The sequence below is a fragment of the Ensifer sp. PDNC004 genome, assembly GCF_016919405.1.
Lineage (GTDB): Bacteria > Pseudomonadota > Alphaproteobacteria > Rhizobiales > Rhizobiaceae > Ensifer.
In genome coordinates this window covers 1056682-1108387 of sequence record NZ_CP070353.1, presented here as the reverse complement: position 1 = coordinate 1108387, position 51706 = coordinate 1056682, and the positions used below count along the sequence as shown (strand labels likewise).

Here is a 51706-nt window from a genome sequence, read left to right as displayed (position 1 = left end):
GAGGTAGGGGTTGGCGGTCGGATCCGGGAAGCGGACTTCGACGCGCTTGGCCTTCGGGTTGGTGCCGAACGGAATGCGGCACGAAGCCGAGCGGTTGCGCGCCGAGTAGGCGAGCAGAACCGGAGCCTCATAGCCCGGGACGAGACGCTTGTAGGAGTTCGTCGACGGGTTGGTGAAGGCGTTCAGCGACTTGGCATGCTTGATGATGCCGCCGATGAAGTAGAGGCAGCTTTCCGACAGGCCGGCATATTCGTCGCCGGCGAAGGTCGGCTTGCCGTCCTTCCAGATCGACAGGTGCACGTGCATGCCCGATCCGTTGTCGCCGAAGATCGGCTTCGGCATGAAGGTTGCCGTCTTGCCATAGGCATTGGCGACCTGGTGCACGACGTACTTGTAGATCTGCATCTTGTCGGCGTTGCGAACCAGCGCGTCGAACTTGACGCCGAGCTCGTGCTGGGCGGCCGCCACTTCGTGGTGGTGCTTTTCAACCGTCACGCCCATCTCGGACAGGACCGTCAGCATTTCGGAGCGCATGTCCTGGCAGCTGTCGATCGGTGGAACCGGAAAATAGCCGCCCTTGACGCGCGGACGGTGGCCGAGGTTGCCGGTCTCATAGTCGGTGTCGTCGTTCGACGGCAGTTCCGAGGAGTCGAGTTTGAAGCCGGTGTTGTACGGGTCGGCCTTGTACTTGACGTCGTCGAAGACGAAGAATTCGGCTTCCGGGCCAACGAAGACGGTGTCGCCGATGCCGGATGCCTTCAGGTAGGCTTCAGCCTTCTTGGCCGTGCCGCGCGGGTCGCGGTTGTAGGATTCGCCCGAAACCGGATCGAGAATGTCGCAGATGATGACCATCGTCGACTGCGCGAAGAACGGGTCCATATGCGCTGTTTCCGGATCGGGCATCAGCACCATGTCGGACTCGTTGATGGCCTTCCAGCCGCCAATCGAGGAGCCGTCGAACATGACGCCATCGGCGAACATGTCTTCGTCGACGCAGACCACATCCATCGTTACGTGCTGCAGCTTGCCCTTGGGATCGGTAAAGCGCAGGTCGACGAACTTGACGTCGTTGTCCTTGATTTGCTTCAGAATATCGCTTGCAGTCGTCATTTGCCGTTATTCCCTGTGTGAGATGACGAGGATTTGAAAAGAACCGGGCCGAACGGCCCGTGATGTCAGATGGCGTCGAGGCCGGTTTCGCCCGTGCGAATTCGGATGACTTCTTCCACATTGGAAACGAAAATCTTTCCGTCACCAATGCGGCCGGTTTGCGCGGCGTTGCGGATCGCCTCGATGACGGCCTCCGCGTTTTCATCCGCCAGCACCACTTCGACCTTTACCTTCGGCAGGAAGTCCACCACGTATTCGGCGCCGCGATACAGCTCCGTGTGGCCCTTCTGCCGCCCGAAGCCCTTGGCTTCCGTGACGGTGATACCCTGCAGGCCGACTTCCTGAAGGGCTTCCTTCACTTCGTCGAGCTTGAAGGGCTTAATGATCGCTTCGATCTTTTTCATGAGAAAATGTCTCTCCGCTTCTCCCTTGATAGCAGGATCATGCCCGCTCGCCCTGAATATGCACGTTGCATGCCAGTTTTTCTGCGAAAATCTGTCAGAACGACAAAAAATCTGCTGTCGGCGCGCCGATTGCGGGATTTCCATACCTTCGGCGGGCCCGATCTGCCTATTTTTTATGATTTCCGATCGAAAGATGCCCGCTTCTTGCAGAGCCCCCACGTCATGGCAGAGGCGAAGCTTGTTATTTGAGCAATAATTATATGCAAATGCCTTATTGTAAGGCAACCATGGCGTTGGGGCTGAGGCCTTGCTTCACGCGCGCGGGCATGGATAAGTCTGGCGCATGCGCTCCGACCTTCAGCACCTGTTGATCACGCCCGCCGAAATGACGGCAATCGACCGGGCGGCAGCCCAATCCCGCATCGATAGCTTTACGCTGATGCGCAACGCCGGACTGGCGGTGACGGCGGCGGCCCTGCGATATTTTCCGGATGCCCGCCGCTTCGTCGTGCTCTGCGGTCCAGGCAACAATGGCGGCGACGGGTACATCGCAGCCCGCGGCCTTGCCGAAAGCGGGGCGGATGTCGCCGTGTTCGTCCTCGGCGATCCCGCCAGGCTTCAAGGCGATGCAGCGCGGGCCTGGTCCGACTGGAGTGGTCCTGCTGCGCCAATCTCTGCATTCGAACCACAGGCTGGCGATGTCGTCATCGATGCGCTCTTTGGGGCGGGCTTGTCACGCGACCTCCCTGACGACGTCGCTCACCTTATAGAACGGGTCAATGCCAGCGGCGTTCCGGTCGTTGCCATCGATCTGCCGAGCGGCATCGACGGCCGGACGGGCGAGATCCGGGGCGCCGCCTTTGCCGCTCGCCACACCGTCACGTTCATGGCGCCAAAGCCCGGTCATTGGCTTCTGCCCGGGCGATCCCTCTGCGGCACACTCAAGGTGTTCGATATCGGCATTCCCGCGCGCATTGTGCGTGCCGGCGCAGGTTCGCTGCGCCTCAACGCGCCGTTCCTCTGGGCGGGCTGGGGAGGTGACCTGGCGGCCTCGACGCACAAGTTCAAGCGCGGGCATCTGGTCGTTTTCTCAGGCGACCGCCAGGCAACGGGCGCGGCGCGACTTTCGGCGGCAGCGGGCCTTGCGGCTGGCGCTGGCCTGGTTACCGTCGCCACCGGCAAGGCCGCGCTCGGCATCAATGCGTCTCATCTGACGGCGGTGATGGTGAAGGAGGTAGACGGCAAGCGAGAGCTTACCAAATGGCTGCAGGACCAACGCCTGGGCAGCTTCGTCCTTGGGCCGGGCTTCGGCATCGGCAAGAAGGCGAGGGACTTTGCGCTTGCACTCTGCGATCGCTCTCTGGTGCTCGACGCCGATGGCATCACCTCGTTCCAGGCAAGGCCCGGCCAACTTTTCGCGGCACTGGCGAAAGGCAGGGGCCAGGTGGTCATGACGCCGCATGATGGCGAGTTCGCTCGCCTCTTTCCGGAGATTGCCGGAGACCATGGGCTTTCGAAGATCGAGAAGGCGCAGGCCGCGGCGCGGACGAGCCATGCCGTGATCGTCTACAAGGGCGCCGACACCGTCGTTGCCGCCCCGGACGGGCGGGCGGTCGTCAACAACAATGCGCCGCCGTGGCTGGCAACCGCCGGATCGGGGGACGTACTTGCCGGCATCGTCGGCGCACATCTGGCGAAAGGAATGCCGGCCTTCGAATCGGCGACCGCAGCGGTCTGGCGCCATGGCGCAGCCGGGGCCAAGGCAGGGCCTGGCTTGACCGCTGAAACGCTGATCGGCGCGATACCGCCGATCAGTTGATCGTGAGCGCACAGGCGACAAACCACCTCTTGAGAGGCGACGTTCGCGGTGTCCGCCCAGATGCGCTATCAGCCGCGCGTGCCCTTGGCGATCGGCTCCTGGTAGGTGAAGCCCAAGTCCCAGGGGAAATAGATCCAGGTGTCCTGGCTGACTTCGGTCACGAAGGTGTCGACGAGCGGCCGGCCCTTCGGCTTTGCGTAGACGGCAGCGAAATGCGCCTTCGGCAGCATTGCCCGTACTTCGGCCGCGGTCTTGCCGGTGTCCGTCAGGTCGTCGACGATCAGCACGCCTTCACCGCCGTCCTTGGTGATTTCAGGCGTGATGCCCTTCAGCACTTTCATCTGCCCCTGCGTGTCGTAGTCATGGTAGGAGGCGACGCAGACGGTTTCGATCATCCGGATATTGAGTTCGCGCGAAATGATCGCAGCCGGAACCAGGCCGCCACGGGTGATGCAAACCATGGCACGCCATTCCTGGCCGTTGTCGGCCAGCCGCCAGGCAAGCGCCCGGGCATCGCGGTGGAACTGGTCCCAGGAAACGGGAAAGGCTTTATCGGGCAGCGACATGGGTGGGCTCCGGCTTGTCTGAACGAGGGTAAGGCGAAGCGTCCGGCAGATCGGGCAGGCGGGAACGCGTCATCCTGATTTGCCGACATGCAATAACGGCATTGAGGCCTTGAGTGCAAGGGCTTCGCGCTATCCCTTTGCCCGCGCGTCGGCGATTGCCTGGATCATCGCCTGGACATCAGCCTCCGCTGCAGCAAGCGCTTCCGGATCGCGGGCCCGCACGACGATATCCGTCGAGAAGGTCTTGCCGTCAAATTTCGGGTAGGAGCCGATGCTCGTCTCCGGATGGTTCTTCTGCACTTCGGTCAGCGGGCTGCCGATATCTCCCTCGCCGAAGGGCGAGCGTACGGTGCGGGAGAGGAGGGGTGAGCCGACATTCAGACCGGGCAGCAGCGCGTCGAGCATGGCCTGGAAGACCTGCGGAACGCCGGCCATGACATGCACGTTGCCGATGGCGAAGCCCGGCGCTGTCGATACCGGGTTCGGGATATGGCGTGCACCGAGTGGCATGCGCGCCATGCGCTTGCGCGCGTCGGTAAACTCCATGTTGCGGCGTTCGTACATGGCGCCGAGCAGCGCCATCGCCTCCGGCTCGTAGACGCATTCGACGCCGAAGGCGCGCGACACCGCGTCGGCGGTGATGTCGTCATGAGTCGGGCCGATGCCGCCGGAGGTAAAGACGTAATCGTAGCGGCTGCGCACCGCATTGATCGCCTCGACGATCGCCACTTCGTCGTCGGCGACGATCCGCACTTCCTTGAGGTCGATGCCGACCATCGTCATCATGTCGGCGAGGTGGCCGATGTTCTTGTCCTTGGTTCGCCCCGACAAAAGTTCGTCGCCGATGGCGACCATGGCGGCAGTGACGACTTTTATGGTGCTCATCGGGTGATCCTGTTTGTTAGTCAGTCATTTAACAGTGAATTATTATTGTTCACATTGCGAGAACAGTCTGTTTCCCGGACGGCTCCTGGCATGCGGCTGCATTTTGATAAATCTTCCGCGCAGCAGTGATCAAGTGGGATCGCTTGTATCCAAAGGAGCAATTATGGCCAAGGTTCTCGTTCTCTATTATTCGGCATACGGACATATCGAAACCATGGCTTACGCCGTGGCCGAAGGTGCGAAGTCTGCGGGGGCCGAAGTCGACGTCAAGCGCGTTCCGGAACTGGTGCCGGCCGAGGTCGCCAAGGCCTCTCACTTCAAGCTCGACCAGGCCGCGCCGGTCGCCCATGTCGAAGAGCTTGCCCAATACGACGCGATCATCTTCGGCGCCGGCACGCGCTTTGGCACCGTGGCCTCGCAGATGCGCAACTTCATTGATCAGACCGGCAGCCTGTGGGCCTCTGGCAAGCTGGTCGGCAAGGTCGGTTCGGTCTTCACGTCCTCGGCCACCCAGCATGGCGGTCAGGAATCCACCATCCTCGGCTTCATCCCGACGCTGATGCACCACGGCATGGTTGTCGCTGGTCTTCCCTATGCCTTCCAGGGTCAGATGGGCCTCGACGAGATCAAGGGCGGCTCGCCCTATGGCGCCTCGACGATCACCGATGCGGACGGCTCGCGCCAGCCGTCCGAGGTCGAGCTCCAGGCTGCCCGCTTCCAGGGCGCGCACGTCGCCAAGATCGCCGCCAAGCTTTCGGCCTGATCATCTCGACGCAATAGTTTCAAGAGTTTAGGCGGCGCCGCAAGGGGCCGCCTTTTCGTTTGACGGCTAGCCTTTCCGGGTGATTCGCGAATGTGGCAATTCGTACCACACTTGTGCTAATATCCGCGGCGTTCGGCATTGAGTATGCCTTTGACGAGGAGGAATGCGGGGCTGTGCGGCAACGGCCCGCCGAAGACGGGAACGTCTTTCGGATTATTGGGAGGGAAGCATGGCGCGGATTACTTACACCATCGTTCCTCATGACGGCGGATGGGCCTACAAGGCCGCCGACGCCTATTCGGAACCCTTTCCCAGCCGCGAAACGGCGCTTGCCGCCGCCAAGGCCGCCGCCGCCGAACAGCAGGTCGGCGGCGACGACGAGGAGATCAGCTTCCAGGACGAAGAGGGCCACTGGCACTTCGAACACACGGATGGCGGCGATCGTCCTGAAGCAACCGTCGAAGACGGCTGAAACGGTCAAGGCGACCGGCTCATTGCGAACACATAGCGTTTAGTATTGCGTGCACACCATCTCTCCCACGGAGGATATTCGATGCACTACAGCGTTCAGATCTTCACCTGGACCCCGCGGCAGGGTGTCCACCAGGTCGGATCGGCAATCGAGGTGGACGCCCCCAATTCGAAGGCGGCAGCGGTCTCGCTTCTCGGCCTCAGGCTGGAAAACCAGGGATGCGCAACGAAACTCGCCGTCCGCGTCTGGCACGACGACGCCTACCAGGCGGAATGCGATTGTTACTACTACAACAACTGAGCGGTCGCTCTTTGCCGCGTAAGCCTGTCACTGCAGAGTGACAGTCTGACGTGCGCTACCTATTGATCCTGAAATCCGTTTGTCTGGTGCGGGCGACGGGGGTCGAACCCGTACAGCCAAGGCCGAGGGATTTTAAGTCCCTTGCGTCTACCAGTTTCGCCACGCCCGCATGCAGCCTAGATCAAACACTTAGGCCAAACAGTCAAGGGTGATCGGGGTGGACAATGCGCTTAGGCGCGTTCTCTCGTCTTCATGAAGCGAAAGACGGCCGCGGCAATCAGTGCCCCAAGGCCGTAGACGATAAACGCGTCGACAAACGGCCAGCCCGAATTGAACGAGTAGATGGCGGTGCGGCAAACAACAGAACCGCCAAACCCGCGAGGCGCGAGGAAAAGACGCTCAAAGCCGAAACCTTCCGCAGCAGCCATCCAATGAGCATGCCCACCAGCACCATCGAAATCGCTGCACCAACCAATTGCGCGAACGGTCTTCCCCTAAACTGAAAACAATGCGTGAAAATATGATGATTCGCGTGCGGTAGCTAAATGTTTCCGCCTGTGGTTGTTGATCGCTCGGGCACTTGTTACCGGCTCTTAAGGGGTCAATCGTTCCAGGATCATGCTCAACCCGCCGAGATGCTCGATCTCGCGAAACCTCGGATGCGTCTCCGGCTTGTCGTGATGCTCGAAAGACCAGGTGAGCGCGTGTGGGACATAGACACCCCAGCTTCCCGCACCGAGTGCAGGCACGATATCCGACTTCAGCGAATTGCCGACCATCATGCTTTTCAGCGCCCCGTCGCCGTGACGTTTGAAGATGCGCTCGTAGGTGGCGACGGTCTTGTCGCTGACGATCTCGATGGCGTCGAAATAGTCGCCAAGGCCGGAGGCGGCGAGCTTGCGCTCCTGGTCGAAGAGATCGCCCTTTGTGATCATGACAAGGCGAAAGTGACCGTGAAGTGCTTCGAGCGTTTCCTTGACATGCGGCAGCGGCTCAACCGGGTGCACGAGCATGTCGCGCCCGGCGGCGAGGATCTCGGCGATGACCGAGGAGGGCACCTTGCCATCGGTGACGTCGACGGCGGTTTCGACCATGGAGAGCACGAAGCCCTTGATGCCGAAGCCGTAGAGGCCGAGGTTGCGCTTCTCCGCCGCAAGCAGCCGCTCCGACAGGTGTTCGGTGTCCGTGTGGGCGCTCAGAAGCTCGGCGAAGCGCGCTTCCGTCAGCCGGAAGAACTGCTCGTTCTGCCAGAGTGTATCGTCGGCATCGAAGCCGACGGTCGTTACTGCGTGGGGCATGGTATTACGGTCCGGCAATCTTGAACGGTTGGTCGACGCTGGCGGTTTTGCCGCTGTTGACGTCATTGAAGTGGAAGCGCAGCACATAGTCGCCGGCGGGAGCACCGGAGACGTCGATGGTCAGCGTCGAATAGATTTCCTGGTTTCTGAGGTGGCCGGTGAAGGTGAAATCACCGAACGCCTTCTGGCCCGCGAGCACGTCGCCCTTCGGGTTGAGAATATCGAAGTCGACGGTGAAGTGGCTTTCGAGTTGGCCCTTCGTTGCCGAATCCTTCCAGGTGAGGCCAATCGGCTCGATATAGGAGATCAGCGACTCCCCCTCCTTGAAGACCGCGCCCTCGCGCGGGTCGTACATGGCGTAGCCGGTCGGCGCCTTGGTCACGAAAACCGCCTTGCCGATCGCCAGCGGCAGCGTTTGCGAGAAGTCGCTCATCGCCTGGCGGAGCAGCTCATGGGCCTTCGCCGCGTCGCCGGATGCCGCGAGCTTTTCGGCCTGCACCGCCGCGTCGGCAAGCGGGCCGGCATGGGCGACGAGCCCCGCCGAAAGCGCCATGGCGGTGGTCAGCACCGCCAGACGACGTATATGTTTCACCATGACGTTCCCCCATCGCCGGTTTCGACCGACATTCGGCATCTGCTGCACCGAGTCAAGACGATAGGGCCGCGAGGCGAATGGTCAATGCTTCCAGAAGACCGGCGTCAGGATTACCAACACGGTCAGCACTTCGAGACGACCGAGTAGCATCATCAGCGACAGCAGGTAGAGCTCGGGATCGCCGAGCGTCGAGAAGTTGCCGGCCGGGCCGATGATAGGACCAAGGCCCGGGCCGACATTGGAGAGGCAGGTAATGACCGCCGAGGTCGCCGTGACCAGATCGTAGCCGAGGGCGCCCATGGCGAGACTGCCGAGTACCCAGAGCAGGATATAGGTGATGAAGAACAGGAAGATGGCGCGCTGCGTGTCGGCATCGACCGTGTTCTTGCCATAGCGCACCGCATAGATCGCATTCGGATAGACGAGTTTGTTCAGGCCCGACCGGATCGCGTTGAAGAGCACGATGAAGCGATAGGCCTTGATGCCGCCGGCGGTCGAGCCGGAACACCCGCCCATGAAGGTGGCGATGAAGGCGGCGATGATCACGAAGGGCCCCCAGAGGGTGTAGTCTTGGCTGGCATAGCCGCTCGTCGAGAGGATCGAGGTGATGTTGAAGAAGGAGTGCGCCAGCGCCAGATGGAATTCGACGCCATTGGCGAGCCGGTGGTAGATGGCGACGGCAATCGAGAAGGCTGAGAGATAACCGAGAAATACGATGATCTGCGGGTCGCGCAGGGCATCGAGCCTGCCGCGGGCGACGAGCACGATCAGGATCGAGAAGGGCAGGCTGCAAAGCGCCATGAAGAAGGTGGCGGTCCAGAGCAGCGGAATGCTGCCGAAATAGGCGAAGGATGCGTCATGGGTGGAAAAGCCTCCCGTCGCCACCGTCGACATCGCATGGTTGATCGCATCGAAGCGGTTCATGCCGGTCAGGAAATAGCCGATCGCGCAGAGAAGGGTGATGACCACATAGACCGCCAGGAAGGCGCGGCTGAAGCTTGCGAGGCGAGCAAAGGGTTTGTCGCTGGTGTCGGAGGACTCCATCTTGAAGAACGACATACCGCCGACCCTGAGATAGGGGATGATGAACAGGCCAAGCACGACGATGCCGATGCCGCCGAGCCAGCACAAAAGCGAACGCCAGAGCAGGAGCCCCGGCGGTGCATCGTCGAGACCGACGATCACGGTCGCGCCGGTCGTGGTGATGGCAGAGACGGATTCGAACAGCGCCTGGGCAAAGTCGAGCTTCATGGACGACAGCCAGAGCGGGATCGCGCCGACCACCGAAAAAACGGCCCAGAGCATGTTGACGAGAACAAAGCCGAACTTTTTGGAGAAAGGCGGCGGGCCCATGCGCGTGGCCATGAAGGTCGCAAGCGAGAGGCCGCCGACCATGAAGGAGGACGCGGCAAAAATGCGCCAATCCGGATGGCCGTAATAAAGGTCGACCATCGCCGGCACCAGCATGGCGCAGGCAAGGTATATGCCGAGGATCGCCGAAATGTGCACGGCATGCCGGATCAGGGTTGCGTTCAAGCGTTCATTTCCCGGAAGAACAGTGTGGGCGTGCCGGTGGATTGGGCGGTGCGCCATTTTCAACGTCGGCCCGATTCGAGTCAAAGCCATGGCTTCGGGCGTTGCGATGTGCAATAGCGACCGCCAGCGACCAACTCAACGGAAGACCGCACGTGATGAAGCAGGATGTCGAAACCGCAACCGAAGCCTTGCGGGAGATCTTCCCGCCGACGCCGCTGCAGCTCAACGAGCACCTGAGCGCGCGCTACGGCGCCAACATCTATCTGAAGCGCGAGGATCTTTCGCCGGTTCGCTCCTACAAGATCAGGGGCGCCTTCAACTTCTTCCGCAAGGCGATCGGTGCCGGCGCCTCGGGGAAGACTTTCGTCTGCGCCTCGGCCGGCAACCATGCCCAGGGCTTCGCCTTCGTCTGCCGCCATTTCGGCGTTCCGGGTGTCGTGTTCATGCCGGTGACGACGCCGCAGCAGAAGATCGACAAGACCAGGATGTTCGGCGGTGAATTCATCACCATCAAGCTGGTCGGCGATATCTTCGACCAATGCTACAAGGCTGCCCGCGACCACGTGGAAGCGATCGGCGGCGTCATGGTGCCGCCTTTCGATCACGCCGACATCATCGAGGGGCAGGCAAGCGTCGCGGCGGAAATTGCCTGGCAACTGCCGGAAGGTGTCATTCCTGATCTCGTCGTGCTGCCGGTCGGCGGTGGCGGCCTTGCCGCCGGCGTCACCGGCTACCTCAAGGACAAGGTCGCGGCCGATCATTTCATCTTCTGCGAGCCGTCGGGCGCTCCGAGCCTGCGGGAAAGCCTGGAAACCGGCAGCGTCGTGACCCTCGACCAGGTCGACAACTTCGTCGACGGTGCCGCCGTCGGGCGGATCGGGGATCTGAACTTTGCAGCGTTGCGGCGCTTCTCGCCGGACCAGGTTATGCTGCTCGCTGAAAATGCCATCTGCCGGACGATCGTCGACATGCTGAATGTCGAAGGCGTCGTGCTAGAGCCGGCTGGGGCCCTTTCGATCTCGGCGCTCGAAGCGCTAGGCCCCGAGGTGCTTGCGGGCAAGACGGTGGTGGCGGTCGTTTCCGGTGGCAACTTCGATTTCGAGCGTCTGCCCGACGTCAAGGAGCGGGCGATGCGCCATGCCGGCCTCAAGAAATACTTCATCCTGCGCATGGCGCAGCGGCCGGGCGCGCTTCGCGATTTCCTCAACCTGCTTGGCGACGAAGACGACATCTCGCGCTTCGAGTATCTGAAGAAGTCAGCCCGCAATTTCGGTTCCATCCTGATTGGCATCGAAACGAAACATGCGGAGAACTTCCCGGTGCTGAAGGCTCGCTTCGACGCTGCCGGGCTGCGCTACCAGGACATTACCGAGAACGAGATCCTCTCGAACCTTATCATCTGATCGGCGTGAGGGCGTCGCGGTCGAATATCGGCACTTAAGCTTTGACAGTGTCGGCCGCGGCGTCTAAGTCTTGGGCATGGCATCGTTTTTCTCGAAATTGTTCGGCCGTTCCGGCAACTCTGAAGACCAGACGCAGGCAGCACCGGGGAAATCCGAGGCCTATGCGGATTGCACCATCCGCGCGACGCCGATGCGCGAGGGCTCCCAGTTTCGTCTGGCGGGCAACATCGAGAAAGTCTCGGCCGAAGGCGGCGCCAAGGTCCGTAGCTTCATCCGCGCCGATCTCTTCACGTCCGAGCAGGACGCGATCGACGCGGCACTGCGCAAGGGGCGCCAGATCATCGACCAGACCGGCCCGTCGCTGTTTTCCGACGATGCCCCGTCGCGCCAGGTCTGAGCCGCGTGCGTCTCTTCAAGATAGTCTAAAATAAACAGAAGCTTGCCTGTGTGAGTTCATGTTCGCGGCAAGAGCGTCGCGGATTTGAGCCGGCGGTTTAGCCTGCTGGATCGGCCAGGTGCCAAGTGTGTGGGCCACCGCAAGCGGCAGCCCGCTGATCGGTTCGTGGCTCAGAGCTTGATGCGGAAACGCGCAAAACCCTCGGCAGCGTCACCGGCGTCCTCGATCGTCACGCCCTTCACCTGCGCCAGGAACTGCCGCGCCTTCGGTCCGCTGTCGAATGTCACGCTGGTGCCTGCGAGCGGGACGAAGGTCCAGTTGGCGTCGGCCGACGGGTTGATCGTGCCCTGGTCGATGATGTAGCGCACCACCACATCGCGGTTGGTGTCGGGGGCCACGAAGACCACCTTGTCCGCGCCGATGTCGGGGAAGTTGCCGCCGCCGCCGGCGCGGTAGTTGTTGGTGGCCACGACGAATTTCTGGGCCGGATCAATCGCTTGTCCGTTGAACTGCAGGTTCTTGATGCGGTTCGAGGCGGCGTTGATCGTGTTGCCGTCCTTGTCGAACTTCGGCGGTACGGAAAGGTCGATCTGATAGGTGACCCCGTCGATGACGTCGAAATTGTAGGACGGGAAGCCGCCGTTGATTAGCGGCGCGTCGGAAGCGCCCGGCTTGACCTCGTTGAAGATGCCGGCCGACATTTCCAGCCAGTTGCGTACCTGCTCGCCGGTAATGACCACGGCCTGCACCGTGTTCGGATAGAGGTAGAGATCCGCGACGTTCTTGATGGCGATGTCGCCGGCCGGAACGTCGGTGTAGTAGTCGGCGCCGCCGCGACCCCCGGCCTTGAAGGGGGCAGCCGCCGAAAGGACCGGCAGGTCGCGGTGTTCGGTCTCCTTCAGCATCTCCTTGATGTACCAGGTCTGCGCCTGGCTAACGATCTGCACCGACGGATCGTCGGCAACCAGGGCAAAGTAGGAATAGAGCGGCGCACTGGTCCTGCCGACGGGCGTGCGCACATATGCAAGCGTCGCCTCGTGGTCCTTCTGGGCGGCCGCCAGGACCTCCGGCTTGTCGGCGACCTCGGCGATGACCTTCTTGTCCTCGCGGCGATAGATCGGGCGTGCCTCGCTCGTCGAACTGACGACGCGCCATTTGCCGCCGTCGCGCTCGATCAACAGGTCGATCAGGCCGAGATGCGAGCCCCAGAATCCGCCCATGACGCCGGGCTTGCCGGAGATCAGTCCCTTCTCGTTGTCGACGCCGGCAATCTCCTTGAACTTCGGTCCGGGGAAATCCAGGTGGCTGTGGCCGGTGACGATCGCATCGATGCCTTCGATTGCGGCCAGCGGCACGGAGGCGTTCTCGAGGTTCTCCGCATAGGCCTGCTGGCCGATACCGGAGTGCGAGAGCGCCACGACGATGTCGGCGCCTTCTTCGCGCATCTGCGGCACCCAGGCTTCGGCCGCCTTGACGATGTCGCGGGCGTTGGCCTTGCCTTCCAGGTGCTTGGCGTCCCAGGTCATGATCTGCGGCGGTACGAAGCCGATGAGGCCGACGCGGACCGAATGCTCCTGGCCGGAACCGTCCTTCACCTTGCGGTCGAGAATGACATAGGGCTTCAGGAAGAGTTCGTCCTGGCGCGCATTGGCGGCAAGCGATCCTTTCGTCAGGTTGGCGCAGACCACGGGGAAATTGGCCCCGTTCAGCACCTTGAACATGAAGTCCAGACCATAGTTGAATTCGTGGTTGCCGAGCGTGCCGCAGTCATAGCCGAGCACGTTCATGGCGGCGACGATCGGGTGGATGTCGCCATCCTTCATGCCGCGCTGATAGGCGATGTAGTCGCCCATCGGATTGCCCTGCAGGAAGTCGCCGTTATCCACGAGGATGGAGTTCGTCGCTTCGGCGCGGATGGCGTCGATGATCGAAGCGGTGCGCGCAAGGCCGACCGTGTCGTTAGGTTTGTCGCCGTAGTAGTCGTAGGGGAACACGTGGACGTGCAAGTCCGTCGATTCCATGATCCTGAGATGCGCCTGATTCGCGGCGGCGCGCGCCGAGAATGGATGCAGCATGACGAGTGCCGACGAGGCCGCGGCCCCCGCGAGAAGCGAGCGGCGCGTGAGGTGAAGCGGGGAAGTCATCGATGTCATGCGGTCCTCCATTTATCAAGAATGCGGGTCTTCATGGAAAAGGAATACAATCGGGAGTTTTGTTCGCTGGTCAGCGAACGACGGTGGGTTGGCGCCGACTATGCCGGAAAGCCGCCGTTTCCGAAAGCGGCAGATTTTCGCACTGAAAAGGTCGAGCAACAGCGGACACCTGGTAAAGTTTTCTTCAAGTTTCCTGGTTAACGGTGCTCCACGAAACGGAACTTTCTCAAGCACATGCCAAACGCCAACCTTCTTCTCTTCGTCGGCGAGGCGCTGGTCTACGTGACGGCGATGATCGGGCTGTTGCACCTTCGCGCCCGACTGGGGCTCGGGGTATTTGTCGCCGCCCTTGGCGTCATGCACTTCATCGAAACCTATCTCGCTGCGGTCTTCTATGTGCAACTGCCGTTCGGCGTGATCTCGCCGGGATCGGCCGTGTTGTTTTCCGGCAAGTTGATGATGATCCTCCTCCTCTATGTGAAGGAGGACGCAGCAACGGTGCGCCAACCGATCTATGGCCTGCTCGCCGGCAATTTCCTCACTGTGGCGCTCAGCCTTCTGCTGCGGCAGCACGATACGGTATCGATCGTCGCAGAGCGCTCCGCCGACCTCGCCTTCATCGACGAGATGGGATGGCTGATGGTCTGGGGCACGACGATCCTCTACTTCGATGCGCTGATGATCATCCTGCTCTACGAGCGCCTCGGTCGGTGGTTGCGTCACTTCGTGACCGTCCGTTTCCTCATCTGCGGTGTCGTGGTGCTCACATTCGACCAGGCCGCCTTCTATGCGGCGCTGCGCTGGTGGAACGACGCGCCGGCGGAGGTCTTCTGGGGCGGCTGGATGGCGAAAATGCTGGCGGCACCCTTCTATGCCATTGCCGTCGGCCTTTATCTCAACCTCTCGCGCCACCCGTCGCTTGCCATGTCGGACCGGCCGCTCGGCGACATCTTCAACACGCTGACCTTCCGCGAGCGCTACGAAGATCTGTTGTCGCGCTCCGGGCAGGACACGCTGACGGGATCGCTCGACCGCAGCCGATTCGAGGTCGAAGCACCGGAAATGCTGCGCGCGGCGACCGTCGCGAACGCTGCCGTCACCCTGATGATCATTGACGTCGATCACTTCAAGGGCGTCAACGATCGCTTCGGGCATCTCCAGGGCGACCGCGTGCTGCAACAGCTGGTCGAAACGGTGAAATCGAAGATTCGCCCCGTCGACCGCCTGTTCCGCTACGGTGGCGAGGAGTTCGTCATCCTTTGTCCGGAGATGGACCAGGCGGACGGGCTGCGGCGCGCCGATGAGATTCGGATCGCGATATCGAGCCAGTTGTCGACGCCGGATGGGCGCCCGGTGACGGCGAGCATCGGGCTCTCTTCGACGCCGGCCGATGGGGGCTCGGTCGAGGATCTGCTGGCGCAGGCCGACCTGAGACTTTACGCCGCCAAGGGACGCGGCCGCAATTGCGTTGTTGGCCGATAGGTCTCTCGCTGGCCTTCAGATGCCGACATTCGGCCGGTCGATGATTTCGCGAAGCGAAAAGCTCGAGTTGATCTTCACCACGTGGGGCAGGGCCGAAAGCCAGTCGCGGTGAATGCGCTCGTAGTCCTGCAGATCCTTGGCCGCCACCCGCAGGATATAGTCGTATTCCCCCGACATCAGGTAGCAGACGAGCACGTTCGGACAGAGCTTTACCGCCGCCTCGAATTCGGCGAGCGTCTTGGCGAACTGCCCCGAGAGCGAAATGTGCACGATGACCATGATCTGGTAATCGAGCGCCTTGTGGGCGATCCGGGCATGGTATCCGGCGATCGTTCCCGACTTTTCCAGGATGTCGACCCGGCGCGAGCAGGCCGACGGCGAGAGCCCGACTTTCGCCGCGAGGTCGGCATTCGAGATCCGACCGTTCTGCTGAAGAATGCGCAGAATCGCATGATCTATGGCATCAAGTTCGCTCATTGGTGATTTCCCTCGATATTGCTCCAAATGGCGCAATATTCTTCGAAATCAATGCGCGTTGGCTTTCGTCTTTGCAAGGACATTCGATTGTCAGCGTGTTTTGCTGATTGCCTCGTCAAAAGCGGCGCAAAGCCCATTACAGGAGAGGAACGCAAGGATGCGTGTCGGTTGCCCGAAGGAAATCAAAAACCATGAATATCGTGTCGGCCTGACGCCCGGCTCGGTGCGTGAATATGTTGCCCATGGCCACGAGGTAATCGTGGAAACCAAGGCCGGGGCAGGGATCGGCGCGGACGACGATGCGTACCGTGCCGCTGGCGCGAAAATCGTCGCGACGGCAAAGGACGTGTTCGAAAAATCGGACATGATCGTCAAGGTCAAGGAGCCGCAGCCCTCCGAATGGGCGCAGCTGCGCGAAGGCCAAATTCTCTATACCTATCTGCATCTTGCGCCCGATCCGGAACAGACCAAGGGCCTGCTCAATTCCGGCGTCACGGCGATCGCCTACGAGACCGTCACCGACGATCGCGGCGGCCTTCCGCTGCTTGCGCCGATGTCGGAAGTTGCCGGGCGCTTGGCGATCCAGGCCGGTGCTACCTCGCTGCAAAAGGCCAATGGTGGCCGCGGCATCCTGCTCGGTGGCGTGCCGGGCGTCCTGCCGGCCAAGGTGACCGTCATCGGCGGCGGTGTCGTCGGCCTGCATGCCGCCCGCATGGCGGCGGGTCTTGGCGCTGACGTCAGCATCATCGATCGCTCGATCCCGCGTCTGCGCCAGCTCGACGATCTCTTTGCCGGCCGCGTGCACACGCGCTATTCGACCATCGATGCGCTGGAAGAGGAAGTCTTCTCCGCCGATCTCGTGATCGGGGCCGTGCTGATCCCGGGCGCTGCGGCACCGAAGCTCGTGACCCGCGAAATGCTGACCGGCATGAAGAAGGGGGCTGTCATCGTCGACGTCGCCATCGATCAGGGCGGCTGCTTCGAAACCTCGCACGCGACGACCCATTCCGAGCCCACCTATGAGGTCGACGGCATCGTGCATTACTGCGTTGCGAACATGCCGGGTGCGGTGCCAGTGACCTCGGCGCATGCGCTCAACAACGCCACGCTGCATTATGGTCTGCAGCTCGCCGACAAGGGCCTGAAGGCGATCGCCGAAGACCGGCATCTGCGCGCCGGCCTCAACGTGCATCGCGGGCGTGTCACCAACGCGCCCGTCGCCGAAGCGCTCGGCTATGATGCCTATGCGCCCGAGGCAGTGCTGAACGTCGCCTGACAGTCGTTTCGGCCCGGCAGCAATGCCGGGCCGATTTCGTCTCAGGCCAGCTCTATCCGGCACTGGTAGCAATTGTTCCGGGTTGAACGGACGTGCACGGAGGCAACGTCCGATCTCGCCAGCAACTCGGTTGCGCGACTTTCGACTTCTGCCCTGACAACGACGTCGCCGGTTCCATAGACGATGCGCTCGTCCGCGCCGTAGCCGCGCAGCAGGTAGTCGGCGCGTGAGTTCAGGATCGGCGGCAATGCGTCGCCATCATGCGCCGGGCAGGCCTCGGCGTGCATGAACACGGGCCCGGTTTCCGCATAGGGCTGCAACGAGGCAAACGGCCGAAGCGCGAAAACCAGATAGGGTGCGCCGGCCTCGACATAATCCAGGCAATGACGGCAGGGTACGCCGCCGCCATCGGAGACCTGTCGTTCCGGCGCATTGCCATAGGCGTCCAGCCCGCCTTCTCTCATCCGGCGGGCTTCCGCGTCGGACATAGGAATATAGCGCAACGACATGGTGGATCTCCTTGATCGGCTTCTGTTGTTCGATCAGGAGAGTGCACCGGCAGCAGCCATCGGGACACCCGGAACTTGCCGGATGGTGTTCTTCAGAGGTTCTTCACCAGCGTCAGAAGTTCGGCATCGGTCAAAGGCTTGACTGTGGCTTCGCGGGTCGCGACCGGCGAGAAGCCGAATTGCTGATAGAGCTGCAGCGCGCGGGGATGGTCGAGGTTGTTGGTGGTCACCTTCAGCTTGCTCGGGTTCAGTGCCCAGGCGGCAAACAGCGTTTGCAGCAGGAACCATTTGCCGAGCCCGAGGCCGAGCGCGTGTTCCATCAGCCCGAAATGCACAAGCTCGACCACGTCGTCGTCGCCCTGATGCAGCTCGAAGAAGCCGGCCGGCGCGCCGTTGACGTAGAGGACCGTTACGCTCCGCCGCTTGTCTCCAAGCAGGGCTGCCAGATCCTCGTCGCTCATTCGCAGCCGTTCGGTCCAATGCCAGCGGCGTCCGACGCGCAGATAGAGAAACCGATAGTAGCCGAGCGGAATGTCGGAGACGCGCAGGATCGCGGTCTGGATATTGACCGGCATCGGCAGGCTCTGCTTCGGCGGAGCCGTCATTTCGAGTTCGGTGACGTGCGCCGTCAGTGAGGTGAGCTTCGGAGTGCGCATGGCGTCACTCGCGACCCGTGACGACAGCGGTGTCAGCGCGTCCGCCCCATTCCGACCAGGACCCGTCATAGAGCGTGTTGTCGGTGTGGCCGAGCGACTGCAGCGCCAAGGTGATGATGGCAGCAGTCACGCCCGATCCGCAGGTGGTGACCACGGGCTTTGAAAGATCGACGCCGGCGGCGGCGAATGTCTGGCGGAGGCTCTCGAGATCCTTGAGCTTCCCGTTTTCCGAAAAGACGCCGGACGGCAGGCTGTAGGCGCCCGGCATGTGGCCCGAACGAAGACCGGCGCGCGGCTCGGCTTCCTCGCCATAAAAGCGCGGGGCGCCACGGGCGTCGGCGATCTGGATCGCTCCATCGGCGACGATCTGCTTCATCCCCGCGAGAGACGTGACCGCGGCCGGCGTGAAGCTCGGTGTGAACGTGGCTGGCTTGGGCGAAGGCACGTCCGTGCTCACGGGCCGGCCTTCCCGGTTCCAGCCGTCCATGCCGCCATCGAGCACATAGACATTCTTGGCGCCCATGATGCGCAATTCCCACCAGACGCGTGGCGCCGTCATGATGCCGGGGCCGTCATAGACGACGATCGTATCCGTCTCGCTGACACCGAGCGCGCCGACGGCTTCGGCAAAAGCTTCCGGCGAAGGCAGGGTGTGCGGCAGGCCACTCGTATGGTCGGCAATAGCGTCCTGGTCGAAGAAGACCGCACCGGGAATGTGCCCGGCGCCGTATTCCGCCTTCGGGTTGCGCTTCTGTGCCGGCAGGTACCACGACGCGTCGAGGATCCGGATCGAGGGATCGCCAAGGCGCTCCTGCAGCCAATCGGCGGAAACGACAAAGGCGCTCTTGTTGTTGGTCACGGTCGCAACTCCTTACTCAAACTGATGCGCGGTCTTCGGGGGTGCCGAAGCGGATACGGAACCGGCGGTTCTCCTTACCCTTTTTCTCGATCTTGGCGATATGGATGGCGCCGACTTCCTGCGTTTCCGACACATGCGTGCCGCCGCAGGGCTGGCTGTCGATCGCCGAGTTCTCGCCGATGCAGACAAGGCTGACGCGCCCAAGGCCGATCGGCGGGCGAACATTCTTCGACTTGACAATGCCGGGGTTGGCGGCGAGTTCGTCGTCGGTGATCCACTGGACGTAAACGGGGTGGTTTTCGTCGACGAGCTTCATCAGCGCTGCCGTGACCTCGTCCCGGTCGATCGTCTCGCTCATGTCGAAATCGACACGGCTCTCGTCCTCGCCGACCGATGCTCCGGTAATCGGGAAGGGACAGACGACCGAAAGGAGGTGGCAGGCCGTGTGCATACGCATCAGCCGGTAGCGGCGGGGCCAGTCGATGTGCAGAACCAGCTTCTCGCCGATCTCTGGCGCCGGCTGGCCCTCGGCCGGCACATGGATGATGGTGTCCTTGGTCTCCCCGTGGCGGGCGACCGCGATGTCGATGCGGCTGCCATCGGCGCGCTCCAGAAAGCCCGTGTCGCCGGGCTGGCCGCCGGAGGTGGCATAGAAGCAGGTCTGATCAAACTCGATCCCGCCGTCTTCGAGGATTCCGGTGACGCTGGCCTCGCAGGTCGAGAGGTAGAAGTCGTCACGGAAGAGCGCGGTCACGGTCCTGGTCATCGCATTCCTATCCAACTGATTCGTATGGCACTGCAATGTTGGAAGCCATCTTCAACCACGTTGGAACCGGCAGCCCCTTGGAGGCGAGGAAATCCGGGTTGAAGAGCTTCGACTGATAGCGGTTACCATAGTCGCACAGGATCGTCACGATCGTATGTCCCGGTCCGAGATCCTTGGCGAGCCGTACCGCGCCGGCGATGTTGATGCCCGTCGAACCACCGACGCAGATGCCTTCCCGCTCGATCAGATCGAAGACGTATGGCACCGCTTCCGAATCGGGGATCTGGTAGGAAAAGTCGGGCGTGAAGCCTTCGAGGTTGGCAGTGATGCGGCCCTGGCCGATGCCTTCGGTGATCGAGCTTCCCTCGGACTTCAGTTCGCCATTGGTGTAGAAATTGTAGAGTGCGGCCCCTTGCGGATCGGCAAGGCCGATCTTGATTGCCGGGTTCTTCGCCTTCAGCCCTTGCGCGACACCGGCCAGCGTTCCGCCGGAGCCGACGGCGCAGATGAAGCCGTCGACCTTGCCATCCGTGTCGCGCCAGATCTCGGGCGCCGTGGTCTCCACATGGGCGTCGCGGTTGGCAACGTTGTCGAACTGGTTGGCCCAGATGGCGCCGTTCGGCTCGGTCTTCGCCAGTTGCTCAGCAAGGCGGCCGGAAATCTTCACGTAGTTGTTGGGGTTCTTATAGGGAACGGCGGGCACTTCGACGAGCTCGGCGCCAAGCAGCCGAAGGGCGTCCTTCTTTTCCTGGCTCTGGGTTTCCGGGATGACGATGACGGTGCGGTAGCCGAGCGCCTGGCCGACGAGCGCCAGCCCGATGCCGGTGTTGCCGGCCGTGCCTTCGACGATGACGCCGCCCGGCCGCAACTGACCGGTGCGTTCCGCATGGCGGATGATCGAAAGGGCCGCCCGGTCCTTCACCGATTGTCCGGGGTTCAGAAACTCGGCCTTGCCGAGGATCGTGCAGCCTGTCGCGTCGGAAACGGATTTCAGCCGGATCAGGGGCGTGTTTCCGATTGCTTCGAGCACGGACGGGAGAATGGCCATTTTCAGAACCTCGTGTTTGAGGACAGGCACCGCGGCAAGGCGGCACGTACCAGGTAAAAACGAATGGCGGCCAGCGAATATCGACAACGTTCCGGTACCGCCGAAATGTTGGCGTGTTTTCGGCTCAGCCTGCACTTCAGGCAAGAAATAGCGTTTCGCCGTCGCTCTGTCCCGAACAAAAATCGTCTCCAGGGACTGCGAGAGCCGGCGGCAAGGAGCGCTGCCGCGAAGAAGGGCCGGGCAAGTCATTTTTCGCCCACAGAAGGAGATGCGTACGTGTTTCCCGGCGCGTGCCGAGGAGTGAGTGATGAGTATTCAATCTACGAAATCGGAACACAAACTGGCTTGGGTAACGGGCGCAAGCTCGGGAACCGGGCGGGCACTGGCGCTTGCGCTGGTGCGCGAAGGTTACTCCGTCGTCGTGACGGCGAGAAACCACGACAGGCTCGTGGATCTGCAGCATGAAGCGGCAAGTGAAGGGCGGATCACCGTGCTCGACGGCGATGTCACCGACCCCGCCGACATGGAGCGGGTGATGGCGGCGATCGAATACGATCACGGGCATCTTTCGCTCGTGGTGCTGAACGCCGGGGTCGCGCTGCCGGTGCGGGGAGGCGAGCTTCACCGCGAGGCCTTCGAGAAGAGCTTTGCCGTCAACCTCAACGGCGTCGTCAACTGTCTCTTGCCGGCGGTGGAGCATATGAAGGCGCAGGGGTACGGACATATCGCCATCGTCTCGTCGGTGGCCGGCTATGGCGGATTGCCGACCAGTGCCGCCTATGGCGCCACCAAGGCCGCGCTGATCAATATGGCTGAAAGCCTGAAGTTCGATCTCGACCGGCTCGGCATCCGGCTGCAGATCATCAGCCCCGGCTTCGTCGATACGCCCGGGACCGCACATATCCGATTTCTGAGACCGGCGCCGGTGACCAGCGAGGAGGCGGCAAGGCGTATCGTCGCCGGCCTGAAGTCGCGACGGTTCGAGATTGCCTTTCCGCGCCGCTTTGCCTACGCGATGAAGCTCATGGACCTGCTGCCCTACAGCCTCTATTTCCGCGTATTGAACTGGCTGACCCGCGGCAAGGCGGAGGCCATGGAAGGCAAGAAGCACGCCGGACCCGGCGGGCACCCGCGTCAGGCGGTGTGAAGCACCAGCACCGCGCCGAAGATGAGCGCCAGTCCGACCCAGCCGATCGGCTTCAGCTTCTGCCCGAACAGGAAACGGCCGCAGATGGCCGTTCCGAAGATCCCGGTTGCGCCAAGCACGGCATAGGCGATGGCGAGCTCCATGCCCTTGGTGGCTTCCGCCAGGAAGGCAAAGGCGGCGAGCACCAGCAGGATCGAGAGGATGCCCCAGCCACGGCGGGCGAACCCCTCCGATTTCGTCGATGCGAGGTTGGCCCCGATATCGAGGATGCCAGCCACGACGGCGAGAACGAAGTAGATGCTAGGCGCGCTCATCGGCGGTTCCTTCACTCGCTGCTTCGTCTTCCTCATGATACTCGCCGGCATTGACGAGCAGGATGCCGACGATCGCCATCGAAAGCCCGAGCATTTCGCGTCCGGTCAGCACATGGCCGAACACGAAAACCGAAACCAGTGTGATGATGGCGACGCCCGAACCTTCCCAGATCGCGTAGGCGACGCCGACCGATATCGTCTTCACGGCCTTCGCCAGGAAGACGTAGGAGAGCGCGATCGAGACATACATGACGATGTGGCCGAGGTAGGAGCCGCTTTCGGAAGCGGCCTTCATCACCGTCAGGCCCACCACTTCAGTCGCGATGGCGAGCGCGAGGAAAAACCATGCAAGACGCATGCTGTACCTTTGAACAGAAACTTGGATCGACCGCCTATTAAGCGCTACGGGTGACGCGGTAAAGACGCGGCGTACGCTTCACTCGAAGACGATCTGCCGGACATCGATGTTGCGGGCGCGGAACCCAGCCTCGCAATAGTAGAAGTAGAACTCCCACAGCCGCTTGAATCGCAGGTCGAAGCCGAGCGGCTCGATCCTGCTCCAGACCGCCCAGAACCGCTCCCGCCATTCGCCGAGCGTGCGGGCATAGTCGACCCCGAAGCCGAAGTCGTTGATCATCCGCAGGCCGACATTGCAGCCAAGCTCGACCAGATGCTCGCGCGTCGGCAGCATGCCGCCCGGGAAGACGTATTTCTGGATGAAATCCGGATTGGAGCGATACTCCTCATAGGATTCGGGCTTGATCGTGATGATCTGCAGTCCGGCCTTGCCGCCGGGTTTCAGGCACCGCTTCAGCTGCGAGAAATAGGTTGCCCAGAATTTTTCGCCGACGGCCTCGAACATCTCGATGGAGACGATGCGGTCATAGGCGCCTCTTTCCTCGCGATAGTCCTGGAACTTCAGTTCGACACGGTCGGCAAGGCCGGCCCGCTGCATGCGTTCGCGCGCGAAGGCCAGTTGCTCGCGGCTGATCGTCAGCCCGGTGACCTTGCAGCCGATTTCCGCCGCCGCGAATTCGGCAAAACCGCCCCAGCCGCAGCCGATCTCGAGCACGTGGTCGCCGGCACGCAGATTCGTCGCCTCGGCCAGCGCGCGGTACTTGGCTTTCTGCGCCGAGCGGAGATCATTGGCGCCGGTGGCGTAGAGCGCGGACGAATAGGTCATGCTCGGATCGAGCCATTCGCTGTAAAACGCATTGCCGAGGTCGTAGTGGGCCTGGATGTTGCGGCGGGCACCGGAGCGGGTATTGGCATTGCGCCAGTGCAGGAACTTGTCGAAGAGGCGCAGAAGCCCGCGCGCGCGGTTCGGAAAGTTGTTGCCGATTTCGGCGTTGACGAGGAAGAGTTCGAGAAAGGCGCCGACATCGGGACTGTCCCAGTCGCCGTCGATGTAGCTTTCCGCGGCCCCGATGGTGCCGCCCGAAATGGCGCGCTGGGGCAGGTTCCAGTTGTTGAGATTGAGGATGGCGCTGGGGCCGGCCCTGGCGCCTTTGATCACCAGCCGGCGGCCATCTGGCGTGGCGAGCATCAGCGTTCCCACCTGAAGGTGCACCAGGGCGCCAAGCACCATGCGCGCCTTGAGCGGAAAATCCCGCACGACCGTTGCCAGGTTGTCGGAAGATAGCTCCACGGCATCGGCTAATGCAGCAAAATCGGCTTCCAGATTACGCATACACCACCCCCTCAGCTGTTGCATCCGTAAGGTGAGCCTAGCCGCAATCGGGCGAGACGCCAACTGAGGAATTCTACCGGAGGCTCTATGGGCCTTCGGAATCTCCCGGCGCGCTTGTGATCTGCCGGAAAGCCGCCAGTGCCCGGTCCCGCGCAACGGCATGGTCGACCATCGGTTTGGGGTAGGTCGTGCCAAGTTCGATGCCGGCTTCCGCAAGGGCTGCGGGTGGGGCTGCGAAGGGGCGATGGACATAGCGCGGGGAAAGGCGCTCGAGTTCCGGCACGAAGCGCTTCACATAGAGACCGTCGGGGTCGAATTTTTCGCCCTGGATCAGCGGGTTGAAGATCCGGAAGAACGGTGCGGCGTCCGCGCCCGATCCGGCGACCCATTGCCAGCTTGCGCCATTGTTGGCCGGATCCGCGTCGACCAGCGTGTCGCGAAACCAAGCTTCTCCCCTGCGCCAGTCGACGAGCAGGTCCTTGATGAGAAAGGAGGCGACGATCATGCGGACGCGATTGTGCATGTAGCCGTGACGCCACAGCTGGCGCATGCCGGCATCGACGATCGGGTATCCGGTGAGCCCCTTGGTCCAGGTGGTGAAATCGTCGTCGTCGTTCAGCCAGTGGAGGCGGTCGAATCGACGGTCGAGGTTGCGGCGGGGGAGCTCAGGATAATGAAACAGCAGATGGTAGGAGAATTCGCGCCAGGCGAGCTCCTTGCGGAAGGTGGCAGCCCCTTCGCCGCTGTCGGCCTGGGGGCCCGCTGCTGCGTGCCAGGCCTGCGCCGGCGAGATTTCGCCAAACGCCAGATGGGGCGAGAGCAGGGATGTGCCATCCGCGTCGGGGAAGTCGCGGCGACGTTTGTAGGCGTCGAGCTTTTCGTCGATGAATTCTTCGAGGCGGCCGGCCGCGCCGTCTTCGCCCGGCGTCCACACCTCGCCGAATGTTGCTGCCCAGTCCGGCTTCGTCGGCAACAGCGACCAGTCGTCGAGGCGCTCCGATCGCGGCCAGGTTTCCGGTGCTGCAATATGGTGCGGCCGGTCGATCGGCGGTGCCGGCTCGTTTTTCAGCTCGAGCGCGCGCCAGAACGGCGTGAACACGCGGTAGGGGCCGCCGGTGGTCGTCAGCAGCCGCATGGGCTCGTGCAGTAACTGCCCAGCAAAACTGTCGGCGGTGATGCCCCGTTCTGCCAGCGCCTTCTTGAGCGCGGTATCCGTGGCGATGCCGCTCGGGTCGTAGCGGCGGTTCCAGTAGATGCGCTCCGCGCCGCTTGCGCGCGCGATCGCGACGATCACGTCCAGCGGCGTGCCTGATCGAAGAACGAGGCTTGAAGCGCGCTCGGCAAGACTTGCGCCCAAAGCTTCAAGCGAATGGTGCAGCCACCACTCCTGAGCCGCGCCAAGCGGGCCGTTGCCGCTGTCGGCGGGTTCGCGAATATAGAGGGGAATGACCGCGGCTTCGCCGGCAGCGGCCGAAAGGGCGCGATTGTCGGCCAGGCGAAGATCCTTGCGGAACCAGACGATGATGGGCGGCGCCGCGGCCTTTGTCATGGAGAACCATCGGGAGGTTGGGGATTGATCACCTATGGAACATAGGCGCAAAATGAAAAAGAGCCATTCGCATCGCTGCAAATGGCTCTTTTAGAAAGTGGCTCCCCGGGCCGGATTCGAACCGGCGACCTGTCGATTAACAGTCGAATGCTCTACCGCTGAGCTACCAGGGATCATCCGCGCCGCTGTTGTGCTGTGCGCTTCAGAAGTGAGGCTGCTAATACGCATGCTTTTCTGATTTGCCAAGCGCTTTTTTCAAAAAAAATGACAAGTTCCGTTGCGAGGCTGTGGAGAAGTCCCCAATTGTGGGAAAACACGCCGGATAGGGAATGATGAATAAAAACAGGAAGCAGATGCATTTCGGCATTGATCCGCAGACACGACAGATCGTGCTGGGCAAATGGCGCATAGCGCTGCCCGACTCTCCGCTCTTGCGCATCCTGCTGGGTTCGCTGCTGGTGTTCTGCGGTTTTCTAGGCTTCTTGCCCGTGCTGGGCTTCTGGATGATACCGCTGGGCCTGATCGTGCTTTCCCACGACATTCCCTCGGTTCGCCGCCGTCGTCGTCGCCTGGCCGTCTGGTGGGCGCGATGGCGCGGGAAGACCAATTCGTCGAAGGGTTCCTGAGCCGGGCGCAGAATTATCGATCTTGTTGTCGAGGGCAGGGTGGTCGGCGGTTTCGAAACCTCGCGGCCGCCCCGCATCAATTCCGAATCTCTCAACAAGGGCCGTGGCCGCGCAGGCGAATGACCGGTTCCTCGCCGTCTTCCCCTCTGTTGGGGTGCCCTCGAAAACTTTTCGGCAACGCATCAAACGCATAATGCGGTCTCGAATCAGGATGGGGACCGATGGCCAAAGCCACTACGAAACGTCGACGCCGCAGTTCGGGCAGAAGCAGCAGCAAGCAGGGCGGCATGGCGCCATGGTATCTGGCCGCAGCGCTCACCCTTGGCGGCGTCATGGCCTATGACCATCGCGCCGAGTTGCGGCACTGGCCCGTGGTTTCCGATGTCGTGGCCTTTGCGTCGCGAACGGAAACGAAGCCGAAGCCTCCGCGTGCCGTTCCTGAGGCGCAGGAGCGCGTCGCGCATCAGGCGGACAGGCACAAGCCGAATCCGAAGCCCGGCCCGGTCACCAAGGTCGCTCTGGCCGCACCCGTGCCGTCGGTGAATGTCGGCGTCACGCCGCCTACCCCTGTCGTGCGGCCGAATGAAGAGGTGAAGACGGCGTCCATCCGCACCGACCAGTTCTATTTCTGTGGCATTCGCAACGACAACTGCGTGATCGATGGCGCCACTTTCGTCTTTCATGGCGAGACGATCCGCGTCGCCGACGTCGATGCGCCGCGAATCCGCCAGGCAAGCTGCGACAAGGAGCGTTCGCGCGGCTTCTACGCCAAGCAGCGCCTGCGAGAGCTGCTGAACGCGGGCGACTTCAAGCTGGTTTCGGCAGGCGGGCGATCAGACGCCAAGGCCGGCGAAAAACTGCGCCTGGTTACCCGTGGCGATCAATCTCTTGGACGCGTGCTTGTCTCCGAGGGGCTCGTGCGCCCGTGGGATGGACGCCCGACGCCCTGGTGCTGAGATCAACTGGGAGCCGATCGGCGGACATCGGCGATCGATCTGTGGAAAGTATCTATCCAACAAATCGACGGCGCGTTTTTCAGAAAATGCCTCTTGCGGTTTTTCTGCAATCATTCTAAATCCGCGCCAACGCTTGGTTATCCGAGCTGTGAGGCCTCGTGGCGGAGTGGTGACGCAGAGGACTGCAAATCCCCTACACATTGAGAAAAATCAACGGCCGTTCTGAATTACGGCCGGATTTCACGCCTTTTTCTCGCTTTTACGACCATTGATTTCATTCACATTTTTCGGCTGTTCAGAATGGCCAAAACGCTTCTTTGTGGCTTCCAGGACGCGCTTTTCCGTCTCTTTCGCATAGCCACGATAGGCCGCCGCGGTCTTGTGCTTCGACAGCACTCGGCCCTGTCCCTCGGTTAGGCCGCTCTCTTCCAATTCTGTCATCCCGCCATGCCTGCACATGTCCAGGCTGAAGGCCGGCGCATCAAGCTTCTTTTCCTTCCGAAGCAGGTCTGCCATCTCGCGGACCTCATGCGCCAGGAACGTCCCATCCCCAAACAGTACGCCGTTTTTCTTGCAGACAATCGAGGTGCCGTATCTTGGCGTCTTGGCCAGAACCTCCTCCGCCTTCTCGTAGAGCTTCACCGTGTCACCATCTTCATCGAGATATTCGAGAGGGTGCAGCGCGAGCTCGTCGGTCTTTCTGTGCTTCAAGCGGATCTTGTCAGGATGGTCGGACGCCCTATAGCCGGTCCACGGCGCATACCCGGCGCCGATCGACGACGGACGCATGAGCCATTCGAAGGCGAGCACAGCCGCCGCGGCCAATTCTCCCCGACCCTTCTCAATCGCGCCACCGGCAAATTGATAGACCGCCCCGCGGTCCACATGGCCCTTGGTTATCTTCTTCCGGCGCTTCAGCGTGACGCCTTCCCATGGGTTGGGTGTGTCGGCCCTGAAGAGGTCGGGGTAGTGCGGTCGCATGCGCTTCCACATGGCCTTGCAATAGGTGAGAACCTTTTCCCCCATGCGTGTGGCGCCGAACTGGCTATAGATCTTCTCGGCCGTGCTGACGGCTATGTTTGCGACCTTGGCGTCACCAATGCGGGCTTCTTCGCCGTCTGGCCGCTTGATCTTGATGTCGCAGACGCGATCGAAAACACGCTTATAGTCGGGGCGGCTGAACTCACCGACGCGCTCAAGGAACGATGCGTGTTTGAGGTAGACGGTCACAAGCCATTCAACGGTGCCATACCGGCTCGTATCGGCCTCTGCGTTCGGGTTCGCCTTTGCCTTGCGCCATTCTTCGAGGCGGTCATTCCAGACCTCGGCGGCGTCCTGCAGTTCTTTCGGGGAGAGGTTAACGCCAAGGGCGGCGCTGAGATACGGGCATCCGGCCTTGCGATAGAGGGTGGGGCAGGTCCAGTAGTAGCCGGTAGCCCCGCTGGCAAGAGTCTTGAAAGACGTATAGGGCGGTAGCGTGACAGGAACCATTACCACGCTTCCAGGTCGACGCTTACGGCGCTTCCCCCGATCGCCTTGTCCAGATCGCTCTTCCGCCATGCCCGGAACTTGCCCTTGCCCGTACCCGTCTCAATAAAGGGCTGAGGCCAAATGGTCCCGACCCGGCTCATGAAGGCATCAACCGTCTTCTCGCCAGCATAGGCAGCCGCAAGCTCGTCGCGTAAGACCGCCGGCCAGCATCCTGTGGGAATGACAGCGTGCTTGGTCATCTTATCCCCAATATCCAGAATGGCGAGGCGATCTTGCCTCCTGCACTTCCCGCCCCAAATATCCGTGATGGCTAATAGAAAACCCACCAAAGGCGACCGTTGCCGGATATCCGCGGAGATCGCGAAGGTATGGCCGGATGGGAAGGTGACGCTGCACGTGGCGGGATACGACTATCCAATCACGGTCGCAGAGAGTTTTCTCGAAGACATCGGGCCAAAGCCGAAGCCGGTCAAACCGCCGAAGCCGCCTAAGCATTCCGACGCTAACCCGCTGTGGGATGAGGGGTGAGGTCATGCCGCGGCCCTCTCGATCTGGTCGATGTTCTGCTTGATGACGCGGAAGGTGTAGGCGGCAACCCAGGGGTTTGCTTCCCATGAGCCGGGGCCGTTGATGCTCTCCCAGAGGTTGCGATACCAGCCGCGCGGGTCCATTCCATCCAGTTCGACGCCAGCCAAGCCCTCGGCAAGGGCATCCGCCTCACTGATACTCTGCAGGCGTTCGACGCGAACGTCGGTGACGGTCAGCGTGAGGCGCGAGGCCCAACGAGGCATATGCATCGCGCGCCGGTCTTTACCGCCAAGTTCGTTTTCGCCATCAGCCAGGTATTCTATCGGAGTCGTCTTCGGGTCGAATTCGACGGGCCGGAGAGGGCGGCCGAGATCTTCAACTGTCCAGTCGAGACCATAGGTCGTGCGCCAGTGTTCTCGAACATAGAGGCGGTCGCCGACAGATATCCGCAGCTTGATACTCGAATGAAGATGGCCGATATGATCCACTTCAATATGCGGAGTAACTTTACGCCGCGTCTGCGTCTTCCGGCCGGCAAGCAGCGCTTGAACCATCGGCGCCGAAAATAGAATAGGGCGGTCGTTCATGGCTATCTCTGCTCCTGTCGCGTTTCAGAATGGGGCTGGGCCTTGGCGCGGATACGATTGGCGACCCATTCGAAGCCTTCAAGTTCCGCGATCTGCGCCGCCTCATCGAAAGCCTGGCGGCGTGCGTCGGCCAACTTGGCTTCGACGTCCTCGGCTAGTTTCAGTGCTGGGAGTAACTTGTCGATGCTCGTCATGTTGAGGCGTGCGTCTGCCAAGGCGGCTTCCGCCTTTTTTGCGCGCTTCTGCTGTTTTGCCGCCGATTCAATCCATTTGGCGTTCTCGGCTTCGAGATGTTCGATGCGGTCGGCGGCTTCACGGAAGATGCGACTGCCGAGTATCCGCTGCTGGCTGTTGGCGTCGGCGTGACGCAGTCTCTCTACCAGATCACTCATTCGAACCTCCAAGGGCGGCGCGGGCGCGGCGCAGGTCGCCGAGATTGAACTTGTCCGGCCTTTCACGTGCGCCGTCCGGCCATGTCTCGGCGAATTGATTGGCCTCGGCTGCAAACGGCTCCAGCGCCTTCTCAAGCTGCTCGACATAGGCGACGATCGCCCTGATGTTCTCTTCGGAGAGCCGATCGACGTGGGCCGCATCGCTAGCGTGCTTGAACGTGGCTATCCGCCGCCGCTCGCCATTATGGACCGCGCTGAGGTCGTGCGAGCTATCCCAATCCGAGAACGGGGCGCCCTTCGCCTCTTCGCAGTACGACGGGTGGAACTGGCACCACTTGCCCTTGCTCACCCCATCGAGCCCCGCCACGATTTCCGAAAGGAGGTGTTTGCCGGTCATGCTGCCCTCGCTGTGATTGTTTCGACCTGCTGGATGCGCTGCCCGATCCAGCGCATGACGTTCACGGCCATCGAGTTACCGAGCGCCTTGTAGCGAGGGCCGTCGGCCGCTGGTTTGCCGCGGTATGGAACGTTGGTGAAATTGTCGGGGAAGCCTTGGAGGCGTTCGCACTCGCGCGGGGTCAGGCGTCGGACTGCCCAATCCTTCTGCACTGCCTGCACCTTGTTCCTTGCCTCGATGGTGTAGGCAACGTCAGCCTGGAAGCCTTTGCCTTGTGGCCCGTTCTCAAGGTTTTCGCTGACGGCGCGCTCTTGAATAGCATGGGCAACGAGGCAACCTTGCTCGTGAGGCATCCGCGCTGCGCTTGCCGACATGCCCGATGTCAACGGATACGACGCAACAGGAACGATCGGCGTTCCACGGCCCGTCCCGTCCTCGCTGGCGTCGAAGCCTTCGGCACGAAGGCTATGGGCGACGAACGTCTCGCTTTCGAAATCCAGGCGACCAGCAGGGCCGCCATGAGCGTTGACGGCAGTGGCCCCATCGATGTGGCCACTGGTGTTATTGCCGCCGAAGGGGATCAATCCGCCGTCGAGATCGAAGTCGGTTCCGAGCCCGCCACCCCCTGTAGGGCGGCTGCTAATTGTCGGGGAAGGTCTTTGCCCCGCTTTCCGGCTCGGCGCAGAATCCCCGCGCATGCCTTCGGGCTCAAATAATACTGCTGCGGCACGTCGCCAGTCTCCAAGATATCCGACAACGAACACACGCCGGCGTCTCTGGGGGACTGCTCTTTCAAAGCCGTCCACTCGGACATACTGAGCGTCAAGCACTCGCCAGGCCGCATGATACCCGCATTCTTCCAGCCCTCGGATAAAGGTTCCAAAGTCCCTTCCTCCGTTGGAAGACAGGACGCCGGGGACGTTTTCCCAAACCAGCCAGCGGGGCTGATAGCGTCGAGCGATAGCAAGATAGGTGAGCATGAGGTTGCCGCGCGGGTCAGCAAGTCCCTGGCGAAGTCCCGCGACGGAGAAGGATTGGCAGGGGGTGCCTCCGACAAGAAGGTCAATTGCATGGTCAGGCCACTCCTCGAATTTGGTCATGTCGCCGAGGTTCGGGACGGTCGGATAGTGGTGGGAGAGTACGGCGCTCGGGAACGCCTCGATCTCGCTGAAGAATGAGGGCGACCAACCAAGCGGGTGCCAAGCCATCGTCGCGGCTTCGATCCCGGAGCAGACGGATCCGTATCTCATCGCGTCCCCTCCTGTGCGTCATCCCCCTGCGCGGCGAGGGCGGCGGGAGAAGTCATCTTGTCGGCGAAATCGTAGGAAGCCTTTTCGACCAGTTCGAGCGTGCCGCATTCGTGCCGCCACATGGCCCCGCGTTCGTAAGCTGCCCGAATAGCCTCAAACTCCCACTCTCCACCCCCCTGCGCTGGCTTGGTGGTCGAGAGGGCGTTGGAAAGGACAAGCCTCATCGCTTCCTCGGCAGTTTCCTTTTCCGCCATCGACAGGGCGTCGGCCATGTCAAAGACGTTTCCGTACCTATCTCGAATTTCCGTGGCCCTTGATCGAAGAGCCTCTCCAGTCAGAACGCCTGTCTTCCGCCAACCGAACACCTCATTGATGCGCTCGATCAACTCATCCCCCACTGCCGGGGTGAGGGCGGCGTCAACCGCATCGCAAAGGCGCAGGATGTAACGCGGGTCAAGGCGCCACTGGATGTTCTGCTTGATCATGTCGTCTGCAGCCATGCGGGCGATACAGGACGCCGCGACGACATCCCCATCCCCCACGCCCGCTTTCTCTGCCGGGGTGAGGGCGGGAGCGGTCAATTCAAGTACACGATCGGCATAGTTACCATTGACGGCAGCTATTGCTTCGTCTCGGCTGCCGAATGTCGGGGCCTCTCCGTCAATGGTCGGCAGGCCAGCTGCTTTCCACGCGCAACCTTCCTTGAGCCTCCAAACGTCATATTGAAACCAGAATGGGGTCTTGGCGATCGTGGACGAGTATCCATCGTCGTCAGTGGCCTCGGGCATCCACTCCAGCGGCTTCACACCCACCGGCGCGACAATGGAGGGGGAGGCGAAGAGCTTCAAACCATCACGGCAAGCCTCGCGGTTCAGCACTCGGATTTCGTATAGCTGTGTGCCGTTATCGAGGACAGATCCAGACACGAGTTCCGCCACCGGCTCCACCTCCGCCTTCGGATCGATAGGGCGGGAGAGAGCGGCGATGAACGGTGCGAGCGCTTCAGCCAATGCGCCATGGCCGAGAGAATGATTGCCGTCAACGCGCCGGATCTCCTGCGCAAGGGCGTCGATGTCGATTTCGTTGTCAGTCATTCTGGGTTCCCTCCGCGCTCTCTTCCGCGCATTCCATCATCTCGGCTTGCCAGCGGATTTCCTGGCGCATCTGCTCGTCAGTCAGCCACCACGACCGCCCGCAGCGATAGCAATGGGCTCGACCTTCCAAGATGTCGGCGTCGTATTCCTCGCAGTCGCAGAAATCGTCATCGTCGTAGATCGGATCGTCGTCGTCTTCGATGTCGGTCATGTCAGCGATCCTTCGGCCTTGGAGATGGCTGCGCGAAGCTGCTTCACGACGGACCAAACCTGTGATCTGGTGGATTCCGGGTTCATCAGAGAGTGAAGCGCCTCGACATACGGCTCTGCTGCCTTCAGAGCAGCCAGCAGATCAGGGGCGGCAGCGATGAGGCGGCCGTTGGCCTCGGTCGGGCCGTCACTGGTGAGGAAGCAAACCCGGGCTTCAGGGCCGCTCCACACGATGATGTTGTCCGGCGGCCCGTCAAACTCCCAAGGCCCCCGCGTATGTTTCGTCTCGCTCACTGTACTGCTCCTATGGGAATGAAGGGGGTCAACGGGAAACGACTTCGCCCGTGCGGCGATTGATGACGGTCCCGTCGATGCACTTCTTCAGGTTCGGGTTGGACAGGCCGGACTTCGGTTTCGCGATGCCAAAGTGCTTCTTCCGGGTGCGGTTGCATTTTGCCCGGACCTTGGCCTCGGCCGCCGTTTTCCTCTTGTGGGATTCCGACGTGACAGCCTGCAGGTTGCTTTCCGAATTGCGGCCGCCGAGCCAGAGCGGGACGATATGGTCGTACTGGACGACGTCATCGGAGCCGAGCGGGAAGCCCGACAGAGCACAGATGTTGCCCTGGCGATCGCGGATGCGGTCCTTGACGCGCGGGGGCGGCGGGGTGTCGTCGGTCTTGCCGACCCATTCAGAGACAGATCTCGCCATCATTCGTCCCCCGGCGTGAGCGACCGAGCGTCCCAATCGCGCCGCATGCACGCGAACTCGATGCCTACCTCGTTGAAAGCGTCGCGGAAGGCGAAGGCGATACCGCTGACCAGCACGTAGATAAACGCGGCGGCAAGGACCGGCGGGCCGGCGATGATGATGAAAAGGCGAGCGATCATGCCGCGACCTCCGGGAATGCGTTGTGCTCGACGCCGTCGAGGAAGCGGCCGGAACGACGTTTTCCGACGCGGCTGTAGATCTCGCCGTTGACGGTCTGATAGCGCTCCGGGTCCTTCCCGAAGGAAAGGAGGTTCGTGGTCTCGTCTTCGAGAGACTGACCCCAGGCAAGCCACTCGCCGTTCTGCTTGTGGTGATATGCCTTCCCGGCATGGATCGCCTGATCGCGAAGGGCGCGTGTCCAAGCGAGCTCGGTGATGCGGGCCTTGTGTCCTCCCTGGTCCGTCTCGCCGCCTGTGATGACCCAGTCCGGCATGAAGACGGGCGGGATGGTGATTAAGCCGAGCAAGGGCTCGAAGCTGCCGAAGGTGAACAGCGGGTTCGTCTCGATCTTGGCGACATTGAGAGCCGGCAGATTGATGTCCGCGCGCTTCTGGTCTTCGACGGTCGTTCCCAGCGCCGCATTGCTCGGCAGCCCGCCTGCGGCGTCGGAGAGCTTGACGATGTTCTGCGGACGCTTGGTCAGCAGCAGATAGACGAGATTGGGCGTCCGACGCATGACGTCGAAGGCTTCGGCGCGCCACTGCGGATCCCACTGGTTATCGAAGACGTCAGCGAGCGACGCGCAGAACACGAACGGCCGATCGCCGTCCTTTTCGGCTTGGCGCTGCCACCGGAACGGATCATTCCATGTATGCTTGCTGGTGCGCACCCGCTCGCCGTGCGGACCCCACTGGACCTTGCCATAGCGCTTATCCATGAGAGCTTCGGCATAGCAGCCGTCGCAGGCCGGGGAGACCTTCGTGCAACCCATGACTGGGTTCCATGTATGCCTGGTCCAAGAGATTGCAGAGTTCTCAGCCATCGTCATTCCCCCTTCCGCTTCAGGTCGTCCTGATCGCAGCCGACAACACCGGCCACCACCGCAAGGCCGTCTCCAGGCTCAAGCGAGCCTTCGACGATCTGCTTGCAGTAGGCGTAGACGGCCTCTGCCTTGCCGGAGATGATCGCCGGGCAATCGTCCGGCTTCGGGTAGGACTCGATTGCCGCATGCTTCTGTGCCTTCAGGACCGACACGTCGCCGCCGTAGTTGGTCGCGGCAACAAGCATCCGTGCGACATTCAGAAGCCAAAGGTTTGAGGGCGACGGCTGTTGTGCGGCAAGGCCGTCGCCCTCGGACGCGGCGGTGGCGGATGCCGCGTCATTAACCGGCGGGGCGGGGGTGTCCTCGCCGGTATTCGGTTCGATGATTTCGCCCGTTAGAGCGTCGTGGGGCTCGTCGGTCTGTTCGGCCACGAATGACCGGCTGAAGCCTTCTTGCTCGTCCTGGGGCTCCTGTGTGGCGCTGTTGGCGCGCAGGCGGGCCATGACCGGGCTTTCGGGCGGCGTGACGTCCTTCGCATTGTCGGGGCCTCGGAACTGCTCGGCCTCGTCGCGGTCGTAGACGCCAAGAATGACTTCAGGGCAGTGACGACGCGCCCACGACCGGGCGGCGAAGTATCCAAGCTGCTGTTGCGGGTCCGACTTCCAGAGCGGAGAGTTCTTGACCGTGATGGATCCGATTGGCGGCGTCGTGTACTCGCACTCGTCGCCATCGAGAATGCCGGTGACCGTGCAGGTCATTTCGCCGCCGGTGCCATCGTAGCGGTATTTCAGCCGCCCCTTGATGCCTGAGCGCGTGTTAACGACTGCCGCGATAAGCTGCGCCTCATAGGCGATCGCGCCGTTGACGGCGTAGCTCTTGGAGGCCACAGCGAAGGGCGAAAGTTCCCATTCCATCGCCTGGAGGGCCACCGCCATGCAGGCGCCGGCATTGCCGCGCAGATGCTTCGGAAGAGCGATATCAGCGCGGCACATCACCTCGGCGAACTTAACCACCTCGGCGAGGTTCTGCGGGGCGATCTTGGCGCCGGTCCCGGTGCTGGAGATCCCGACCGAATCCATCGGCAGGCGTTCTTGAGATGTCGCAAGCTGGTTCATGCTGCCTCCAATTCGATCTTGATGCGGGTCTTTGCCCATGCCGGCATTTCGGTGTAGCCAAACTCGCGGTTGAAGCCGTCGAAACCGGGCCATGCCTTGCGCTTCAGGCATTCCTCGACCATGGCGATCGCCTTGCGCGCCTGGCGCTCGCCGAGATCAATGTCCTCGTCCTTCAACTGCAGAACGCGAACGTCGTAAGGCGGGGCCTTCTCGACAAATACGAAGGTGAATGAGGAGAAGGCGTCGGCGCCGAGCACGTCGCGAACGATCATGCGCAACAGGCCGGCCTGGACGTGATAGCCGTGATTGTAGATGGCCTTGGACAGGCTTTCGTCATCGACGCTGGCTGCCGTCTTCAAGTCGACGAAATCACCGCTGTCGTTCGGCACGACGTCGGGACGGGCTTTCAGCCAGATCTTGCCGTGCTTCGAGAACAGCGACCGTTCGACGCGACCGTTCAGGATACCCAGCCGGATTGGCTCTTTGCGCTTGAGCGCGTCGGCGATGTTCCGGATATGCTCGATCTCGGGCAGGGTGATGACGACACGACCGGCGTTGGCCTGTTCCGCCAGCCACTTCTTGCAGACGGTCTTGTTGCCGTGCCATGCCTCGCCATCGATCTTGTCGGGCCGAAGCACATAGCGCTCCTTGAACCCGTCTTCGCCGAGAAGCAGCATGTGCGCCGCCTTGCCGAACTCGAGCGATGATTTCTCATCGCGATCGAAAGGCTTGGGATTATACGGGCTGTATGCCCAGTACTCGGACGGCCGGCGCAGGACGGCGCGCAAGCCAGAGCTCGAAATTGAGAAGGCCGGGAAGAGGTTCGTGTCGGTGTGGTAAGCCTCGATCGGCACGCCGCGGTAAACACCCGGCGCGGTGATCTGCCCGCCGGCATACGGCCGTTCGGACTTCATGCCCTTGATCAGTTTCGCAGCAATCCCGCCGATCGACTGGAAGCCGTCGCGGTCAATATCTACTCGTGTCATGCCGATATCCCCTCGAAACGGAGTTCGCGTTTTGCCTGTGCCGTGTTCCCGGCAATGCGTTGGTGAAATGCTGCCCGACCGGCGACGGCCTCGTCGTGCAAAGCCAGAAGGCCGAGGCGATCGAGATAGGCGCGGATCGCGTCTTCAAGGCCCTTGTCGGTGACGCCGGCTGCCCAATAGGCCTCGAAGGCGTCGTGCAATGCGGATTTGTCCAGGGTGCTCTGGGTGCTCACAGCCGGCCCTCCGCTTTGTCGATTGCCTTGTCGATGCGGCAGATCAGGAGCGCCTTGTTGTCGTCGCCTCGGGCCGTGTTCGGCAGCCAGTAGTCGAGAATGTCGGCCTTCGCGGCCTTCAAGGCGCCGAGCATTTCCGCAATGAGGGTTGCCTCGATTCTAGAAGCCGCGGCTGCATTCTGATGGCGCTCGACCTCGGCGCGGTCATCGAAGTAGTCTTCGCACTCGATGAGAACTTCGATCAGATCGGCCCAGACGGTTTCGGGAGCCGCAGCGACCATGCTTCTGTAGATGCGCTCAAGGTCGGCATAGAACGGCGTATCGAAATCTCGCATTGCGGCGGCGGACATCGCTTCTGTCGGCTCGACCGGGACCAGCTTCCACTTGCTCATAACCGCACCGCCCCGGAAACGAGCCCCTGCTGACGCGCGTTGTAAGTGCCGTGCGAGCGCTGTTGCGAGTTGTGTCCGATCGGGCCTTCAAACTGAGCTTCCTTGATCGAAGCGCCGAAAGCGTCATCCAGTGCATCGGACAGCGAAGCCTTGAGGCTCGATGCGAAATACTCGCCGTGCTCACCGCAGAACCAGACGTAGTTTCCGAAGCACTCGACGAACTGGCCGAAGCATTCTTCCAGCGTGTCGCGTGTCGCTTGCGGTCCCATCCGGTCGGCGCCCGACTTCATCAGAGCTTCCGTGGCGGCTTCAAGATTTGGCCTGATATCGAGAATGCTCATCGTCTCATTCCTCGCGCTGGTTCGTGATCCTTGGGTTGTAGGGAGGTCAGTCTTCAGTCGGTGTAGAGACAGGTGACGACGTAGGAGTACTTGCCTCCGCCGAGCGCCTTGAACGTGTAGTGGGGACGGAAGGCGTCACCCATGCTGCATCCGGGCTTGCGATAGTCTGCCTGCCACTCGGCGTGCGGGATGGCCTTGTAGATCCGCTCTCGGCAGACCTTTTCGACTTCCTCGGCGGGCAGATCGCTGGACACGTCGTATTCGTAGTAGCTGTCGCCGTAGGCGCGCTTCTGGCCCGAATGCGTGTTGGTGAACTTGACGCCGTTGATCGTGTCTGTCTGGCGGTCGATGTGTGCCGTGATCGTCATCGGTCATTCCTCGTTGCTCTCCCCCGTGGGGGTGTGGAGTGGTTGGTTAGGCGGCGTTCTCTCGCGCCCAATACTCGTCGATGTATCGCTTGGCGCCGTTCAAGCCGGCCATCTGCATCTGGCAGACAGGGCCGTCAGCGCCTTCGTTGACGCAATCGAACCGCATGTTGTGGACGTGGTAGATCCTGAAACCCTTGTACTTAGTCGGGGTCGCGTCGGTTTCGTAGAACTCCGGTCCGTACGTCGTGTCGTGGGGCTTGTGGCAACGGTTGCGGTAGCGAGCCATCACAGGCTCCTACCGTCAGGGCCGCGACCGAACTTCGCCAGCCAGCGAACAGCGCCGGCATAGGTCTTGAAAGTCTTGCTCTGGCTGAAGAGGAGAGCGGTGAACTTGCCATTCATCTCGAAGACACCGCAGCTAATGCTCTCGTTGTTCCCCATGTCGATCGTGTAGGCCATCATCGTTCTCCGTTCGGTTGACTGTCTCAGCGGGCAGATCGGTCGAGACTTCTTCGTGCCGCTTTCGATGTTGATGAGAATACCGGTTTGGTATGGACGCGTCAATACCAGAGTGGTATAAAAAATCATGACGCACAAAACCATTTCGGTATCGCCCGACTATCACACTCGCCGAATCAGGGAAATCTTGAAGCGCTATCCGCCTGAGCCTGTAGGGTCTTTCCTGCGGTTGCAGAGGCGGTGGATCAGGCGCGTGGTACAGATGGTAGACATCACACCGAAGGAGCGCCTGGCAGCACTTTTCATAGGATCATTCATGACGCCGAGCGTGCCATTTTGCTTTGCCAGCATGGACTACATATGCCGGCACACTGGATGCGAGCGCACGACGGTTCACAGGGTTGTGATCGAGTTGGAAAAGCGGGGATTCATGCTCGTCGATCGAGCGAAGCGTGGCGGCAACGTGTACAGAATAGCGATGCCGTACTGACGCTTTATGTTGCGTGGGTGCAACCTATCTTATGTTGCAGGGGTGCAACCCTATATAAGACGGGGGTTGATATAGACGGAGAGTCTATTTCTTTTTGGTTCTGCTCTTGAGAAGGATAAATGAGGATAGGTGAGGGCTATCCTTTAGGCTTGAGGTGCTGTTCGATCAGTTCTCGAGCCATTTTCGAAACGCCGAAAGCGTCATCGCCTTGCTGCTCGATCAGCAACAGCGCGAACTCGTAAAGCTCGATTTCGTCTCGTTCGGTGAGAACGCCTTTCCGGCGCAGTGTCGAAACCAGCGAAGCAACCAAAGCCGCAGTTGTAATCCCCACGGCTGACGTGTGCGTTATGGCCGCGTCTTTGCTCAAGCTATTCCCGCAAGCGCGATGAAATGCACTGAGACCACGCTCGATGCCGGAAAACGGAGCTCCTTAGGCGGATTGAACTGCTCGAGCACGAGTTCGATCGAATTGTGCCTCACGAACTTCTTCACGTAGGCGTGCGGAATGCTGTGTTCGTTGACGCGGATCTGCGCGACGACGTAATCGCCCTTTCGGACCCGTCGCCTTGGATCGATGAAACAGACTTCGCCGTCCTCGTAGCGGGGAGCCATGGACTCGCCGGAGACGGCTACCGCATAGGCATCGCTGATATGTGAGATGACCGGAGGCGCCATTACTTCGAAAAGAACCGTTCCGTTCATCAGAAACTCCCCATCAACGCCACCAACTGCCTGGCCGTACACCGGAATTTTCCGGCCATGACCGACTATCTTATCGCCAATCTTGGCGTTGGGAAGCTCAAACGGGTCATCAGAGTTACTAGGGTATGCAGGGGTTACGGTCGGATCATCCTCGGGCCAGCCGAACATCAAAATCTCGGGCGTGACGTTGAGATGCGCAGAAATGCGCTCGGCCCACTCCTTGGTGAGCTTCCGTTCTCCCGACTCCAGGCGCTTGATCTGTGGTTGTGAAGTGCCGGCGGCTTCGGCCAGCTGCTGCTGGCTCATTCCTAGCACCTCACGTAAGTCTTTGATCATATTCATATTCCAAGGATATTCCAGAATGGTTTCGTATTCAAAAACCGTTTTGGTATAAATAATCGTTGCATTCCGATACCAGTTTGGTATGGTTATCGGCATGAAGCTAGAAACCTACATCTCCGACAACGATCTGACTCATGAGGCTTTCGGCAAACTCGTCGGGGCCACCCAGGTCACCATCAACAGATACGTGAACGGGAAGCGGTTCCCGTCTCGCGACATGATGCGAAGGATCCACGAGGCCACGGAAGGGCAGGTAACTGTCTCTGATTGGTTCGAGATGGAGGTGCAGGCGTGAGCACCCTTGTTGAGCGCATCCGATACCGCCTTGAGGCGACCGGCAAGAACGCGACCTCGGTCGCTGAGGAAATCGGCGCAAACCGGACCTTGGTCAGAGACATCCTTATCGGCAAATCCCGGTCCCCCAGCCTCGACACTGTTCGGGCTCTGTGTGGTCCGCTGGAATGCAGCCTTGCCTACCTCGTAGGCATCGAAGAGCCGGAAGACGCTGAGGAACCTATCAACAAGTTCTGGATGGTCTACGGCATCGGGCAACAGCAGCCGACTTACCGCCACTACTCGTTCTCGCAAGCGGCCGACGAGGCCAAGCGTCTCGCGGGACAGAACCCTGGCATCCAGTTCGTTGTCCTTGAGGCGCTCGAAGCTTTCAAGGCTGAAAGACCACGCATCATCACAATCGGCGTCGTCGAAGATGCCGATGACGGAATCCCATTCTAGGAGAGCGAGATGACCTGGCTTGAGCAATTCATGCATGAACTCATCAGCCCCGCTGACGCGGCGGAATGGGTGAGGATCTGGGGCCTTCTGGCCGTCCTCGTCGCTCTCGTTCTGTTCTTGTGAGGCGGTCATGAGCGACTTCATCCAACAGTATCCGGCTCTCTTCTGGGCGTTGCTGATGTTCGTCGGCATCGTTGGTGTGATCCTTCTGGCGATGACGATCGGGCCGATGTTCCGGGCGTTCCGTCGCGAGCAGCAGGAGACCCAGAAACGAGAAACGGCCCTGATGGGCCGCTATCACGATCTTCAAGATTCCATTCGCCGTTCTCAGGTGTGACATGTCTCGCCCTCTTACGGCTCTCCAACTCTTTCGCCTTGGCCGCGATACCGCGACCATCGCTAATATTCTTCGGATCTCCGAGGCAGAAGCGCTTCAGCAAGTTACCAGCCAGCGTTGCGCCGCCCTCGGTCGTCCTGATCCATATTCAACAAACTTGGTCCCCGCGGTGCGGGAAGTCCCCCTTAGCCGTTCTGGCCGGGTGGCTTACGCGGGGCGCGAGTAACTCCTTTTGTGAATGCCGCCGCGGTGGTTCCGATGAGTTCAAATTATCGGATCCAGCAAGGAGCGCATTCACGATGTCAGAGAATCAAATTCACGAACGGGGCATCAAAGCCATGAGTACGGCGGTAGCGGCAGAGTATGTGAAGAAGATGGTTGCGCGGGAAACCGCGGGCAACGGGGACGTCGAAAATGCGGTTCGGCGTCTGGCTCGTAAGCACGGGCTCTCCTTCTGGCAAATCATGCATCTCCGGGCAGGGCGGGCGAAGTCGATCACGGTCGACGCGTTCACGACCATCCGGCGGGCATATCTCGAATATTGCGAGGCTGAGATCCGGGCCTTGCAGCATGAAATTCAACGGGATCGGGATCGGTACGAGAGCAATGACGATCTGCAGCATTTGGAAGCTGAAGCTCAAGCGCTGGCTGAAAAGGTTCGGCTGGCACGAGAAAGGATAGGGTGAATGGCATACAAGGAACCACAGCATGAGTACGCGTCTGGCAGGGCGGCCACCTCTTACGCCCTCGACCCGCCGGCAAAGCAGCATTTCAACGCAGTAGAGCACGCACGCAACGTCATGGAGGCGGCAAGCGGTCTCTCCAATCGCGTGAATGCCCTCGTGTCGCGCCTTATGGGGCCGTCAGGTCCGTCTTTCGAGGATGTATGCGACAGCGGGCGCCCGACGTACGGCCCCGGCATCTTCCCCAGCCTTCACGACGCCAGCGACGAAACCGGCCTCGCCATCCGCAAGGCCAACGAAGCTCTCGACCGTCTGGAAAAGGAGCTTGCATGATGCTGGTCAACGACACCGAGAAGGCAGCCCGCGAGCGCCGCATCCTGTTCTCCTACTACCACAAGAAGGACCGCGACATCGCGGCCCAGATCAAGGCGCTCGGCGAGCAGAAGAAATCGAACCGTCAGAACGCCAAGGCAAGCGGCTTCCCGGCGCAGAAGCTTGACCACTACCTGAAATCCTTCAACGCCGAAGACCAGCAGAAGCCGGTCGATAAGCTCAAGTCCGAGCGCGAGAACCTCGAATGGCTCGGCTATATCCCGGCGACCAGCGGCGGCGACTTGCTGTCCCAGGTCGATCGTGTCGACGGCGAGCAGATGATCCAAGCGAAGGGCTTCCATGCTGGCCTGACGGGTCTCGATCGCGTCTCGAGCTACGACGCTGGCTCTGTCGACGACAAGCTCTGGCTGGAAAGCTACGACGCTGGCCGCAAGGAATACGACACCGAGATCCCCGACATTCTGGCGCGCGTCCAAGCCGCCGCGACGAATGAGGAACCGGCGGCCGACCCCGGCGATGGCGACCCGTTCCAGACCGATATCGAAGACTGACGGTCCCTCCCAGCCCGCCCAACCTCCCGGCGGGCCACCTGGCGCAGCGCGAATGCTGCGGTTTTCTTCCGAAGGTTGGTCAAGATGAACATCATCCCCCGCATACAGTCCTACACGTGCCCATGCTGCAACGGCTTCATCGGTGAAGCTGCTCCGATCGAGATGGTTGTGGAGCGCGTCCCTCGCGGCCAGCAGCGCGCAATGCTCGATCTCCTCGCCAAGCGCATAGGCCGAACCGTGGCCAAGGCTTCGCTGATCTCGGTTCTGTTTGACGAACGACCGGACGGCGGTCCGGAACTCGTCGACAACGTGATCAATTCGCAGATGTGCCGCCTCCGCAAGCTGGTCGAAAGCTTCGGCTGGTCGATCGTGACAACTGGCGGCGGGCGCGGGTCCGAAGTCTTCTATCGCCTCATTCCAGCGGAGGCGAGCCAATGAAGGTGATCGCATTTGACCCCTCGAAAACCACCGGCTGGGCATGGCGCGATTGCGCGCGGGATCACTCGGCGATCCGTTGCGGCGTTTTCCAGATGCCCGATAAAGCCGACCACTATTACACGGCCGACCAGATCGGCTTGAAGGTCAAGACGTTTATCAAGGAACTGATGGACAACAAGGAAGCCGGCAAGCCCGATTTTGCCGTCCTCGAAGAGCAGAGCCTTGCCAAGATCGGCAACACCAGCGCCGACGCCATGATTTATCCGTGGCTGGCTACCTCGGCGATCGTCGCCACGCTCGCCAACTTCGGCATTCCCTATGGCACGCTGCCGGCGGCGACATGGCGCGTGGCCTTCTACGGCAAGGGCTTCAAGCCACCGCTTGACAGCAAGGGCAAGAAGGACTGGAAGGGCGCCGCCATCGCCGCGTGCGAGCAAATGAACATCACCCTGCCGCCCCAGAAGACGCTTGCGCACAATGCGGCGGAAGCCTGCGCTCTGGCGATCTGCTGCCAGGTCAAGGCGATGAAGGTTCACGCCGGCCGTTATCAGCCCGCATGGGTGGCGCTGCAGATGGCGCGCAACATCAAGCCCGCCGGCGCCGATCTGTTCGGGAGCGCGGCATGAGGCTCTTCAACTGGCCATGGGGAGACCTCGAGCCCCACACGTACGATTTCATCATGTCCGACTTCGCGTGGCGCTACAAACTGCGCTCGAGCAAGGGCGAAGCTAAGTCAGCGCAGGCGCATTATCGATGCATGCCGCTCGAGGAGATCAAGGCTCTGCCCGTCTTAGATCTCTGCCTCGATAACGCTCTGCACTGGATGTGGGCGACCAACCCCATGCTCGACAAGGCGATCGAGGTCATGCGCGCTCAGGGCTTCGAGTTCAAGACGGCCGGCACATGGCTCAAGACGACCGTTCACGGCAAGATCGGTTTCGGCACTGGCTACATCCTTCGCTCGAGCAACGAGCCCTTTATCATCGGCACTCGAGGCAAGCCCAAAACCACGAAGTCCGTTCGGTCTGGCTTCCTTGGCCTAGCTCGAGAGCATTCCCGAAAACCGGATGAAGCATATCAGGCGGCTGAAAAACTAATGCCCAACGCTCGGCGCCTGGAGCTGTTTTCCCGCACAGATCGACCCGGTTGGGATCACTTCGGCGACGAAACAGGAAAATTCGGAGAGGCCGCATGAACATGCACGACACCACCTTTCGCCGCGAACTCCCCAACAACATCGAGGCAGAGCAAGCCCTGCTCGGGGCGATCTTCATCAACAACGACGTGATGGACGCGTTGCCGTCGACACTCGACCCCCGGCATTTCTTCGAGCCGATCCATGCCGAAACATTCGATGTGATGACCGAGCAACGAAAGGCTGGCCGCCTGATCAACCCGGTGACGATCAAGACGCTGATATCGCAAGGTATGGTCGGCGACATGACGGTGTCCCAGTACCTGGCGCACCTCGCCATCAATGCCGTATCGGCTGTCAACGCCCCTCACTTCGCAGCCGCCGTCATGGACTGTGCCGCCCGGCGGGCTTGCATCGCTTTGGGCGAGCGCATGGAAGAGGTGGCCCATTCTCCCGATGGCGACATTCTGGATCAAGTGGACACCCTGCGGGGGCGGTTCGAAGACGTGATGAAGACGTTGGAAGGCGAACCGGACACTAGCCACGAAGCCGCCGAGACATACCTGCAGGCGATCACCAGCGGGCGCAATGCCGAATCCAATCTCGGCGTTCCGATCCCCCTGAAAGAGCTTGAGGTTGTCCTGAGCGATCACCTTTTCCGAGAAAAACGCCTGATCGGGCTCCTGTCGAGCAGCGGCGAGGGCAAGACATCCCTGACGATGCAGATCGTCTACCGCGCCTTGGACGCCGACCACCCTGTTCTCATCCTCAGCTACGACCAGACCCGCGAAGAATGCGTGGCCCAAATGGCAGCGCAGAACCTGGGCACCGAGCTACGGCGCCAGCTGGACAACCTCCTGAGTCAGGATGAGGTGGAGAAGTGCTATGCCTTCGCCCGCAAGATCTTCCAGAAGCCTTTCGACGTCATCGACTGCGGCGAGAAGGACACGGTGGAGCGCCTCTGCGCCAAGGCCAAGCGGTTCATGAAGAAGCACCGCAACGGCAAGACGCCCCTGATCGTCATTGACCATATTCGGGCGATCAAGTGGGACGGGGGCCCAGCAGACGAGGGCACCAAGGCCCTCACGATCGGCCAGCGGCTGAAATCCCTCGCCAAGGACAACAGCGCCGCGGTGCTTGTCTTGCAGCAGCGGTCAGGCTCTGGCCTTCGCCGAGACAACCCCCGGCCTATCCCGGCTGACCTCTACGGCGGCGAGGCTGCCCGCCAGCCGTTCGATACGATCTTCTATCTCTACCGGGCAGAGCTTCACATGAACCGTCAGCTGGATACGGCGAAGGATACGAGCGACGCCGAGTCCATACGCACTCGGTTCCGCCAGACCTTCGGGGCCGAAGTGGAAGGCAAGGCAGAACTCGGTTGCCTGAAACTCCGATTCGGAGATCCCCGCATCAAGAAACATGTCCGCTTCGACGAGAAGCTAACCCGATACGTGTCTGAGGCGCCAGCCGTCGCGCAGGAAAGGATGCTTTGATGAACGAATTCGCCGGCTATACCAAGCCCGTTCCGGGCGGCCATTGGGGCATGCTCCGCTTTGCCAAAGACGGTCAGCCGAACCCGATCATGGGGCCCGAAGACAAGCCGATGGTCTTCCCGACCGAGCTTGAAGCCCTGCGCGCCGTCAACGCCCATCTGCTCCGATATTTCAACGGCACCTATCTGCGCTGCGGCGTGAAGGCCGAGCGGCACGCCAAGGCGGAATCGCTGTTCCCGACGCTGCGGCCGCGCAAGGTCGTGGGACTGAGGAGGGAGACGGCATGATGTGGGTACAAGCCGAATCCTATACCAGCGCCGCCGATATGGAGCGGCAGTATGCAGCCCGGCGCGCGAGGCTGATGGGCAAGCCGGCGCAAGAGGCCCGCCCCGGGCCGGTAGAGCGCCCCGAACCAGCCATCGTCCTCGTCTATCGAGACCAGAACCCCAAGGATGCCCATGTCCGCGCATGGGAATACTGGAAGGCCGAGATGGGCAGCCCGTGCAGGGCCTACATCAAGCGCCGCTGCGATGAACTCGGCGTGGCATACGAAGCGGTGATCGGCCCGAGCCGCATTCAGAAGTTCGTCGATGCCCGGCAACTGCTGATGTGGGAGATCAAGACCATCGTCAAGCCGTCGATCTCCTGGCCAGAGCTTGGCCGGCTATTCGGCGGACGGGATCACACCACCGCATTTCACGCGGTCCACAAGGTCGAAGCCTCACAAGGTGAACGACGAGGCACAGACTGGCTCGAGCGCAAGGCGCGGTCCGCGAAGGCGACCCACGAGCGGCGGAAGGCGAGGGGCGCATGAGCAAGGGCCGGCTCGACGCTCTCCTTGACGGCCTCGGCATCAAGTTGGTGCCGGTCTACCGCCGACGACTGGCAGCACAGAGCCACGCCCGCGGCACCATGCACGAGATCCGCAACCAGTACGGCGACGGCCATCTCGTCATGACGCTGCGATGCATCCGCCAGACGAAGAACAACAGAGATGAGCTTTGGTCGGAAACGATCGGCGCCGTGTCCGATATCCTCATACAGCGCCCAGACTGGGCCATAGAGCGCGCTGGCGCCGTTCTCGATGCCTTCGACCACATTCCCCTCGGCATCTTGCGTGGTAAAGCCGTCGCGCGCCGTCCTTGGCCTGTACGCGCAACCCTTCGCACCCTGATTTACGAACACCTCGAAAGGATCCTTGATGAGCCAGAGCAACGCCTTGCGGTTTGATGACATGATCTGCGAAGAGATGGCGCGCATTGCCGACGCCGTCATGATTGTGCGAGCGCGCTTTATAGAGGCGGCCGACACCATGGCTCACCTAGACGTGCGCAACCTACGGCCGGCGGCTGTGCGATCGTTCTGGCCGACCATCCAAGACGAAACAGTCGGCGGCCATGCGGCAGGATATGACATCAACGGCAACCGGGTGCGCTACACACCATCGTCGGCCGCCATATCCAGGGCAGAGGAAGTCATGTACGGTTGGCTCCTCGATCATGTGCAGGATGACGAGCGCCGGATACTGCTCGGCAAGTGGTCGATGTGCATGGCTTCGCCGAAGCAAGCCGGATCATTCCGGCAGTTCTGCCAGAAAACAGGCCGGTCGCGTAGTACGGCAGAGCGCCGCTTGAATAATGAATTTCAAAACGTTTCCAGCGCGTTGATCAAAAACGCTAAATCGTTACATGAGCCGAACTGGTCGAGGGTGGTGCCAATGGTCCCGAACTGGGCTATTGATCCAAGTATAGTCGCGAGACGTCCACCCAAGAACCCAACGCACATGATCGCCGACGACGGCAGACCAAGTAGCAGGGATTGGGCGAGCAGCGCGGCATAGGCTTACCATGGATGCTAAGGCGCCCAGCCATACCTGTTAAGGCCACACAGCCCCGTCCCCGGATAACCCGAGGGCGGGGTTTCGCTTTGAGGAGATGAGCGTGAGCTACACCATCATCCGCGATTACGCCGAAGAGCGCCGCCAGTTCGAAAACAGGATCAACGCCGTGCTGCGTCATTGCCGCATCGGCAAGGTGACCAGTAAGCCCGCCAAGTCGCCCTCTGAACAGTTGAAGGGTCTCCACCTTCGCCCAACTGGCTGGCACCCGCTGACGGGCTCGTCTTCGGCTAAGCCGTGGTTCGCATCGTAATGACCAAGCCCCGCCCACCGAGAGGGTGGTTTGTCCCCTGGTTCGGAAACCCAAAGCCAACGGGAGGGAAGGGATGAGCCCGAACATCGGATATCTCAAGCTGATCGATCGCCAGCCCCGGACATGGCGCCTCTACGACGCAGACGGCAACGTGATCGAGACCGGTGACTGCGTCCGATGCACGCAGAGCGCGATGAACCGCGACATGCGGATTGCAACGATACACTGAGGGGGAAGGGATGAGACTTCACAAGAAGGCAGACGGAATTTTGATGATCAGCGCAGATGGTCGTGGTCGCTACCTTTCGTGGCTTGAGCGCATCTTGCTCGCCTTCGGCATCCGTCCGCGCTGACCAACCCAACAACAGGGAAGTGAAGATAGATGGGGAAGCCGCCGCTCTTCATGCAGGTATACGCTGCAATGTCTCTCGCTCTCGCGGTTGGCGTCATCGTTTTTCTGCTCTGAACGTAGAAAATTCATATCGCGAAATGCCAAGGCCTCACCGGCCAGAAGAAATGATTTTGCGCAGTGAAGGGAAGAGAACCGAATGCCTGTGCTGAAAAATGCCAAGCATGAGGCCTTCGCCCAGGCCCTCGCAAGAGGCAAGACTGCGACAGAAGCGTATACGGACGCTGGTTATTCAGGTGACCGAACTGCAGCTTCTCGCCTGTCAACAAATGTCAACGTCGCAAAGCGCGTCGAAGAGATCAGAACGCGGCTGTCTGAGAAGGCAGAGTGGAGCAGTGCCGCCCGCCTTCGCATGCTCGGCATCATCGCCAAACGCAACCTTCTGAAAGACCCGCGGTCATCGATCGCCGCCATTGCCGAAGCAAACAAGATGCAGGGTTCGCATGCGGTCGTGCGCCATCAGATCGGCGGCATCACCGACAACCCGATCGAAGTCGTTCACACCATAGAGCGCCGCATTGTCCGTCCTACAGATACCAACGGCTGAGGTCTTCGCGCCTCTCCTCGAGCCTGCTCGTGACAAAGGGGCATGGGGCGGCCGAGGGTCGGGCAAGTCTCACTTCTTCGCCGGCTTGCTCATCGAGGACAGCTTGGCAGAGCCAGGCAACAGCGGCGAAGGGCTGCGCACCATCTGCATTCGTGAAGTCCAGAAGGATCTGCAGCAGTCATCCAAGGCGCTGATTGAACGCAAGCTTGCTGAATACCGCCTGGGCGAGGCCGCTGGCTTCCGCATCTTCAAGGACGTGATCGAGACACCCGGGGATGGCCTCATGCTCTTCAAGGGCATGCAGGACTACACGGCCGAGAGCATCAAGTCGCTGGAGGGCTTCAAGCGGGCATGGTGGGAAGAGGCGCAGACAGCCACGGCGAACTCAATCAAGCTGCTGCGCCCAACCATGCGCAGTCCAGGCGCCCAGATGTGGTGGAGTTGGAACGCAAGGCGGAAGACCGATCCGGTCGACGTCATGCTCCGCGGGCCAGAGAAGCCCACAGGCGCGATCGTCGTCAATGCCAACTGGCGAGACAATCCGTGGTTCACCTCCGAGCTTGAGCAAGAGCGTGCCGACTGTAAGCGCATAACGCCGGATGACTACGATCATGTGTGGGAAGGCGGGTACGTGACGGTTGTACAGGGCGCCTACTTCGCGAAGTGCCTGACGGAGGCAAAAACACAAGGCCGCATCGGTCGGGTTGCCGCCGATCCGCTGATGACGTTGCGGCTCTTCTGGGACTTGGGCGGCCGCGGGGCAAAGTCAGACGCGACCGCAATCTGGGTCGCTCAGTTCATCGGCAAGGAGATCCGGGTCCTTGATTATTACGAGGCGCAGGGACAGCCGTTGGCTACGCATCTCAATTGGTGCCGCTCCAAGGGCTATTCGCCAGACAAGGCGAGTATGTGGCTTCCTCATGATGGAGCGCCGATCAATCCGGTGGCTGACGCATCATGGGAGACTGCACTGAGAGCCGCCGGCTATGCAGTCACCGTTATCCCTAACCAAGGCGCCGGGGCGGCGTCGCAACGCATCGAGGCGGCGCGGCGGCTCTTTCCGGCCATGTGGTTTAACGAAGACACTACGCAAGGCGGCCGCGATGCGTTGGGCTGGTATCACGAGAAGCGGGACGAGGAACGAGGTATCGGCCTCGGCCCCAATCATGACTGGGCGTCACACGGTGCAGACGCTTTCGGCCTGATGTGCGTGTCGTACAAGGAACCGTCTTCAGCCAAGGGCTGGGACAAGTGGCAAGATCGGAAGGTTGTTTGATGGCAGCGATGGATAAACAGCAGATCGCTGCCCAGGTCTCGCAGTTGGTCAAGGATTGCGAGAACTACCGGGACGAGCTTTCCGGCGACCGCATCAAGGCCATGCAGTATTACGATGGCGAGATGAAGGACACGCCGGCCGATCCGAACCGGTCGAAGGTCGTTTCGCGCGACGTCCGCGCCATGATCAAGAAGGTTCTGCCGTCGCTGATCCGGACCATTCTCGGCAACGACAAGGTTGTCGAGTATGAGCCTGTCGACCAGGGCGACGAGGCAGCCGCCGAGCAAGCGACGGACTATATCAACTACGTGGTCTTTCCGGAAAGCAACGGTTACGACGCTGTCCAGGACGCTGCGCACGACGCGCTGAAGCTGCGCAACGGCGTCATCCGCTGGTGGTTTGATAAGAAGCGCCGGGTGGAAGTCTCGACGCATACTGGGCTTGATGAGGCGTCGTTAGTTCAGCTTGTCGCCGACGACGACATCGAAGTGCTCGAGCAGGATCAGTACCAGGAAACAATCGACACGCCAGAGGGACCGAAGCCGGTCACCTTCTACACGGTGAAGATCCGCCGAGCGACGGAATACGGCTGCACCAAGCTCGCCGCGGTCCCGCTCGAAGAGTTCATGATCCACCCGGATGCCATGACGATCGAGGATAGCCCAATCACTGGCATCAAGACGAAGCGCCGACGCTCCGATCTGGTGGCGATGGGCTATGACCGGGACAAGATCGACAGCCTGTCGCCCACGACCGACGACCTGGAAGAGGAAGCCGAAGAGGCGACCCGCCGCCGCTCTCCCTTCGACGAGCAGGATTCGACTGCTAAGGCGCTGCAGGAAATCGACTATTACGAGCTTTACGTCAGGCTGGACGTCGACGACGACGGGATCGCCGAGCTTCGCCGCATGGTGTTTGCCGGTGGCCTGGCACAGACCAACATGCTCTTCGACGAGGAGTGGGACGACGTTCCGTTCGCCGATCTGATCACAGAGCGCCGGCCGCATCAGCGCGAAGGCAACTCGGTCACCGACGACATGATGGAGATCCAGCGCATCAAGACCGTGCTACTCCGTCAGACGCTGGATAACCTGTACTGGCAGAACAACCAGCAGCCGACGGTCCAAGAGGGCGTCATTCAGAACCCGGAATCGGTACTGAACCCGAAATTCGGTCAGCCGATCCGGGTTTCCCAAGGCGTCGATGTGCGCAGCGCTATTGCCTTCAACACGGTGCCTTTCGTCGCCCAGCAGTCATTCGCGATGCTCGGCTATCTCGACGAAGAGGCGACCGACCGCACGGGGATTTCGGATGCATCGAGCGGCATGGCACCGGACGCCCTGCAGAACATGACGGCCAAAGCCTCGTCGATGATCGAGGCGGCCGGTATCGGGCAGACTGAATTGATGGTGCGCACGTTCGCCCAGGGCCTGAA

Annotated in this window: 72 protein-coding genes and 2 tRNA genes (2 of these 74 running past the window's edge); 30 read left to right on the top strand and 44 right to left on the bottom strand. The window is 61.3% G+C overall.

Going from position 1 to position 51706, the window contains the following annotated elements; genetic code table 11:
- Together glnA and JVX98_RS13620 are read right to left on the bottom strand one after the other, a co-directional pair.
- Positions 1–1110: the 5' portion of a type I glutamate--ammonia ligase gene (gene glnA, locus JVX98_RS13625; RefSeq protein ID WP_034791062.1), read on the bottom strand. It extends 300 nt beyond the left edge of the window; only the first 1110 of its 1410 coding nucleotides appear in the window; its start codon is at positions 1108–1110; the stop codon falls past the left edge of the window.
- Positions 1111–1175: 65 nt separating this feature from the next.
- Positions 1176–1514, bottom strand: a complete 339-nt coding sequence (locus JVX98_RS13620; RefSeq protein ID WP_003528058.1) for a P-II family nitrogen regulator — start codon at positions 1512–1514, stop codon at positions 1176–1178.
- A 343-nt stretch (positions 1515–1857) separates the two neighbouring features.
- Between JVX98_RS13620 and JVX98_RS13615 the strand changes: the two genes are divergently transcribed.
- Entirely contained in the window at positions 1858–3333 is a 1476-nt protein-coding gene (locus JVX98_RS13615) for an NAD(P)H-hydrate dehydratase (RefSeq protein WP_205238954.1), read from the top strand.
- Positions 3334–3401: 68 nt separating this feature from the next.
- On the opposite strand, the gene gpt is transcribed toward JVX98_RS13615, so the two are convergent.
- Together gpt and JVX98_RS13605 are read right to left on the bottom strand one after the other, a co-directional pair.
- Complete coding sequence (gpt, locus tag JVX98_RS13610) at positions 3402–3899, bottom strand: xanthine phosphoribosyltransferase (protein ID WP_034791068.1); 498 nt, start codon at positions 3897–3899, stop codon at positions 3402–3404.
- A 129-nt stretch (positions 3900–4028) separates the two neighbouring features.
- On the bottom strand, positions 4029–4784 hold the full coding sequence (locus JVX98_RS13605; RefSeq protein WP_205238953.1) for a competence/damage-inducible protein A: 756 nt from the start codon (positions 4782–4784) through the stop codon (positions 4029–4031).
- A gap of 163 nt (positions 4785–4947) precedes the next feature.
- On the opposite strand from JVX98_RS13605, the gene wrbA reads away from it, so the two are divergent.
- From wrbA to JVX98_RS13590, 3 genes are all read left to right on the top strand, one after another.
- On the top strand, positions 4948–5547 hold the full coding sequence (gene wrbA, locus JVX98_RS13600; protein ID WP_205238952.1) for an NAD(P)H:quinone oxidoreductase: 600 nt from the start codon (positions 4948–4950) through the stop codon (positions 5545–5547).
- Positions 5548–5776: 229 nt separating this feature from the next.
- The gene (locus JVX98_RS13595; RefSeq protein ID WP_043620362.1) at positions 5777–6019 is read left to right on the top strand and encodes a DUF2188 domain-containing protein; all 243 of its coding nucleotides are present in this window, start codon (positions 5777–5779) and stop codon (positions 6017–6019) included.
- A gap of 81 nt (positions 6020–6100) precedes the next feature.
- Complete coding sequence (locus JVX98_RS13590; protein ID WP_034791089.1) at positions 6101–6319, top strand: hypothetical protein; 219 nt, start codon at positions 6101–6103, stop codon at positions 6317–6319.
- An 84-nt stretch (positions 6320–6403) separates the two neighbouring features.
- On the opposite strand, the gene JVX98_RS13585 is transcribed toward JVX98_RS13590, so the two are convergent.
- The 5 genes from JVX98_RS13585 to JVX98_RS13565 all read right to left on the bottom strand — a co-directional run bounded on the left by JVX98_RS13585 (position 6404) and on the right by JVX98_RS13565 (position 9748).
- Positions 6404–6488, bottom strand: a tRNA-Leu gene (locus JVX98_RS13585).
- A gap of 61 nt (positions 6489–6549) precedes the next feature.
- Positions 6550–6747, bottom strand: a complete 198-nt coding sequence (locus JVX98_RS13580) for a hypothetical protein (RefSeq protein WP_205238951.1) — start codon at positions 6745–6747, stop codon at positions 6550–6552.
- A 165-nt stretch (positions 6748–6912) separates the two neighbouring features.
- Positions 6913–7617: an HAD family hydrolase gene (locus JVX98_RS13575; RefSeq protein ID WP_205238950.1), complete on the bottom strand. Its 705-nt coding sequence runs from the start codon at positions 7615–7617 to the stop codon at positions 6913–6915.
- 4 nt (positions 7618–7621) lie between these two features.
- A complete protein-coding gene (locus tag JVX98_RS13570) occupies positions 7622–8170 on the bottom strand; it encodes a hypothetical protein (protein ID WP_371826563.1) in 549 nt (182 codons plus the stop codon).
- Positions 8171–8293: 123 nt separating this feature from the next.
- Positions 8294–9748 (bottom strand): TrkH family potassium uptake protein, encoded by a 1455-nt coding sequence (locus tag JVX98_RS13565; RefSeq protein ID WP_192446116.1) that lies wholly within the window; start codon positions 9746–9748, stop codon positions 8294–8296.
- Positions 9749–9903: 155 nt separating this feature from the next.
- Here JVX98_RS13565 and ilvA point away from each other — a divergent pair, with 155 nt between their 5' ends.
- Together ilvA and JVX98_RS13555 are read left to right on the top strand one after the other, a co-directional pair.
- Complete coding sequence (ilvA, locus tag JVX98_RS13560; RefSeq protein WP_205239446.1) at positions 9904–11151, top strand: threonine ammonia-lyase; 1248 nt, start codon at positions 9904–9906, stop codon at positions 11149–11151.
- A 76-nt stretch (positions 11152–11227) separates the two neighbouring features.
- Complete coding sequence (locus JVX98_RS13555; RefSeq protein WP_205238948.1) at positions 11228–11548, top strand: HlyU family transcriptional regulator; 321 nt, start codon at positions 11228–11230, stop codon at positions 11546–11548.
- Between the two features lie 170 nt (positions 11549–11718).
- On the opposite strand, the gene JVX98_RS13550 is transcribed toward JVX98_RS13555, so the two are convergent.
- The gene (locus JVX98_RS13550) at positions 11719–13692 is read right to left on the bottom strand and encodes a bifunctional 2',3'-cyclic-nucleotide 2'-phosphodiesterase/3'-nucleotidase (protein WP_205239445.1); all 1974 of its coding nucleotides are present in this window, start codon (positions 13690–13692) and stop codon (positions 11719–11721) included.
- A 42-nt stretch (positions 13693–13734) separates the two neighbouring features.
- On the opposite strand from JVX98_RS13550, the gene JVX98_RS13545 reads away from it, so the two are divergent.
- Together JVX98_RS13545 and JVX98_RS13540 are read left to right on the top strand one after the other, a co-directional pair.
- Complete coding sequence (locus tag JVX98_RS13545; RefSeq protein ID WP_205238947.1) at positions 13735–13902, top strand: hypothetical protein; 168 nt, start codon at positions 13735–13737, stop codon at positions 13900–13902.
- Between the two features lie 33 nt (positions 13903–13935).
- Positions 13936–15183 (top strand): diguanylate cyclase, encoded by a 1248-nt coding sequence (locus JVX98_RS13540; protein WP_205238946.1) that lies wholly within the window; start codon positions 13936–13938, stop codon positions 15181–15183.
- 15 nt (positions 15184–15198) lie between these two features.
- On the opposite strand, the gene JVX98_RS13535 is transcribed toward JVX98_RS13540, so the two are convergent.
- Complete coding sequence (locus tag JVX98_RS13535; protein WP_034791115.1) at positions 15199–15660, bottom strand: Lrp/AsnC family transcriptional regulator; 462 nt, start codon at positions 15658–15660, stop codon at positions 15199–15201.
- Between the two features lie 157 nt (positions 15661–15817).
- Between JVX98_RS13535 and ald the strand changes: the two genes are divergently transcribed.
- Entirely contained in the window at positions 15818–16936 is a 1119-nt protein-coding gene (gene ald / locus JVX98_RS13530) for an alanine dehydrogenase (protein WP_205238945.1), read from the top strand.
- Between the two features lie 41 nt (positions 16937–16977).
- Here ald and JVX98_RS13525 read toward each other — a convergent pair whose 3' ends face one another.
- The 5 genes from JVX98_RS13525 to JVX98_RS13505 form a co-directional block, all read right to left on the bottom strand.
- On the bottom strand, positions 16978–17445 hold the full coding sequence (locus JVX98_RS13525) for a DUF1203 domain-containing protein (RefSeq protein ID WP_205238944.1): 468 nt from the start codon (positions 17443–17445) through the stop codon (positions 16978–16980).
- Between the two features lie 92 nt (positions 17446–17537).
- Positions 17538–18101 (bottom strand): GNAT family N-acetyltransferase, encoded by a 564-nt coding sequence (locus JVX98_RS13520; protein WP_205238943.1) that lies wholly within the window; start codon positions 18099–18101, stop codon positions 17538–17540.
- Positions 18102–18105: 4 nt separating this feature from the next.
- Positions 18106–18960 carry a 3-mercaptopyruvate sulfurtransferase gene (sseA, locus tag JVX98_RS13515; RefSeq protein WP_205238942.1) on the bottom strand — a complete coding sequence of 285 codons (855 nt, stop codon included), beginning with the start codon at positions 18958–18960 and terminating at the stop codon, positions 18106–18108.
- A 16-nt stretch (positions 18961–18976) separates the two neighbouring features.
- Complete coding sequence (locus tag JVX98_RS13510; RefSeq protein WP_205238941.1) at positions 18977–19726, bottom strand: alanyl-tRNA editing protein; 750 nt, start codon at positions 19724–19726, stop codon at positions 18977–18979.
- Between the two features lie 7 nt (positions 19727–19733).
- Entirely contained in the window at positions 19734–20774 is a 1041-nt protein-coding gene (locus JVX98_RS13505; protein WP_192446123.1) for a cysteine synthase A, read from the bottom strand.
- Positions 20775–21078: 304 nt separating this feature from the next.
- Between JVX98_RS13505 and JVX98_RS13500 the strand changes: the two genes are divergently transcribed.
- Entirely contained in the window at positions 21079–21921 is an 843-nt protein-coding gene (locus JVX98_RS13500) for an SDR family oxidoreductase (RefSeq protein ID WP_205238940.1), read from the top strand.
- On the opposite strand, the gene JVX98_RS13495 is transcribed toward JVX98_RS13500, so the two are convergent.
- From JVX98_RS13495 to JVX98_RS13475, 5 genes are all read right to left on the bottom strand, one after another.
- Positions 21909–22235: an SMR family transporter gene (locus tag JVX98_RS13495; RefSeq protein WP_043620407.1), complete on the bottom strand. Its 327-nt coding sequence runs from the start codon at positions 22233–22235 to the stop codon at positions 21909–21911. The genes JVX98_RS13500 and JVX98_RS13495 overlap by 13 nt on opposite strands.
- Positions 22222–22593: an SMR family transporter gene (locus JVX98_RS13490; RefSeq protein ID WP_205238939.1), complete on the bottom strand. Its 372-nt coding sequence runs from the start codon at positions 22591–22593 to the stop codon at positions 22222–22224. Before JVX98_RS13490 ends, JVX98_RS13495 begins: the two co-directional genes overlap by 14 nt.
- A gap of 78 nt (positions 22594–22671) precedes the next feature.
- Positions 22672–23925 (bottom strand): cyclopropane-fatty-acyl-phospholipid synthase family protein, encoded by a 1254-nt coding sequence (locus JVX98_RS13485; protein WP_205238938.1) that lies wholly within the window; start codon positions 23923–23925, stop codon positions 22672–22674.
- 85 nt (positions 23926–24010) lie between these two features.
- On the bottom strand, positions 24011–25474 hold the full coding sequence (locus JVX98_RS13480; RefSeq protein WP_205238937.1) for a deoxyribodipyrimidine photo-lyase: 1464 nt from the start codon (positions 25472–25474) through the stop codon (positions 24011–24013).
- A 98-nt stretch (positions 25475–25572) separates the two neighbouring features.
- A tRNA-Asn gene (locus JVX98_RS13475) sits at positions 25573–25647 on the bottom strand.
- Between the two features lie 159 nt (positions 25648–25806).
- Here JVX98_RS13475 and JVX98_RS13470 point away from each other — a divergent pair.
- On the top strand, positions 25807–26100 hold the full coding sequence (locus tag JVX98_RS13470; protein ID WP_043614612.1) for a hypothetical protein: 294 nt from the start codon (positions 25807–25809) through the stop codon (positions 26098–26100).
- 221 nt (positions 26101–26321) lie between these two features.
- Positions 26322–27056 (top strand): thermonuclease family protein, encoded by a 735-nt coding sequence (locus JVX98_RS13465; protein ID WP_205238936.1) that lies wholly within the window; start codon positions 26322–26324, stop codon positions 27054–27056.
- A gap of 240 nt (positions 27057–27296) precedes the next feature.
- Here JVX98_RS13465 and JVX98_RS13460 read toward each other — a convergent pair whose 3' ends face one another.
- The 20 genes from JVX98_RS13460 to JVX98_RS13365 all read right to left on the bottom strand — a co-directional run bounded on the left by JVX98_RS13460 (position 27297) and on the right by JVX98_RS13365 (position 38650).
- Positions 27297–28547 (bottom strand): hypothetical protein, encoded by a 1251-nt coding sequence (locus JVX98_RS13460; RefSeq protein ID WP_205238935.1) that lies wholly within the window; start codon positions 28545–28547, stop codon positions 27297–27299.
- Positions 28547–28786 carry a hypothetical protein gene (locus JVX98_RS13455; protein WP_205238934.1) on the bottom strand — a complete coding sequence of 80 codons (240 nt, stop codon included), beginning with the start codon at positions 28784–28786 and terminating at the stop codon, positions 28547–28549. Before JVX98_RS13455 ends, JVX98_RS13460 begins: the two co-directional genes overlap by 1 nt.
- A 291-nt stretch (positions 28787–29077) precedes the next feature.
- Positions 29078–29662, bottom strand: coding sequence for a hypothetical protein (locus tag JVX98_RS13450; RefSeq protein WP_205238933.1), 585 nt, complete (start codon positions 29660–29662; stop codon positions 29078–29080).
- Between the two features lie 2 nt (positions 29663–29664).
- A complete protein-coding gene (locus JVX98_RS13445) occupies positions 29665–30054 on the bottom strand; it encodes a hypothetical protein (protein ID WP_205238932.1) in 390 nt (129 codons plus the stop codon).
- Positions 30047–30451, bottom strand: a complete 405-nt coding sequence (locus tag JVX98_RS13440; protein WP_205238931.1) for a hypothetical protein — start codon at positions 30449–30451, stop codon at positions 30047–30049. The genes JVX98_RS13445 and JVX98_RS13440 overlap by 8 nt, the downstream gene beginning before the upstream one ends.
- Complete coding sequence (locus JVX98_RS13435; RefSeq protein WP_205238930.1) at positions 30448–31701, bottom strand: DNA cytosine methyltransferase; 1254 nt, start codon at positions 31699–31701, stop codon at positions 30448–30450. The genes JVX98_RS13440 and JVX98_RS13435 overlap by 4 nt, the downstream gene beginning before the upstream one ends.
- A complete protein-coding gene (locus JVX98_RS13430; RefSeq protein ID WP_205238929.1) occupies positions 31698–32795 on the bottom strand; it encodes a hypothetical protein in 1098 nt (365 codons plus the stop codon). The genes JVX98_RS13435 and JVX98_RS13430 overlap by 4 nt, the downstream gene beginning before the upstream one ends.
- Positions 32788–33006 (bottom strand): hypothetical protein, encoded by a 219-nt coding sequence (locus tag JVX98_RS13425; RefSeq protein WP_205238868.1) that lies wholly within the window; start codon positions 33004–33006, stop codon positions 32788–32790. Before JVX98_RS13425 ends, JVX98_RS13430 begins: the two co-directional genes overlap by 8 nt.
- Positions 33003–33299, bottom strand: coding sequence for a hypothetical protein (locus tag JVX98_RS13420; RefSeq protein WP_205238867.1), 297 nt, complete (start codon positions 33297–33299; stop codon positions 33003–33005). The genes JVX98_RS13425 and JVX98_RS13420 overlap by 4 nt, the downstream gene beginning before the upstream one ends.
- A gap of 28 nt (positions 33300–33327) precedes the next feature.
- Positions 33328–33714, bottom strand: coding sequence for an HNH endonuclease (locus JVX98_RS13415; RefSeq protein WP_205238928.1), 387 nt, complete (start codon positions 33712–33714; stop codon positions 33328–33330).
- A complete protein-coding gene (locus JVX98_RS13410; protein WP_205238927.1) occupies positions 33714–33893 on the bottom strand; it encodes a hypothetical protein in 180 nt (59 codons plus the stop codon). The genes JVX98_RS13415 and JVX98_RS13410 overlap by 1 nt, the downstream gene beginning before the upstream one ends.
- Complete coding sequence (locus JVX98_RS13405) at positions 33890–34705, bottom strand: DUF5131 family protein (RefSeq protein WP_371826545.1); 816 nt, start codon at positions 34703–34705, stop codon at positions 33890–33892. The genes JVX98_RS13410 and JVX98_RS13405 overlap by 4 nt, the downstream gene beginning before the upstream one ends.
- Positions 34706–34758: 53 nt before the next feature.
- Positions 34759–35871, bottom strand: coding sequence for a recombinase RecT (locus JVX98_RS13400; protein ID WP_205238925.1), 1113 nt, complete (start codon positions 35869–35871; stop codon positions 34759–34761).
- Positions 35868–36857 (bottom strand): PD-(D/E)XK nuclease-like domain-containing protein, encoded by a 990-nt coding sequence (locus JVX98_RS13395; protein ID WP_205238924.1) that lies wholly within the window; start codon positions 36855–36857, stop codon positions 35868–35870. Before JVX98_RS13395 ends, JVX98_RS13400 begins: the two co-directional genes overlap by 4 nt.
- Positions 36854–37090: a hypothetical protein gene (locus tag JVX98_RS13390; protein WP_205238923.1), complete on the bottom strand. Its 237-nt coding sequence runs from the start codon at positions 37088–37090 to the stop codon at positions 36854–36856. Before JVX98_RS13390 ends, JVX98_RS13395 begins: the two co-directional genes overlap by 4 nt.
- Positions 37087–37482 (bottom strand): hypothetical protein, encoded by a 396-nt coding sequence (locus JVX98_RS13385; protein WP_205238922.1) that lies wholly within the window; start codon positions 37480–37482, stop codon positions 37087–37089. Before JVX98_RS13385 ends, JVX98_RS13390 begins: the two co-directional genes overlap by 4 nt.
- Positions 37479–37823, bottom strand: a complete 345-nt coding sequence (locus tag JVX98_RS13380) for a hypothetical protein (RefSeq protein ID WP_205238921.1) — start codon at positions 37821–37823, stop codon at positions 37479–37481. Before JVX98_RS13380 ends, JVX98_RS13385 begins: the two co-directional genes overlap by 4 nt.
- A gap of 53 nt (positions 37824–37876) precedes the next feature.
- On the bottom strand, positions 37877–38191 hold the full coding sequence (locus JVX98_RS13375; protein ID WP_205238920.1) for a hypothetical protein: 315 nt from the start codon (positions 38189–38191) through the stop codon (positions 37877–37879).
- A gap of 46 nt (positions 38192–38237) precedes the next feature.
- Positions 38238–38477, bottom strand: a complete 240-nt coding sequence (locus tag JVX98_RS13370) for a hypothetical protein (RefSeq protein ID WP_205238919.1) — start codon at positions 38475–38477, stop codon at positions 38238–38240.
- The gene (locus JVX98_RS13365) at positions 38477–38650 is read right to left on the bottom strand and encodes a DUF1391 family protein (protein WP_205238918.1); all 174 of its coding nucleotides are present in this window, start codon (positions 38648–38650) and stop codon (positions 38477–38479) included. Before JVX98_RS13365 ends, JVX98_RS13370 begins: the two co-directional genes overlap by 1 nt.
- A 127-nt stretch (positions 38651–38777) precedes the next feature.
- On the opposite strand from JVX98_RS13365, the gene JVX98_RS32680 reads away from it, so the two are divergent.
- The gene (locus tag JVX98_RS32680; protein ID WP_371826544.1) at positions 38778–39140 is read left to right on the top strand and encodes a helix-turn-helix domain-containing protein; all 363 of its coding nucleotides are present in this window, start codon (positions 38778–38780) and stop codon (positions 39138–39140) included.
- Positions 39141–39276: 136 nt separating this feature from the next.
- Here the strand turns inward: JVX98_RS32680 and JVX98_RS13355 are convergent, their stop codons facing one another.
- From JVX98_RS13355 to JVX98_RS32340, 3 genes are read right to left on the bottom strand one after another with little or no spacing between them, the layout of a single operon-like run.
- Positions 39277–39507, bottom strand: coding sequence for a hypothetical protein (locus tag JVX98_RS13355; protein WP_205238916.1), 231 nt, complete (start codon positions 39505–39507; stop codon positions 39277–39279).
- Positions 39504–40280 carry a helix-turn-helix transcriptional regulator gene (locus tag JVX98_RS13350; RefSeq protein WP_205238915.1) on the bottom strand — a complete coding sequence of 259 codons (777 nt, stop codon included), beginning with the start codon at positions 40278–40280 and terminating at the stop codon, positions 39504–39506. The genes JVX98_RS13355 and JVX98_RS13350 overlap by 4 nt, the downstream gene beginning before the upstream one ends.
- 36 nt (positions 40281–40316) lie before the next feature.
- Entirely contained in the window at positions 40317–41063 is a 747-nt protein-coding gene (locus JVX98_RS32340) for a hypothetical protein (protein WP_246765022.1), read from the bottom strand.
- Between JVX98_RS32340 and JVX98_RS13335 the strand changes: the two genes are divergently transcribed.
- The 17 genes from JVX98_RS13335 to JVX98_RS13255 all read left to right on the top strand — a co-directional run.
- Positions 41050–41256 (top strand): hypothetical protein, encoded by a 207-nt coding sequence (locus tag JVX98_RS13335; RefSeq protein WP_205238912.1) that lies wholly within the window; start codon positions 41050–41052, stop codon positions 41254–41256. The two genes, JVX98_RS32340 and JVX98_RS13335, sit on opposite strands and share 14 nt — an antisense overlap.
- 299 nt (positions 41257–41555) lie before the next feature.
- Entirely contained in the window at positions 41556–41942 is a 387-nt protein-coding gene (locus JVX98_RS13330; RefSeq protein ID WP_205238911.1) for a hypothetical protein, read from the top strand.
- Positions 41943–42272: a hypothetical protein gene (locus JVX98_RS13325; RefSeq protein ID WP_205238910.1), complete on the top strand. Its 330-nt coding sequence runs from the start codon at positions 41943–41945 to the stop codon at positions 42270–42272. It abuts the gene before it with no gap.
- Positions 42269–42823 carry a hypothetical protein gene (locus JVX98_RS13320; protein WP_205238909.1) on the top strand — a complete coding sequence of 185 codons (555 nt, stop codon included), beginning with the start codon at positions 42269–42271 and terminating at the stop codon, positions 42821–42823. Before JVX98_RS13325 ends, JVX98_RS13320 begins: the two co-directional genes overlap by 4 nt.
- A gap of 84 nt (positions 42824–42907) precedes the next feature.
- A complete protein-coding gene (locus JVX98_RS13315; RefSeq protein WP_205238908.1) occupies positions 42908–43261 on the top strand; it encodes a helix-turn-helix domain-containing protein in 354 nt (117 codons plus the stop codon).
- Positions 43258–43887 (top strand): hypothetical protein, encoded by a 630-nt coding sequence (locus JVX98_RS13310; protein WP_205238907.1) that lies wholly within the window; start codon positions 43258–43260, stop codon positions 43885–43887. Before JVX98_RS13315 ends, JVX98_RS13310 begins: the two co-directional genes overlap by 4 nt.
- Positions 43884–44456 carry an MT-A70 family methyltransferase gene (locus JVX98_RS13305; protein WP_205238906.1) on the top strand — a complete coding sequence of 191 codons (573 nt, stop codon included), beginning with the start codon at positions 43884–43886 and terminating at the stop codon, positions 44454–44456. The genes JVX98_RS13310 and JVX98_RS13305 overlap by 4 nt, the downstream gene beginning before the upstream one ends.
- The gene (locus tag JVX98_RS13300; RefSeq protein WP_205238905.1) at positions 44453–45889 is read left to right on the top strand and encodes a DnaB-like helicase C-terminal domain-containing protein; all 1437 of its coding nucleotides are present in this window, start codon (positions 44453–44455) and stop codon (positions 45887–45889) included. Before JVX98_RS13305 ends, JVX98_RS13300 begins: the two co-directional genes overlap by 4 nt.
- The gene (locus tag JVX98_RS13295) at positions 45889–46176 is read left to right on the top strand and encodes a hypothetical protein (RefSeq protein ID WP_205238904.1); all 288 of its coding nucleotides are present in this window, start codon (positions 45889–45891) and stop codon (positions 46174–46176) included. The genes JVX98_RS13300 and JVX98_RS13295 overlap by 1 nt, the downstream gene beginning before the upstream one ends.
- Complete coding sequence (locus JVX98_RS13290) at positions 46173–46703, top strand: helix-turn-helix domain-containing protein (RefSeq protein ID WP_205238903.1); 531 nt, start codon at positions 46173–46175, stop codon at positions 46701–46703. Before JVX98_RS13295 ends, JVX98_RS13290 begins: the two co-directional genes overlap by 4 nt.
- Positions 46700–47119, top strand: coding sequence for a hypothetical protein (locus JVX98_RS13285; RefSeq protein ID WP_205238902.1), 420 nt, complete (start codon positions 46700–46702; stop codon positions 47117–47119). Before JVX98_RS13290 ends, JVX98_RS13285 begins: the two co-directional genes overlap by 4 nt.
- Positions 47091–47729 carry a DUF6362 family protein gene (locus tag JVX98_RS13280; protein ID WP_205238901.1) on the top strand — a complete coding sequence of 213 codons (639 nt, stop codon included), beginning with the start codon at positions 47091–47093 and terminating at the stop codon, positions 47727–47729. The genes JVX98_RS13285 and JVX98_RS13280 overlap by 29 nt, the downstream gene beginning before the upstream one ends.
- Before the next feature lie 100 nt (positions 47730–47829).
- Positions 47830–48039: a hypothetical protein gene (locus JVX98_RS13275; RefSeq protein WP_205238900.1), complete on the top strand. Its 210-nt coding sequence runs from the start codon at positions 47830–47832 to the stop codon at positions 48037–48039.
- 73 nt (positions 48040–48112) lie between these two features.
- Positions 48113–48268 carry a hypothetical protein gene (locus JVX98_RS13270; protein WP_205238899.1) on the top strand — a complete coding sequence of 52 codons (156 nt, stop codon included), beginning with the start codon at positions 48113–48115 and terminating at the stop codon, positions 48266–48268.
- Positions 48269–48587: 319 nt separating this feature from the next.
- A complete protein-coding gene (locus JVX98_RS13265; protein WP_205238898.1) occupies positions 48588–48995 on the top strand; it encodes a hypothetical protein in 408 nt (135 codons plus the stop codon).
- On the top strand, positions 48967–50271 hold the full coding sequence (locus tag JVX98_RS13260) for a phage terminase large subunit (protein ID WP_205238897.1): 1305 nt from the start codon (positions 48967–48969) through the stop codon (positions 50269–50271). The genes JVX98_RS13265 and JVX98_RS13260 overlap by 29 nt, the downstream gene beginning before the upstream one ends.
- Positions 50271–51706, top strand: the 5' portion of a protein-coding gene (locus JVX98_RS13255) for a phage portal protein (protein WP_205238896.1). It continues 622 nt past the right edge of the window; the window shows 1436 of its 2058 coding nt (coding positions 1–1436); it begins with the start codon at positions 50271–50273; the stop codon falls past the right edge of the window. The genes JVX98_RS13260 and JVX98_RS13255 overlap by 1 nt, the downstream gene beginning before the upstream one ends.

What these genes read in the sequence shown, in the direction of transcription:
- JVX98_RS13620 (WP_003528058.1), bottom strand. Translation starts at nt 1,514, where the DNA reads ATGAAAAAGATCGAAGCGATCATTAAGCCCTTCAAGCTCGACGAAGTG.
- JVX98_RS13615 (WP_205238954.1), top strand. Translation starts at nt 1,858, where the DNA reads ATGCGCTCCGACCTTCAGCACCTGTTGATCACGCCCGCCGAAATGACG.
- gpt (WP_034791068.1), bottom strand. Translation starts at nt 3,899, where the DNA reads ATGTCGCTGCCCGATAAAGCCTTTCCCGTTTCCTGGGACCAGTTCCAC.
- JVX98_RS13605 (WP_205238953.1), bottom strand. Translation starts at nt 4,784, where the DNA reads ATGAGCACCATAAAAGTCGTCACTGCCGCCATGGTCGCCATCGGCGAC.
- wrbA (WP_205238952.1), top strand. Translation starts at nt 4,948, where the DNA reads ATGGCCAAGGTTCTCGTTCTCTATTATTCGGCATACGGACATATCGAA.
- JVX98_RS13595 (WP_043620362.1), top strand. Translation starts at nt 5,777, where the DNA reads ATGGCGCGGATTACTTACACCATCGTTCCTCATGACGGCGGATGGGCC.
- JVX98_RS13590 (WP_034791089.1), top strand. Translation starts at nt 6,101, where the DNA reads ATGCACTACAGCGTTCAGATCTTCACCTGGACCCCGCGGCAGGGTGTC.
- JVX98_RS13580 (WP_205238951.1), bottom strand. Translation starts at nt 6,747, where the DNA reads ATGGCTGCTGCGGAAGGTTTCGGCTTTGAGCGTCTTTTCCTCGCGCCT.
- JVX98_RS13575 (WP_205238950.1), bottom strand. Translation starts at nt 7,617, where the DNA reads ATGCCCCACGCAGTAACGACCGTCGGCTTCGATGCCGACGATACACTC.
- JVX98_RS13570 (WP_371826563.1), bottom strand. Translation starts at nt 8,170, where the DNA reads ATGGCGCTTTCGGCGGGGCTCGTCGCCCATGCCGGCCCGCTTGCCGAC.
- ilvA (WP_205239446.1), top strand. Translation starts at nt 9,904, where the DNA reads ATGAAGCAGGATGTCGAAACCGCAACCGAAGCCTTGCGGGAGATCTTC.
- JVX98_RS13555 (WP_205238948.1), top strand. Translation starts at nt 11,228, where the DNA reads ATGGCATCGTTTTTCTCGAAATTGTTCGGCCGTTCCGGCAACTCTGAA.
- JVX98_RS13550 (WP_205239445.1), bottom strand. Translation starts at nt 13,692, where the DNA reads ATGACTTCCCCGCTTCACCTCACGCGCCGCTCGCTTCTCGCGGGGGCC.
- JVX98_RS13545 (WP_205238947.1), top strand. Translation starts at nt 13,735, where the DNA reads ATGGAAAAGGAATACAATCGGGAGTTTTGTTCGCTGGTCAGCGAACGA.
- JVX98_RS13540 (WP_205238946.1), top strand. Translation starts at nt 13,936, where the DNA reads ATGCCAAACGCCAACCTTCTTCTCTTCGTCGGCGAGGCGCTGGTCTAC.
- JVX98_RS13535 (WP_034791115.1), bottom strand. Translation starts at nt 15,660, where the DNA reads ATGAGCGAACTTGATGCCATAGATCATGCGATTCTGCGCATTCTTCAG.
- ald (WP_205238945.1), top strand. Translation starts at nt 15,818, where the DNA reads ATGCGTGTCGGTTGCCCGAAGGAAATCAAAAACCATGAATATCGTGTC.
- JVX98_RS13525 (WP_205238944.1), bottom strand. Translation starts at nt 17,445, where the DNA reads ATGTCGTTGCGCTATATTCCTATGTCCGACGCGGAAGCCCGCCGGATG.
- JVX98_RS13520 (WP_205238943.1), bottom strand. Translation starts at nt 18,101, where the DNA reads ATGCGCACTCCGAAGCTCACCTCACTGACGGCGCACGTCACCGAACTC.
- JVX98_RS13510 (WP_205238941.1), bottom strand. Translation starts at nt 19,726, where the DNA reads ATGACCAGGACCGTGACCGCGCTCTTCCGTGACGACTTCTACCTCTCG.
- JVX98_RS13505 (WP_192446123.1), bottom strand. Translation starts at nt 20,774, where the DNA reads ATGGCCATTCTCCCGTCCGTGCTCGAAGCAATCGGAAACACGCCCCTG.
- JVX98_RS13495 (WP_043620407.1), bottom strand. Translation starts at nt 22,235, where the DNA reads ATGAGCGCGCCTAGCATCTACTTCGTTCTCGCCGTCGTGGCTGGCATC.
- JVX98_RS13490 (WP_205238939.1), bottom strand. Translation starts at nt 22,593, where the DNA reads ATGCGTCTTGCATGGTTTTTCCTCGCGCTCGCCATCGCGACTGAAGTG.
- JVX98_RS13485 (WP_205238938.1), bottom strand. Translation starts at nt 23,925, where the DNA reads ATGCGTAATCTGGAAGCCGATTTTGCTGCATTAGCCGATGCCGTGGAG.
- JVX98_RS13480 (WP_205238937.1), bottom strand. Translation starts at nt 25,474, where the DNA reads ATGACAAAGGCCGCGGCGCCGCCCATCATCGTCTGGTTCCGCAAGGAT.
- JVX98_RS13470 (WP_043614612.1), top strand. Translation starts at nt 25,807, where the DNA reads ATGAATAAAAACAGGAAGCAGATGCATTTCGGCATTGATCCGCAGACA.
- JVX98_RS13465 (WP_205238936.1), top strand. Translation starts at nt 26,322, where the DNA reads ATGGCCAAAGCCACTACGAAACGTCGACGCCGCAGTTCGGGCAGAAGC.
- JVX98_RS13460 (WP_205238935.1), bottom strand. Translation starts at nt 28,547, where the DNA reads ATGGTTCCTGTCACGCTACCGCCCTATACGTCTTTCAAGACTCTTGCC.
- JVX98_RS13455 (WP_205238934.1), bottom strand. Translation starts at nt 28,786, where the DNA reads ATGACCAAGCACGCTGTCATTCCCACAGGATGCTGGCCGGCGGTCTTA.
- JVX98_RS13450 (WP_205238933.1), bottom strand. Translation starts at nt 29,662, where the DNA reads ATGAACGACCGCCCTATTCTATTTTCGGCGCCGATGGTTCAAGCGCTG.
- JVX98_RS13445 (WP_205238932.1), bottom strand. Translation starts at nt 30,054, where the DNA reads ATGAGTGATCTGGTAGAGAGACTGCGTCACGCCGACGCCAACAGCCAG.
- JVX98_RS13440 (WP_205238931.1), bottom strand. Translation starts at nt 30,451, where the DNA reads ATGACCGGCAAACACCTCCTTTCGGAAATCGTGGCGGGGCTCGATGGG.
- JVX98_RS13435 (WP_205238930.1), bottom strand. Translation starts at nt 31,701, where the DNA reads ATGAGATACGGATCCGTCTGCTCCGGGATCGAAGCCGCGACGATGGCT.
- JVX98_RS13430 (WP_205238929.1), bottom strand. Translation starts at nt 32,795, where the DNA reads ATGACTGACAACGAAATCGACATCGACGCCCTTGCGCAGGAGATCCGG.
- JVX98_RS13425 (WP_205238868.1), bottom strand. Translation starts at nt 33,006, where the DNA reads ATGACCGACATCGAAGACGACGACGATCCGATCTACGACGATGACGAT.
- JVX98_RS13415 (WP_205238928.1), bottom strand. Translation starts at nt 33,714, where the DNA reads ATGGCGAGATCTGTCTCTGAATGGGTCGGCAAGACCGACGACACCCCG.
- JVX98_RS13410 (WP_205238927.1), bottom strand. Translation starts at nt 33,893, where the DNA reads ATGATCGCTCGCCTTTTCATCATCATCGCCGGCCCGCCGGTCCTTGCC.
- JVX98_RS13405 (WP_371826545.1), bottom strand. Translation starts at nt 34,705, where the DNA reads ATGGGTTGCACGAAGGTCTCCCCGGCCTGCGACGGCTGCTATGCCGAA.
- JVX98_RS13400 (WP_205238925.1), bottom strand. Translation starts at nt 35,871, where the DNA reads ATGAACCAGCTTGCGACATCTCAAGAACGCCTGCCGATGGATTCGGTC.
- JVX98_RS13395 (WP_205238924.1), bottom strand. Translation starts at nt 36,857, where the DNA reads ATGACACGAGTAGATATTGACCGCGACGGCTTCCAGTCGATCGGCGGG.
- JVX98_RS13385 (WP_205238922.1), bottom strand. Translation starts at nt 37,482, where the DNA reads ATGAGCAAGTGGAAGCTGGTCCCGGTCGAGCCGACAGAAGCGATGTCC.
- JVX98_RS13380 (WP_205238921.1), bottom strand. Translation starts at nt 37,823, where the DNA reads ATGAGCATTCTCGATATCAGGCCAAATCTTGAAGCCGCCACGGAAGCT.
- JVX98_RS13375 (WP_205238920.1), bottom strand. Translation starts at nt 38,191, where the DNA reads ATGACGATCACGGCACACATCGACCGCCAGACAGACACGATCAACGGC.
- JVX98_RS13370 (WP_205238919.1), bottom strand. Translation starts at nt 38,477, where the DNA reads ATGGCTCGCTACCGCAACCGTTGCCACAAGCCCCACGACACGACGTAC.
- JVX98_RS13365 (WP_205238918.1), bottom strand. Translation starts at nt 38,650, where the DNA reads ATGGCCTACACGATCGACATGGGGAACAACGAGAGCATTAGCTGCGGT.
- JVX98_RS32680 (WP_371826544.1), top strand. Translation starts at nt 38,778, where the DNA reads ATGACGCACAAAACCATTTCGGTATCGCCCGACTATCACACTCGCCGA.
- JVX98_RS13350 (WP_205238915.1), bottom strand. Translation starts at nt 40,280, where the DNA reads ATGCCGATAACCATACCAAACTGGTATCGGAATGCAACGATTATTTAT.
- JVX98_RS13335 (WP_205238912.1), top strand. Translation starts at nt 41,050, where the DNA reads ATGAGCGACTTCATCCAACAGTATCCGGCTCTCTTCTGGGCGTTGCTG.
- JVX98_RS32340 (WP_246765022.1), bottom strand. Translation starts at nt 41,063, where the DNA reads ATGAAGTCGCTCATGACCGCCTCACAAGAACAGAACGAGAGCGACGAG.
- JVX98_RS13330 (WP_205238911.1), top strand. Translation starts at nt 41,556, where the DNA reads ATGTCAGAGAATCAAATTCACGAACGGGGCATCAAAGCCATGAGTACG.
- JVX98_RS13325 (WP_205238910.1), top strand. Translation starts at nt 41,943, where the DNA reads ATGGCATACAAGGAACCACAGCATGAGTACGCGTCTGGCAGGGCGGCC.
- JVX98_RS13320 (WP_205238909.1), top strand. Translation starts at nt 42,269, where the DNA reads ATGATGCTGGTCAACGACACCGAGAAGGCAGCCCGCGAGCGCCGCATC.
- JVX98_RS13315 (WP_205238908.1), top strand. Translation starts at nt 42,908, where the DNA reads ATGAACATCATCCCCCGCATACAGTCCTACACGTGCCCATGCTGCAAC.
- JVX98_RS13310 (WP_205238907.1), top strand. Translation starts at nt 43,258, where the DNA reads ATGAAGGTGATCGCATTTGACCCCTCGAAAACCACCGGCTGGGCATGG.
- JVX98_RS13305 (WP_205238906.1), top strand. Translation starts at nt 43,884, where the DNA reads ATGAGGCTCTTCAACTGGCCATGGGGAGACCTCGAGCCCCACACGTAC.
- JVX98_RS13300 (WP_205238905.1), top strand. Translation starts at nt 44,453, where the DNA reads ATGAACATGCACGACACCACCTTTCGCCGCGAACTCCCCAACAACATC.
- JVX98_RS13295 (WP_205238904.1), top strand. Translation starts at nt 45,889, where the DNA reads ATGAACGAATTCGCCGGCTATACCAAGCCCGTTCCGGGCGGCCATTGG.
- JVX98_RS13290 (WP_205238903.1), top strand. Translation starts at nt 46,173, where the DNA reads ATGATGTGGGTACAAGCCGAATCCTATACCAGCGCCGCCGATATGGAG.
- JVX98_RS13285 (WP_205238902.1), top strand. Translation starts at nt 46,700, where the DNA reads ATGAGCAAGGGCCGGCTCGACGCTCTCCTTGACGGCCTCGGCATCAAG.
- JVX98_RS13280 (WP_205238901.1), top strand. Translation starts at nt 47,091, where the DNA reads ATGAGCCAGAGCAACGCCTTGCGGTTTGATGACATGATCTGCGAAGAG.
- JVX98_RS13270 (WP_205238899.1), top strand. Translation starts at nt 48,113, where the DNA reads ATGAGCCCGAACATCGGATATCTCAAGCTGATCGATCGCCAGCCCCGG.
- JVX98_RS13265 (WP_205238898.1), top strand. Translation starts at nt 48,588, where the DNA reads ATGCCTGTGCTGAAAAATGCCAAGCATGAGGCCTTCGCCCAGGCCCTC.